General features: G+C 38.5%; 58 protein-coding genes and 1 pseudogene. 47 read left to right on the top strand and 12 right to left on the bottom strand.

Translation table 11 applies throughout. The features are described from left to right. The 3 genes and pseudogenes from J7Q78_RS10055 to J7Q78_RS09040 all read left to right on the top strand — a co-directional run. Positions 1 to 134: pseudogene (locus J7Q78_RS10055) on the top strand (C39 family peptidase); the annotation flags it as partial. A 176-nt stretch (positions 135 to 310) separates the two neighbouring features. Further along, positions 311 to 1540 carry a CHAP domain-containing protein gene (locus tag J7Q78_RS09045; RefSeq protein WP_208423128.1) on the top strand — a complete coding sequence of 410 codons (1230 nt, stop codon included), beginning with the start codon at positions 311 to 313 and terminating at the stop codon, positions 1538 to 1540. A gap of 134 nt (positions 1541 to 1674) precedes the next feature. Further along, positions 1675 to 1893: a hypothetical protein gene (locus J7Q78_RS09040; protein WP_208423127.1), complete on the top strand. Its 219-nt coding sequence runs from the start codon at positions 1675 to 1677 to the stop codon at positions 1891 to 1893. Between the two features lie 137 nt (positions 1894 to 2030). Here J7Q78_RS09040 and J7Q78_RS09035 read toward each other — a convergent pair whose 3' ends face one another. The 3 genes from J7Q78_RS09035 to J7Q78_RS09025 are packed head-to-tail and all read right to left on the bottom strand — an operon-like array spanning position 2031 to position 3955. Further along, positions 2031 to 2405 carry a hypothetical protein gene (locus J7Q78_RS09035; RefSeq protein WP_235688097.1) on the bottom strand — a complete coding sequence of 125 codons (375 nt, stop codon included), beginning with the start codon at positions 2403 to 2405 and terminating at the stop codon, positions 2031 to 2033. Continuing rightward, positions 2398 to 3699, bottom strand: coding sequence for a Y-family DNA polymerase (locus tag J7Q78_RS09030; protein ID WP_208423140.1), 1302 nt, complete (start codon positions 3697 to 3699; stop codon positions 2398 to 2400). The genes J7Q78_RS09035 and J7Q78_RS09030 overlap by 8 nt, the downstream gene beginning before the upstream one ends. Continuing rightward, on the bottom strand, positions 3683 to 3955 hold the full coding sequence (locus J7Q78_RS09025) for a hypothetical protein (protein WP_208423126.1): 273 nt from the start codon (positions 3953 to 3955) through the stop codon (positions 3683 to 3685). The genes J7Q78_RS09030 and J7Q78_RS09025 overlap by 17 nt, the downstream gene beginning before the upstream one ends. Positions 3956 to 4316: 361 nt before the next feature. On the opposite strand from J7Q78_RS09025, the gene J7Q78_RS09020 reads away from it, so the two are divergent. Genes J7Q78_RS09020 through J7Q78_RS09010 form a run of 3 tightly spaced genes read left to right on the top strand, consistent with a single transcriptional unit; the run spans position 4317 to position 6685 of the window. Further along, entirely contained in the window at positions 4317 to 4928 is a 612-nt protein-coding gene (locus tag J7Q78_RS09020; RefSeq protein WP_208423125.1) for a hypothetical protein, read from the top strand. A gap of 12 nt (positions 4929 to 4940) precedes the next feature. Then, positions 4941 to 5384, top strand: coding sequence for a helix-turn-helix domain-containing protein (locus J7Q78_RS09015; protein WP_208423124.1), 444 nt, complete (start codon positions 4941 to 4943; stop codon positions 5382 to 5384). Further along, complete coding sequence (locus J7Q78_RS09010) at positions 5384 to 6685, top strand: AbiH family protein (protein WP_208423123.1); 1302 nt, start codon at positions 5384 to 5386, stop codon at positions 6683 to 6685. The genes J7Q78_RS09015 and J7Q78_RS09010 overlap by 1 nt, the downstream gene beginning before the upstream one ends. 975 nt (positions 6686 to 7660) lie before the next feature. On the opposite strand, the gene J7Q78_RS09005 is transcribed toward J7Q78_RS09010, so the two are convergent. Both J7Q78_RS09005 and J7Q78_RS09000 read right to left on the bottom strand, forming a co-directional pair. After that, positions 7661 to 7987: a DUF5388 domain-containing protein gene (locus tag J7Q78_RS09005; protein WP_208423122.1), complete on the bottom strand. Its 327-nt coding sequence runs from the start codon at positions 7985 to 7987 to the stop codon at positions 7661 to 7663. Positions 7988 to 7989: 2 nt separating this feature from the next. Further along, on the bottom strand, positions 7990 to 8802 hold the full coding sequence (locus J7Q78_RS09000; RefSeq protein WP_208423121.1) for a ParA family protein: 813 nt from the start codon (positions 8800 to 8802) through the stop codon (positions 7990 to 7992). Positions 8803 to 9265: 463 nt separating this feature from the next. Between J7Q78_RS09000 and J7Q78_RS08995 the strand changes: the two genes are divergently transcribed. Next, a complete protein-coding gene (locus J7Q78_RS08995) occupies positions 9266 to 10264 on the top strand; it encodes a replication initiator protein A (RefSeq protein WP_208423120.1) in 999 nt (332 codons plus the stop codon). Positions 10265 to 10355: 91 nt separating this feature from the next. Here J7Q78_RS08995 and J7Q78_RS08990 read toward each other — a convergent pair whose 3' ends face one another. Further along, positions 10356 to 10778 carry a MurR/RpiR family transcriptional regulator gene (locus J7Q78_RS08990; protein ID WP_208423119.1) on the bottom strand — a complete coding sequence of 141 codons (423 nt, stop codon included), beginning with the start codon at positions 10776 to 10778 and terminating at the stop codon, positions 10356 to 10358. 700 nt (positions 10779 to 11478) lie between these two features. Between J7Q78_RS08990 and J7Q78_RS08985 the strand changes: the two genes are divergently transcribed. The 16 genes from J7Q78_RS08985 to J7Q78_RS08910 all read left to right on the top strand — a co-directional run bounded on the left by J7Q78_RS08985 (position 11479) and on the right by J7Q78_RS08910 (position 24220). Further along, on the top strand, positions 11479 to 11799 hold the full coding sequence (locus J7Q78_RS08985; protein ID WP_208423118.1) for a DUF5839 family protein: 321 nt from the start codon (positions 11479 to 11481) through the stop codon (positions 11797 to 11799). Continuing rightward, entirely contained in the window at positions 11789 to 12058 is a 270-nt protein-coding gene (locus J7Q78_RS08980; protein ID WP_208423117.1) for a hypothetical protein, read from the top strand. The genes J7Q78_RS08985 and J7Q78_RS08980 overlap by 11 nt, the downstream gene beginning before the upstream one ends. A 505-nt stretch (positions 12059 to 12563) precedes the next feature. Then, complete coding sequence (locus J7Q78_RS08975) at positions 12564 to 12791, top strand: hypothetical protein (protein ID WP_208423116.1); 228 nt, start codon at positions 12564 to 12566, stop codon at positions 12789 to 12791. 704 nt (positions 12792 to 13495) lie between these two features. Beyond that, positions 13496 to 13762, top strand: a complete 267-nt coding sequence (locus J7Q78_RS08970) for a hypothetical protein (protein WP_208423115.1) — start codon at positions 13496 to 13498, stop codon at positions 13760 to 13762. Continuing rightward, entirely contained in the window at positions 13755 to 13982 is a 228-nt protein-coding gene (locus J7Q78_RS08965; RefSeq protein ID WP_208423114.1) for a hypothetical protein, read from the top strand. The genes J7Q78_RS08970 and J7Q78_RS08965 overlap by 8 nt, the downstream gene beginning before the upstream one ends. Position 13983: 1 nt before the next feature. Then, positions 13984 to 14958, top strand: coding sequence for a C39 family peptidase (locus tag J7Q78_RS08960; protein ID WP_208423113.1), 975 nt, complete (start codon positions 13984 to 13986; stop codon positions 14956 to 14958). A gap of 137 nt (positions 14959 to 15095) precedes the next feature. Beyond that, positions 15096 to 15377 carry a hypothetical protein gene (locus J7Q78_RS08955; protein WP_208423112.1) on the top strand — a complete coding sequence of 94 codons (282 nt, stop codon included), beginning with the start codon at positions 15096 to 15098 and terminating at the stop codon, positions 15375 to 15377. A gap of 194 nt (positions 15378 to 15571) precedes the next feature. Beyond that, positions 15572 to 18049 carry a SpaA isopeptide-forming pilin-related protein gene (locus J7Q78_RS08950; RefSeq protein WP_208423111.1) on the top strand — a complete coding sequence of 826 codons (2478 nt, stop codon included), beginning with the start codon at positions 15572 to 15574 and terminating at the stop codon, positions 18047 to 18049. 2 nt (positions 18050 to 18051) lie between these two features. Continuing rightward, entirely contained in the window at positions 18052 to 18720 is a 669-nt protein-coding gene (locus J7Q78_RS08945; RefSeq protein ID WP_208423110.1) for a class A sortase, read from the top strand. 539 nt (positions 18721 to 19259) lie between these two features. Continuing rightward, positions 19260 to 19589, top strand: coding sequence for a DUF5406 family protein (locus tag J7Q78_RS08940; RefSeq protein WP_208423109.1), 330 nt, complete (start codon positions 19260 to 19262; stop codon positions 19587 to 19589). A 94-nt stretch (positions 19590 to 19683) separates the two neighbouring features. Next, on the top strand, positions 19684 to 19956 hold the full coding sequence (locus tag J7Q78_RS08935; protein WP_208423108.1) for a hypothetical protein: 273 nt from the start codon (positions 19684 to 19686) through the stop codon (positions 19954 to 19956). Positions 19957 to 20028: 72 nt separating this feature from the next. Next, the gene (locus J7Q78_RS08930) at positions 20029 to 20859 is read left to right on the top strand and encodes a hypothetical protein (protein ID WP_208423107.1); all 831 of its coding nucleotides are present in this window, start codon (positions 20029 to 20031) and stop codon (positions 20857 to 20859) included. 26 nt (positions 20860 to 20885) lie between these two features. Then, entirely contained in the window at positions 20886 to 21074 is a 189-nt protein-coding gene (locus J7Q78_RS08925) for a hypothetical protein (RefSeq protein ID WP_208423106.1), read from the top strand. 1 nt (position 21075) lies between these two features. Continuing rightward, positions 21076 to 21300, top strand: coding sequence for a hypothetical protein (locus tag J7Q78_RS08920; protein ID WP_235688095.1), 225 nt, complete (start codon positions 21076 to 21078; stop codon positions 21298 to 21300). A gap of 4 nt (positions 21301 to 21304) precedes the next feature. Further along, positions 21305 to 22519, top strand: a complete 1215-nt coding sequence (locus J7Q78_RS08915; protein WP_208423105.1) for a hypothetical protein — start codon at positions 21305 to 21307, stop codon at positions 22517 to 22519. Between the two features lie 3 nt (positions 22520 to 22522). Continuing rightward, entirely contained in the window at positions 22523 to 24220 is a 1698-nt protein-coding gene (locus J7Q78_RS08910) for an immunoglobulin-like domain-containing protein (RefSeq protein WP_208423104.1), read from the top strand. A 163-nt stretch (positions 24221 to 24383) separates the two neighbouring features. Here J7Q78_RS08910 and J7Q78_RS10150 read toward each other — a convergent pair whose 3' ends face one another. Further along, positions 24384 to 24497, bottom strand: coding sequence for a type I toxin-antitoxin system Fst family toxin (locus J7Q78_RS10150; RefSeq protein WP_208423103.1), 114 nt, complete (start codon positions 24495 to 24497; stop codon positions 24384 to 24386). A gap of 263 nt (positions 24498 to 24760) precedes the next feature. Between J7Q78_RS10150 and J7Q78_RS08900 the strand changes: the two genes are divergently transcribed. The 21 genes from J7Q78_RS08900 (at position 24761) to J7Q78_RS08800 (ending at position 43115) form a co-directional block, all read left to right on the top strand. Next, positions 24761 to 25135 carry a single-stranded DNA-binding protein gene (locus tag J7Q78_RS08900; RefSeq protein WP_208423102.1) on the top strand — a complete coding sequence of 125 codons (375 nt, stop codon included), beginning with the start codon at positions 24761 to 24763 and terminating at the stop codon, positions 25133 to 25135. A gap of 10 nt (positions 25136 to 25145) precedes the next feature. Then, entirely contained in the window at positions 25146 to 25433 is a 288-nt protein-coding gene (locus J7Q78_RS08895; RefSeq protein ID WP_208423101.1) for a hypothetical protein, read from the top strand. Further along, positions 25417 to 26460, top strand: coding sequence for an ArdC-like ssDNA-binding domain-containing protein (locus J7Q78_RS08890; protein WP_208423100.1), 1044 nt, complete (start codon positions 25417 to 25419; stop codon positions 26458 to 26460). Before J7Q78_RS08895 ends, J7Q78_RS08890 begins: the two co-directional genes overlap by 17 nt. Next, on the top strand, positions 26457 to 27053 hold the full coding sequence (locus J7Q78_RS08885) for a hypothetical protein (RefSeq protein ID WP_208423099.1): 597 nt from the start codon (positions 26457 to 26459) through the stop codon (positions 27051 to 27053). The genes J7Q78_RS08890 and J7Q78_RS08885 overlap by 4 nt, the downstream gene beginning before the upstream one ends. Continuing rightward, positions 27046 to 29502, top strand: a complete 2457-nt coding sequence (locus tag J7Q78_RS08880) for a VirD4-like conjugal transfer protein, CD1115 family (RefSeq protein ID WP_208423098.1) — start codon at positions 27046 to 27048, stop codon at positions 29500 to 29502. Before J7Q78_RS08885 ends, J7Q78_RS08880 begins: the two co-directional genes overlap by 8 nt. Beyond that, positions 29499 to 31568, top strand: coding sequence for a pLS20_p028 family conjugation system transmembrane protein (locus tag J7Q78_RS08875; RefSeq protein WP_208427759.1), 2070 nt, complete (start codon positions 29499 to 29501; stop codon positions 31566 to 31568). The genes J7Q78_RS08880 and J7Q78_RS08875 overlap by 4 nt, the downstream gene beginning before the upstream one ends. Positions 31569 to 31642: 74 nt before the next feature. Beyond that, the gene (locus J7Q78_RS08870; RefSeq protein WP_208423096.1) at positions 31643 to 31948 is read left to right on the top strand and encodes a DUF5592 family protein; all 306 of its coding nucleotides are present in this window, start codon (positions 31643 to 31645) and stop codon (positions 31946 to 31948) included. After that, positions 31948 to 32550 carry a hypothetical protein gene (locus J7Q78_RS08865; protein WP_208423095.1) on the top strand — a complete coding sequence of 201 codons (603 nt, stop codon included), beginning with the start codon at positions 31948 to 31950 and terminating at the stop codon, positions 32548 to 32550. Before J7Q78_RS08870 ends, J7Q78_RS08865 begins: the two co-directional genes overlap by 1 nt. Continuing rightward, on the top strand, positions 32528 to 34438 hold the full coding sequence (locus J7Q78_RS08860; RefSeq protein ID WP_208423094.1) for a VirB4 family type IV secretion system protein: 1911 nt from the start codon (positions 32528 to 32530) through the stop codon (positions 34436 to 34438). Before J7Q78_RS08865 ends, J7Q78_RS08860 begins: the two co-directional genes overlap by 23 nt. Before the next feature lies 1 nt (position 34439). Beyond that, the gene (locus J7Q78_RS10095; protein WP_208423093.1) at positions 34440 to 35549 is read left to right on the top strand and encodes a C40 family peptidase; all 1110 of its coding nucleotides are present in this window, start codon (positions 34440 to 34442) and stop codon (positions 35547 to 35549) included. A 34-nt stretch (positions 35550 to 35583) separates the two neighbouring features. Further along, positions 35584 to 36390 carry a hypothetical protein gene (locus J7Q78_RS08850; protein ID WP_208423092.1) on the top strand — a complete coding sequence of 269 codons (807 nt, stop codon included), beginning with the start codon at positions 35584 to 35586 and terminating at the stop codon, positions 36388 to 36390. Between the two features lie 34 nt (positions 36391 to 36424). Continuing rightward, positions 36425 to 37060: a hypothetical protein gene (locus J7Q78_RS08845; RefSeq protein ID WP_208423091.1), complete on the top strand. Its 636-nt coding sequence runs from the start codon at positions 36425 to 36427 to the stop codon at positions 37058 to 37060. 71 nt (positions 37061 to 37131) lie between these two features. Next, complete coding sequence (locus J7Q78_RS08840) at positions 37132 to 37374, top strand: YbbN family protein (RefSeq protein WP_208423090.1); 243 nt, start codon at positions 37132 to 37134, stop codon at positions 37372 to 37374. 9 nt (positions 37375 to 37383) lie between these two features. Further along, on the top strand, positions 37384 to 38190 hold the full coding sequence (locus J7Q78_RS08835) for a DUF1149 family protein (protein ID WP_208427758.1): 807 nt from the start codon (positions 37384 to 37386) through the stop codon (positions 38188 to 38190). Between the two features lie 326 nt (positions 38191 to 38516). After that, the gene (locus J7Q78_RS08830) at positions 38517 to 38771 is read left to right on the top strand and encodes a hypothetical protein (RefSeq protein ID WP_208423088.1); all 255 of its coding nucleotides are present in this window, start codon (positions 38517 to 38519) and stop codon (positions 38769 to 38771) included. After that, positions 38768 to 39202 carry a hypothetical protein gene (locus J7Q78_RS08825; RefSeq protein ID WP_208423087.1) on the top strand — a complete coding sequence of 145 codons (435 nt, stop codon included), beginning with the start codon at positions 38768 to 38770 and terminating at the stop codon, positions 39200 to 39202. Before J7Q78_RS08830 ends, J7Q78_RS08825 begins: the two co-directional genes overlap by 4 nt. After that, a complete protein-coding gene (gene mobP2 / locus J7Q78_RS08820; RefSeq protein ID WP_208423086.1) occupies positions 39199 to 40437 on the top strand; it encodes a MobP2 family relaxase in 1239 nt (412 codons plus the stop codon). The genes J7Q78_RS08825 and mobP2 overlap by 4 nt, the downstream gene beginning before the upstream one ends. A gap of 66 nt (positions 40438 to 40503) precedes the next feature. After that, entirely contained in the window at positions 40504 to 42105 is a 1602-nt protein-coding gene (locus J7Q78_RS08815; RefSeq protein WP_208427757.1) for a DUF3991 domain-containing protein, read from the top strand. Positions 42106 to 42192: 87 nt separating this feature from the next. Continuing rightward, positions 42193 to 42393 (top strand): type II toxin-antitoxin system RelB/DinJ family antitoxin, encoded by a 201-nt coding sequence (locus tag J7Q78_RS08810; protein WP_208423138.1) that lies wholly within the window; start codon positions 42193 to 42195, stop codon positions 42391 to 42393. After that, positions 42390 to 42791 carry a hypothetical protein gene (locus J7Q78_RS08805; RefSeq protein WP_208423137.1) on the top strand — a complete coding sequence of 134 codons (402 nt, stop codon included), beginning with the start codon at positions 42390 to 42392 and terminating at the stop codon, positions 42789 to 42791. Before J7Q78_RS08810 ends, J7Q78_RS08805 begins: the two co-directional genes overlap by 4 nt. A 123-nt stretch (positions 42792 to 42914) precedes the next feature. Then, the gene (locus J7Q78_RS08800; protein WP_208423136.1) at positions 42915 to 43115 is read left to right on the top strand and encodes a plasmid mobilization protein; all 201 of its coding nucleotides are present in this window, start codon (positions 42915 to 42917) and stop codon (positions 43113 to 43115) included. 29 nt (positions 43116 to 43144) lie between these two features. Here the strand turns inward: J7Q78_RS08800 and J7Q78_RS08795 are convergent, their stop codons facing one another. The 5 genes from J7Q78_RS08795 to J7Q78_RS08775 all read right to left on the bottom strand — a co-directional run bounded on the left by J7Q78_RS08795 (position 43145) and on the right by J7Q78_RS08775 (position 46158). Beyond that, entirely contained in the window at positions 43145 to 43957 is an 813-nt protein-coding gene (locus J7Q78_RS08795; protein WP_208423135.1) for a hypothetical protein, read from the bottom strand. A 16-nt stretch (positions 43958 to 43973) separates the two neighbouring features. After that, complete coding sequence (locus tag J7Q78_RS08790) at positions 43974 to 44147, bottom strand: hypothetical protein (protein ID WP_208423134.1); 174 nt, start codon at positions 44145 to 44147, stop codon at positions 43974 to 43976. 805 nt (positions 44148 to 44952) lie between these two features. Next, a complete protein-coding gene (locus J7Q78_RS08785; protein WP_208423133.1) occupies positions 44953 to 45210 on the bottom strand; it encodes a hypothetical protein in 258 nt (85 codons plus the stop codon). After that, positions 45210 to 45635, bottom strand: coding sequence for a hypothetical protein (locus J7Q78_RS08780; protein WP_208423132.1), 426 nt, complete (start codon positions 45633 to 45635; stop codon positions 45210 to 45212). The genes J7Q78_RS08785 and J7Q78_RS08780 overlap by 1 nt, the downstream gene beginning before the upstream one ends. A gap of 1 nt (position 45636) precedes the next feature. Beyond that, complete coding sequence (locus J7Q78_RS08775) at positions 45637 to 46158, bottom strand: hypothetical protein (RefSeq protein WP_208423131.1); 522 nt, start codon at positions 46156 to 46158, stop codon at positions 45637 to 45639. 329 nt (positions 46159 to 46487) lie between these two features. Between J7Q78_RS08775 and J7Q78_RS08770 the strand changes: the two genes are divergently transcribed. The 3 genes from J7Q78_RS08770 to J7Q78_RS08760 all read left to right on the top strand — a co-directional run. Beyond that, on the top strand, positions 46488 to 47264 hold the full coding sequence (locus tag J7Q78_RS08770) for a DNA/RNA non-specific endonuclease (protein ID WP_208423130.1): 777 nt from the start codon (positions 46488 to 46490) through the stop codon (positions 47262 to 47264). A gap of 87 nt (positions 47265 to 47351) precedes the next feature. Beyond that, positions 47352 to 47519, top strand: coding sequence for a hypothetical protein (locus J7Q78_RS08765; protein WP_208423129.1), 168 nt, complete (start codon positions 47352 to 47354; stop codon positions 47517 to 47519). 55 nt (positions 47520 to 47574) lie between these two features. Then, the coding region (locus J7Q78_RS08760) for a C39 family peptidase (protein WP_235688094.1) at positions 47575 to 48719 on the top strand (1145 nt) is incomplete at its 3' end.

Here is a 48719-nt window from a genome sequence, read left to right as displayed (position 1 = left end):
ATGTAGTCAACGTTGATGGCTTTAAACCAGGTTATCTACATGTTGTTGATCCAGTCTTTGGAGCAAGATGGATTAACGAAACAACCTTTACAAATTCATTTAATACAACTGGCATGGCCGTTTCTGTCGGCTAGTTAGTCCTTGATCAAGAATGGCTTTTTAAAAAGTCATTCTTTTTATTATGCTTAAATTCTAGTTATTCGTTTTCATTCCTATGTTAGTGGACATCTGTACTTAATCTGTATGTAACAGTTTTGTAATAAATTAGCGGTACACTCAATCTTGGAAATAAAGCCTTGGAGTGATAAAAATGTCTTTCAAAAAAGTAATCACAAGCACTGTCGCAGTTAGTATGTTAGCCGTTTCTGTTTTAAATACCGTTGCGGTTAATGCCGACACAGTTGATGATACACAGAACGCTATTTCTAATAATAAAAGTGAAACCGATAAGCTATTAAAAGAGATTGCTGCAGCTAATGCCGATAATATCAAATTACAACAACAGATTTCAGATAATGCCGCTAAAATTGAAAAAACAAAAACGAATATTGAACAATCAAACCAAAAAATTGACCAATTAAATGGGCAAATCAGAGGCGCTAAAGCTGAAGTCGCCAAAAGAACGACACTTTTAAAAACACAACTAGTCGCCTTACAGAAACAAACCGGCGATACCGTCAGTGGGAATATTTATCTTGATTTTGTGTTAAACTCAAAAAACTTCTCAGACTTAGTAGCCCGAACTTTTACGATTAACAAGCTAAACCAAGCTAGTAAAGACGCTCTCAATGACGTTAAAGAAGCTAAAGCACAATACACGAGCTTAATGGATCAACAGAAAACCACTCAAGCTAGCTTAAAATCCGATGAAGCTAATCTTGAAACGCAGCAAAACGATTTACAAGCAATGAAAACTAAGTCGGACAGTCAACAAGCTGCTTTAAATCAGAAAATTAATGATAATAAAGCAACATTAGTTGCTTTACAAACCCAATACGCTGATGCCGCAGCGGCTTTAAAAGCTACGCAAGATAAAGCTAAAGATGCTAAGGCTACTGAATCAACAAGTGCAAAAACAGAACCCGTTAACGTAGCGTCGAACAGTACTTCAACAACGGATAACAAGACTTCAAGTAGTACAAGCAACGATAGCAATACAAGCCAAGGCAATGGTGGTTCACATGCGAACGTCCCTGGTAACTCATATGAATGGGGTCAATGTACTTGGTATGCCAAAGAAAGAGCCCCTTGGGCTGGTAATAACTGGGGCAATGGCGGGCAATGGGGTTCTTCAGCCGCAGCGGCAGGTTTCCGTGTTGATCACACACCAGAAGCTGGCGCCCTTATTGTCTTCTTACCTGGCCAATCAGTTGGCGGGCAATGGACCGCCGATAGTACTTGTGGTCATGTTGGCTATGTAGAATCCGTTAGTGGTAACAATGTCACCTTTAGTCAAGGCGGCTTAGGGTTTAGTAATCCAGCAGGCCCTAACACCGCCACGCTTTCAGATGGTGGGAGTTACATTTACATTCATCGTTAATTATGCTATTTTATTCCATGAACCGGTTAATTCCCGTTCATCGGTTCGCACTCTAGCATCTAGCAAATAGAGTTAGCAGTAATCTTTTGAAGATTGCTGTTTTTTATTTTTTATAGAAATGAGGGATTACCATTATGGTCACCAGACTAGCACAAGATACAATTCAAGAACTTACTAAGGCGGCTCCGGACGGGATCAGTAAGCATTTGATTCTAAACACCACTTGCCCGGCAGAAGACATTGTCGCAACAATTGACTATTTTCGATTGCTTTTTCCCTTTACTTACCCTGAATACGTTATTCAAGATGAGGGTGTTTTATTAACGGTTGACCGTTCAGCAAGAAAATTCTGATTCGATTAATTCACCATGTTAAATCACCTAACAGCTTTGATTTAAAAGCGACATTTTAGAACATGCCGCTAATAATAAATATAAGTGACAAAATTAAAAAGCAGAAACAGCTAAAAATAACTAGCCGTTTCTGCTTTTTAAATGGTCGTTATCGCGTAGATTTCTTCAAAATTGATAAACTGATCACCAACAACCAGATAATCTTCATAAAATCCGTCGATCTTACCTTCAACAAACGGGGGTAAGTAGCCATCTTTATCCTGAATATTGCGCTCAATGCTGACGGTTAGCTGTTTGATAATTGCTTGGTTGATAATCGCTTCGATTTCTGAACTAGCCATCTGATCACTATGCTTTCGATTAATCTGCACCCGGTGCGCATTATCAAGTTTATTTAAGCTGACGGTATGGTCGCTTAGGTAGAACCCTTGCCACTTCATCATGCCGCGGTCTTGGTATTGATTCAAGAACTGAGTAACCACGTTGGGATCAAACTCGTATTTCTTACTCATAAGAATTTCCTCCATTATGGCCGCCAACAAGGCCGGCACGTTCAATTGCTGTGCCACCTTCAGCCACACTTGATAGTTTGACCAGCGAGGTGAAACCAAACCTTTGGCGAATTTGATCAACGGTTCTATCCAGATCACGTTTTTTTAAAGACGTCTGTTTTGTGTCAAAGAGATCGAGCTGCACGACATTATCGTTGACCAGGCCAGCACAACTAATTGAAATATTTCGAACGGTTTCACCTTCCCATTTGTTTCGAAAAAGGGTAATTGCGTAAGCAGCCAATAGACCATTGTCATTTGTTGCGTCAATCTTCATACTATGACCAAAACCTGACTTACCAGTTTCTTCTTTAGATCGAAAAGAATACCCGATGCCCAGGTGGATAACTGTGGCCGCTTTATGGTGAGCACGTATGCGTGCCGCGACTTGTTCCGCTATTTCTCGAATAACGATTTCGATTTCAGCCTGGTTTCGATAATCTCGTGGTAGCACCTGACTGTTTCCATACGATTTAGCCTTAGGTACGTACTTATCACGAATTAACGCCCGATCGATACCCCAACTAAACGCATATAACTGACTGCCTAACACACCAAACCTTTGCTTTAAAAGAAACGGGTTACTGTGTGCCAAATCATACATTGATTTAATGCCCATTTTGTTTAACTTTTCAGCTGTTCTACGGCCAATTGACCACAGGTCGTCAAGCTGCGTGACTGGCCACAATTTATCCTGGACATCTTCATAATGCCACTCGCCAATTAAACTGTGGGTACGTTTAGCTTCCATATCGAGCGCAAACTTTGCTAAAAGTGGATTGTCGCCGATACCGACCGTTAGATAAATACCTAGTTCTTTTTTGACTTTTAGTTGGATCTTCCGAGCAACTTCTCGAGGACTGTCTCCAAAGAGTTTCCAGCTGTCTGTCATATCAATCAATGATTCATCGATCGAATAAGGTTGAATATCTTCTTCAGCAGCGAACGTTTTAAATATCTCATTGATTGCCAAGTTGTACTTAATGTAAAGGTTCATACGCGGTGGCACTACAATTATACGTTTATCCTTTGGGACGTCTCTAGTTCGCATAACGTTACTTATTCCAAATATCTTTTTGGCCATTGGCGAAGCAGCAAGTACAAGACCACCATTAGTATTTTTGGCCGTCGACATAACCACCAGGATAGATCGCAGCGGGTTAAGATTCAATTTAACCGACTCAACACTGGCATAGAAGCTTTTCGAGTCAATCATGAACACAACCCGACGTGCCTCTTTAGAATAATCGTACATCTTCAGCACCACCTCTGATTGTGGCCGCTTGCTGATCTAACGCCTTTTGAATATTGCCAAATTCAATCATTGTCATTGATGGAAAATAAACCTGACACAGCTTGAAAAGATCGTTTTTTTGATAAAAATAATTACAACAATCAATCAAAACAGTTGTTTCATTCATTAATTCCTGACGCAGCTGTAAGCTACCATCTTGATGCAAAATGAAATATCTGTCTGAATTGGTAACCCAAATTGGTCCTTCTAAAATCATTGTCACAGCCCCTTTTGTAGTCCGTTATACAAACATGCGTTCGCTTTTGCAATGTATTATTAACTCCAAAACCTATTAACAACTTGCATGATAGAAACTACGAGATTGGGCTTTAGTAAATACAAAAGAGATTAATCTTAACTTAATCAATACATTTTTAAATAAGATCGAAAAAAGGCCCCTTAATAATAATTAAGGGGCCCTTTGATACTCATTGATTTTGTGATACCTACTAAAATTACAAACCTACAACGAGTTCATTATAGCACGTAATAACTTAAAAAAACGCCTATTTCACTTGACTACTACGTCAAAACGTAGTATATTATAAATACAGACAAATACAAGGGAGACCTAAATCATGAAACTAAGCGACTTCAAACTTTATAACAATATGGTTGATGAAATTAAAAATAACAAACAAGCTGCTATCGCTGGTGCTACTGGCTTAATCGAGGCGTTTAATTACGACTACGCAGCATTAGATGAAGATGAACGCGATTATGTTGACGATTCATTACTTGTATTGCTAAAAAAGCCTGAAGTGAAGACAATTGAAGATGCAGAAAAAGTTATTGATTTGATGGACGATGGCGTTGCCAATCCCGACTCTGAAGCAATTACTAAATATTACAAACTACTCGAAGATTTGAAAGATATAGAACGTGATTTAAATAAAGTGATTAAAATCGTTGATGAATTAGCAGAATACGGGTTCAAACCTAAGTCAATCAGCACTAGTCGTCTCTCAATCAGTACGTATTTAACTTTCGATATTGCAGATTATGACCGTTTAAAAGAAGAATACGATGGTGCTATCGACTTTTATGACATCGACGAAACCGCTCATGACTTTAGCGAATTTGAAGTAAGAATTAGTGATCATGAAGTCGGTGGTTACTTTAATGAAGCTATTGACGATGAAGTGCACTACAACAGCAATAACGCAAAAATTGACGTTAACAACTTTTAAGGAGAGACGATCATGGATAAAACAAACATTGATGAATTTTTAAAGAAGCGTGGTTTAACGCGCTATCAGGTGGCGCAACTTTCCGGTATCAGCCAATCAACCTTAAACGACGCTCGAAAGCGCCCGATTAACGCCATGACGGTAAAAACCTTACAGGCTTTAGCGATGGCCACTGCTGAAACACCAGGGGCTGTACTTGATGAGCTGCTTAAACTTCAAGGGAATCCAATCATTGGATTTATCCAAGCACACCCTTTTCTAAAGAAAGAACTTGTCACTGAGATTGAGGATTTACTGATTAAGGCCCATGAAGCTAATATTAATCTTAAGACAGTCACATTTAATCGTTATTATACTGAAAATGAAGACACAAATGAGAATGCTACAAAAGCCTTAATTAACTTAAAGGAACAGCTTGAAATATTTATCAACAACTTATCGGAGGAGAAAGAATAATGAATCTATTTATTTTAGGCAATGGTTTTGATCTTATGGCTGGTGCTAAAACTTCTATTGTAGACTACCTTACTAAGGTAAAGGAATCTAAAAATTATTATTTTGAAATAGTTGAAAATTACCTAAATTACGATCATATTAATGATGAGGCTGAAAAAGAAAAAGCTCGCTCTAATCTTAATAAACTTGGATTTTGGACTACTTTATTTTTAAAATGTCAAAATGATAGTGAATTAATACAATATCGGGTTCAAACATGGAAAAATATAGAATACTATATCTTTTTAGTTGTCAGTGAAGTTTATTACAAAGAGAATGAAAAAAATAAGGACAGTGACTTAACCAGCCACGAAAAAGAAATCATTCAACAATTAATCGATATCGCCTATCCTAATGAAAAAAAACTGCCTGAAATAGAACATAGAAAAGATCAGTTGTCTTACCTCTACCAAGAATTACTAAGATTTGATATTGCATTTGCGGAATATTTAAATAGTCTTAGTTATGATAAAAGTAAAAGCACTAATATGTCGACCGACATTGAGAAGGTTCTTTCAAACAAAGCGCATATCTGGTCAAACGATTTAGTTGAAAGACCATTTACTTTAAATAATGACGATATTATTTTAAATTTTAATTACACATCTGCAAATCATGCTTGTATTGAATATAAAGATGGTTTTTGTACAAATGACATGCAAGATTCAATTGATAAAAAAAGGCACACGGAATTCCATATCCATGGTACCTATCGGCAAGCAATCAAATTAAAACCAATAAATGATCAATCTGACCAGAAAACAAACACAATGCACTTTGAGTCTATTCCTTTGATATTTGGTTTTGATCAGAGTGTTTTAGTTGATAATGGCGTTTATGAATTGAATCGTTTTACTAAAACATATCAATTACTAGAGTTAGCACGGTATAGTAATAATTTAAATAGTTTTTTTAAAACTATTCAATCAAATTCTGATTTATCAATCAAAGATATTTATTTTATTGGACATTCCTTGAATAAATCCGATTGGTCTTATTTTTTCGCTATATTTGACTTTTTAAAATTACCCAGTCAATCTGATATCACATTACATTTTTTATTTTCTAAAGAATACGCAGAAACAAATACCGAGGCTATTAATGAGTATGAGAATTCAATATTTGAACTAATGATTGGTTATGGTGATCAATTAAAGCTAGTTGAAAACGGTTCTTATCTAATGACAAAACTTTTGCTTGAGGGAAATATCAAAGTAGAAAAACTTTCTCTCCCTAAAGAAATAAATGAATTTTACCAATAATTAAAAGCCTACGCATTTAGAAGAACGGCTCAAAACTGAGAATATTCAGCAACAAAAAAGGGGGTACATATTGATGTACACCCTTTTCTGTTGCCAACTCGTTTTATAAAATTTGTTGACAAATAAATTCATCGTTGCTACGATTAAATTGGTATCAGATATACTCAGCATTTTATTTCTTGAAAAAGGGGCCAACCTTTTTCAAGATTTTAGTCGCAGCAACGACCCAGATCAACTTTGCCTAAAGTTGGTCTTTTTTTTGTTTTTATTTTCGCGAAAAATAACTACTATGTTTAGCTTTTCTGCAATACTTATAAGAATTTTCCCAAAACTCTTTTCCGCCTTTGCTAGCGAGGAATGATTATTATTCGTAACGTTTCCACTGATTCGACTATCTTTTATAACAATCGTACGATTTGTTCTATTTTCGTTTGAGGTTGCAGCGTTTACGATATTATTTTGATTAATGAAAGTCACTAAAATCATTGCAAAAAGTAGAAAAGTAAATAGTGTATTTTTTTTAATAATTACCAGCTTTCTGCTGAGCATATCTGTATTTTAATCTTATAATAGTTTGTTCTAAAATTGCAAATTTTTTTAAAAGTGAAAACTCCGATAAAACTTAACTTAGTCTCAATTACTGTCAGGTTAATGAGACTTTTTTATTTGCTGTTATATCAATGTTTATTCAGTCTCATTTACTTAGTCTCGTAAATTAGTCAAGATTTTCTAGATGAACTGCACTTTTTACCAATAATTAACACTCATCCTAATCAAACAGTTATGCGATAGAAAAAGCGCCAAGTATTTTTTTATACTTGGACGCCTGGTAATTTGACAAAATTAAATTTATAGAAGTAACGAATATATGGTATAACGCAAAGTTTCCGATACCTTTTTTTAATAAAGACCATTAAGATTGGCATATATACACTTACCATTTAACACTTACCATTTAACATTTAACACTTTGTGCTAAATATTTTTAAAAGCATCTTTTTGTTCTAAAATGGTGTACATCTTTTCAAATCTTATTTTTTCATTTTCAGGTAGTTCCTCAATAGTTTTGTCAACTAAATTTTTAACTAGCTCTTTTTGGGACGTACCATACCCTAAATTTAGCAGAGCAGATATTTGATTACGTATATGATTATCAACTCTAATGTTAACTGGTAAAGTGACAGTTTCAGAATCCGTTACAATATTATTTCTTGCTACTTGCTCCTTTACAACTACTTGAGGGCCTCTTTTTAGTGACTGCTTTTCAGTGTTGTTAGAGTTTTTATGATCAAGCATTCCCATTTTTAATCATCCAATCTTTTTAAAATTTCTTTAGAAACATTTTCGAATGCAGAATGGACTTTTTTATCCCACGTATCTTTTGGACTGTCAGTAATACCGGTCATATCCATTCGCTTAATTCGTTCCATAATCGTAATCTTGTTTTCAAAAATATTATGTTCGCCAAAAGTTGCTGCAGCGGAACGTAGTATTTCATCGTCTACTGCAGCGTTACGTTTTGAGAGTACAGGTAGGATTCCCATAACATCTACCTTAGATTTAAACTCATTAATAAGAGTTTCTTGTAAATAACTGATTAGTACCTCTGCACCAGATAATGATCGCTCTTGAGTCTGAAGCACGACTATTATTTGGTCGCAAGCATAGAATGCAGTATCATTCGAAAGACTAATTGTAGGTGGAACATCAATGAATATGAAGTCATAGTCTGATTTCAAAGACTCAATTTTTTTTGAAAAGAACTCCACCTTCTCTAATTCGGTCGTATAAGTTCTGTCTAAGAATCGGGTATACATACTAAAATCAACTGCATTTGGAATCAATGCTAAATTATCAGTTACATCAATTGTAATATCTTTCAAATCTTTCCCATCATTTATAGCACTCATAAGAGACGTGCTAATCGTAATGACTTCATCGTTACTAACCTTGCTTTTCGTTTTTAGATACAACGATGTTAGATTTGCTTGTGGGTCAAAGTCAATTGTTAGAACTTTGTATCCCATTTTTGCTAAGTTATATCCAACAAGTGCTGTTGTACTTGTTTTACCGACACCACCTTTAAAATTTAAAAAAGATAACACTTTTGCTGTCATAATTACCCTCCATAACTTTGATAATTACATTATAGCACACCTAAGCAAAAGTGTTAAATGTTATATGTTAAATGTGATGTGTGAATAACATCATGGTATTCACATTATGTATTCAACATTATGTTAAATACACTAGTTGAAAAATAGGCTATACAAAGACCTGATCAATGGTATATGATAAACTCATTAAAAAAAAGCCATCACGAATTCGCACTTCGTGATGACCTACTATTTGGAGAAATTATTTAAGAGTTTTTTTCTTCAAAAGCTATGTGTTTAATTGTAAGCTATTTTTTTGAAAATGGCAATACTTAAAGGCTTATTTAAATATACATAAAAGTAGGTTAGTGTGGCTTTTCAAAAGAGTTTCTGACAATTTGTCAGGCTCGCATTTGCCTACGCTTAATTCTTAGAGCGAACTCGCAAATGCGGGTTCGCTCTTTTTAATACAAAGGAGATCACTATGAATAATCAGCCAAACTACTACAACATCAAACGCCAATATGCGCTTAAGTTCTTCCAGGTGCCAAAGGTCTTTATGACCAGCGATAAATACAAAAAACTAAGTGCTGAAGCGAAACTAGCATTTGCTATTTTGTCAGATCGTCTGCAACTCTCGATCAAAAATAAATGGTTCGATAAGGATGGCAATATTTATTTTATCTACACAGGTGAACAACTAGGGGTGATCTTAGGCTGCAGCCACAACAAAGTAAACAGCGTAAAGAATGAGCTGAAAGAAGCCGGTTTACTACTCATGAAGCGCATGGGTCAAGGCAAGGCTAACCGAATGTATTTACTGGAGCCAGAAATTACTGATAACGATATCTACGGAATCGATCAACTCGAAACAACGCCAAATTCAAGTATGGAAAAAGCTGTAAACATTGATGCAACAACGTCCATGTCTGATGAAGGAGCTGAAACCCTTGATAACACTAGATTTCTTAAAAAAGGAAATCTAGATTTCCTAAAAAGAGAAACAAGTGATACTGATATTAGTAATACTAAGTTATTAAAAAACATAAATACAGATTCTCTAGAAACAGATACTATCTCTGATCACGAAAAATCAATCACCGAACAACAAGATGCTGCGCTCTTTGAAAACCACTTGAATAACGATTCAATCTTCACTAAACAACACTTGTTGGATTTAAAACTCCTATCTGGCAATGACTTTGGCATCTTTTTAACCCTTCAACAAACCGTTTTACGGGCTAAAAAACAGGCGTTAAATGCCCATAAACTCCAAAGTAGCTTATTCGATTTACATGATGCCGATATTGCGACCCCGATTCATGACACCTTAATGCGCGCCGTACAAAAAGTCCGCTTGAACCAGGTCAATGATTTAAATAGCTATCTCTACAGTGTGATTTACACCGAATTTGAAAAAATTGGCAATGCTAGATGTATCGCTAGCGCTAAAGCGGGCTACAAACCACTTTTCTGGGACTGAATTAGGCCAAATAATGATCTATCGACAAATAAGCCTTGCTTAAAAACAAAGTCTTTTACGAGTTTAAAATCATTTTAAAATCTGTCTGAAATTATGCGGGACTTAAATAGCTAGTGTCTCTCGGGCCACTAAAACCTAAACGAAAATGGGTGGCATTTTGTTTTAAAGACTCAAAAAAGCGTCTCGAACGTTTCAGGTAACCACGACCGCTAAAATTGAAAAGCAAGTTGACTGACACCAATCTTGAACTAATCTGGCTAATGACAGGCTTAACAATGACGCTTTTTGTCACGTTAAAGAGTGCTACAAACTGCTTTTCAGCGCTTTGAATAGCTTTTTGAGTATAACGATAATGGCTAAAGTTCTCGTAGCCTAGTTTTTTTACTGCCCGTTCAATTGACCCCGTTGAGGTACAAGTGGCTACCGCTAATTCGCGAATGGTTGCCGATAATACTTTTTGTGGATGTTTTTTAAAGTAAGAGATCACTACTTGTTCGGTAAATGTTAAGTCCATCGAGGGTTTCCTCCTTGGCGCTAATTGGCACAAATGTCGTTGTTGATAAAATGGGTTATATTATTAATTACCTTGTTGTATCATTTAATTGTACTTGAATTCTAAGTACAAAAAAAGCCGTTAGACGTTGATCTAACGGCACATATTTACCACTTCTGGTTTAACTTGTTAAAAAAAAACTTGCTTTTTGAAAAAAGGAAAGGTAAGGTTAAGACAAGTTAATATGCAACACGAATTATTTGATTTCGTGCTGCGACAGAAGTGAAAAAACAAAAAGAAGAGCCCCAATCACCAGTCCTGGCAGACTAGTGAAAGGTTAAGCTCAACAAAGTCCCTGCACGACTAAGTTGGCCGCTCTCCTTGAGTTGACGCTTCCGCGCAACTCGTTATTAAGTATACTCGAACTGTGTGCTTTTTGCCATACTCTAAGTATAATTTTACCAGTTTAGTCTGATTATATTTAAATCAATAGGGGTTACCTATCGGCTTAGTGTGTCGCGATTTGTACTTGTTTAAGTATCTTGATAATGGGCGAGTGGAGTTGAAATTCAAAGAGGCTAGCAACTTATGTTGCTAGCCTCTTTTTTTGTTCCGTAATCCTGTAGAATCTATAAGTTTACGGTCTTCTGGTCTCGAATGACTGGAAGTTTTTCGCTTCTGTGACAGCACGAAAAGAATTAAATCTTTGGAGGTTCGCTTGATGACAAAACAGATTCTAGTTGGGTTACACATCCGATATGTTAACGGCCAAGCAGTTTTAAATACTGATCACCCTTACTTTTGGCAGATTGCACCGAAGACCAAGGGCAAGCCAAAAGTCGGAAATTTGGCCCTTGTTGATACCGCTAAAGGGCGTAAACATGTGGTTATTCTTGCGATCGAAGTCCGTGCTAAGTCAACGCTATATGACGGACTAACGAAAAAAGTTATTAAGTTTGAAGATCGTCAGAGTCATCATGAGGCCGTTAATCTTGCGTTTGAAAGATATCTTGCAGAGGAGCTGGCAACCGATGAAACATAAGCGCCGCCAAGTACTGACGACTCCGCTAAGTTTTGATCAGTTTGAGAAACAAGCGTACTCAGCTAAGCTCTTTGGCGGTACGGTTTTCATTAATTTAAAAGCTGGGCGCTTTGGTTATCGTGATGACCTCAGTCGTCAAGTTGCCGCGCATATCGTGTATGATCGGGCCCGAACGGTGATGAACTTAAAAAATGAACTGATTGCTAAGCGCAAGAACAAAGATCAACCGCTGCGTAAAGTCAGATACGAACGTCAATAATCAGCTTACCCGCTGTGATTTGCGAAGATAGTGAAACCTGATATTCGCAAAGTAAAACTTAAAGTGGCTGAGGCTACTAAATAAGCTATTGTAGTAACAATCGTCCTTTGAAATTTGAATAATATCGTGCCACTAGGGAGCTGTGCTAGTCGGATTAAGAGACTTTGAATTTAATAAGTGTCTTGAACACGATCAATTGAAACTCATACACGACACGGCTAAGAGACACCAACAAGTTGTTATTAACATTGACGCGTAATCGTGAGCGCCGACGCTTTGATTTAGCACCAAGCTAATTCAGGGATACTCGGCCATGGTTACTCACCGTTAGATGAATACGAACAACGTAGGTCAACAGATCAAGCCAAAATCTGTTCTTCACACAATAGTGTGTCGTTTAGGTCAAGTGGCTCTAAACCAAAAGCCATGAATATCTTTGTAAATCACAACGGGTAAACAATTAATTTCAAAGGTTATAAGAAACATAAAAATAGGAGGTTACGTTATGCCAGTAAGAAAAACAGAAAACTTAGCGATTAAAACGCTAGTTAGTTTTTTAAGAACAAATCATAGAGCATCAATTAGTTTAGTTGATTATTTTGAAAAACAACAAATAAGTCCTAAAGACCGTAATGCACTACTTTCACAAATTCATCGAAGTGAAGTCGTTGGCATTAAGTATAGATATGACGGGCCAGCCGTTAAAACAATGCTTTTTCTCAAAAAACAATAACACAAATGCTAGTTAGTTTTAAGTAGTCACGCCGCTTTTACTTAAATAGCTTACTTATACTAGTCAAAAGCATCAGTGATGATAAAGCTGAGGCACTGAAAACATTCCTTCCAATTCAGATTACTAACAGGGTGGAGTGGCTACTTAAAGCTAACTAGCATTGATGATTATTACTCATTTGGCGGCTTAATAAAGCCAGCATATTATTGATTAATTAGTTTGGAAGACAAAAGAATTCGCCATTCGCTAGTCAAAATCAAACGGAATAATGACAATGTACACCTCCTTAAAAATCGAACCGCGGTGTGCAAAGAAATTAGTTAATCAAATACTACAACATTTACACTGTCGATTGCTGGTTTTATTAAGCCTGTCAAAAGGCCTATTTAATCTTTAATTAAGGGCGTGATTTCAGGATATTTACCCCTAATTAAAAATCCTCAATACTTGACGTTTATCAATAAAAAGAAAATTAGTATCGCTTTGTGTTTGATATTGTATGCAAGAAATCACGTCCTTAATTAAGGATTAAATATAAGAAATGGACTTTCAGGAGGAATTAAAATGAGACTATTAATTTTAAATAGAAATAACTTTTTTGCGGGTGTCTGGAATGGATTAATCATGTCAATGCCACTATGGGCGGCAATATTGTTGCTGATTTATTTATTGATACATAGGTAAAAAGGAGTTGGAGAAGGGGTATGAACACTATTAAGGGCGCTTATTCAGTAAGCCGAATGAAGACAATATGGTCTGAGATTCGCGTGTATATGATCAAAGAAAAGCTAGTTTATTTAAAGTTATCAGCTGTTGAAAAGAGAATTCCAAATCTGGATCAGCAGAGATTGTCAACAAATGATAAAATGGTAATATGCTCAATCGTTCAGCGGGAAAACGAATTCGAGATGGTGGAAGACGATCGCGGTACAAAAATACTTCATTATTTTGGAGGTGACTGTCATGAATGATTGTGTACTAGGTTGTAATGGTCAAGTTAAATTGCCATTTGTGAATGGTCTTGGACAGTCGATTAATTTAGAATTAGGCACAAAATATACGGTTATCTTTCGAGGTGGTTACTATTTAGCCTTAAAAGATGGGGAAGTCGAAAGTGTCAGGCCAACAAACATGCCGATAAAAATGAAGACTGATAACAGGAATGTTATTCAGCTAAAAAGGAGAGGTTAGTATGAAAAACGGGGTAAAGGGTGTTCTATTAGGGAGTTCGCTATTGGCTGTTTTAGCACTTAGCGCTTGTGGGAAGTCTAGTGAAGCAAGTACCAATAGTTCAAAAAAAGAAAACGTCGCAAAAGTTTCATCAAAAAATAGCTCGAAAAAAGAAAAATCGGCTGCAATGAAGAAAAAGGCAGCAAAGGAATCAGCTGCCAAAAAAGAAAGCGAGAAGAAAGCACAAGAACAGAAGGCACAAGAAGCCTCACAGAAAGCTAGTGCAGAGTCAGCTCAAAATGTACAAAAAGCAGCTGAACAAGCGCAAGCTGCACAACAACAAACGCAGACTGATCAAAAACCAGTAAGTCAATCAGGTGCGGGGACAGCTGCAGCTACGCCAGCAAGTAATGCTAGCACACCGAATACGTCGAATAATGCGGCGCCAGCCCCAGCACCTGCGCCAGCAGAAAGTAAAGTATTAGGCGTTCCGTTTGTTAGTCAAGGTTCCACAATGTTATGTGAAGGGTCTTCACTCCTTGAAGCATTACACTATAAGGGTGTGACAGGACAAGGTATCTATCAATTTGTTAATTCGATGCCAAAATCAGCTGACAATAACCCTTATAATGGTTATGCCGGTGAATGGAATCGCAACGTTGATGGGACTTATCAGGGTATGATGGCAGGCCCGGTTGTTCAATGGGCAGCCGCAGTTGGTGGTCACGCAACACAGATTTCAGGGCCAGCAGCAATCAAGAATTCTATTCGTAATGGCAACCCAGTTGTCGCATGGATTGTTTACGACTTTGCGGCACCACAATTCAAGCAAATGCCTTGGGGGAGAGCGGTTTGGAATGGTCACGTTGTTTGTGTTGATGGCTTTAACCAAAGTGGTTATCATATCGTTGATCCAAATGCGGGTGCTTACTGGGTTTCAGCTGGAACCTTTGAAAGTTCAAATGGAGTCACTGGTATGGCTGTTTCAGTCGGATAATCGAACAAAAAGGTCTTCACTTAGTTAAGTGAAGACCTTTTTTGAATTTAGCTAAGAAAAATAAGTAAGTTGAACAATTCAATTTATCTGGTTACAAAGTATGTATAACTTTTACGAAAATATAGGGGGTTTTTAACATGAGTTGGAAGACCCAACAAACGCCACAACAGCTATTCAATCAAGCTATTTTAGCTTTAATACAACAATATGCTGAGCTTGCCTATCAAGATATGACAGAAAAGTTTGATGCGGTTTCACAACAGCTCAAAACAACTGAAACAGCCTTAAAGCAGTGCCAACAGCAAAACGAAGAAACTGCCCGACAGTTCGCTGCTTTAAGAGCTGAAAATGAAGTCCAAAAACAGAATATTCAAACCTTTGAAGCATGGTATGCTACACAACCCAGACGTTTTGAATAGTCTTGTCGTGTCTTCATTCAAACCTTAGGAGGTTGGTATGCCATACAACCAATTATTTATCAGCATAATAATTTAAAAAAGATGAATCGTTTTGATTCGTCTTTTTTTGTGCCTTAAAGGAGGTGATCACGATGTAAATCAAAGAAGAATTAGTCAGAGAATACAAAATTTATCAAAAAGAAAAGAAGGTTATAATGTTGAAATTTAGTTTTTCTAAAATCAAAACCAAAGCGGCCGCTGTTTTAGCGATCGCAACCATGGGGGTTCAACTCATTGCCCCCGCTGCGGCAAGTATTGGCTCCGTGAACGCTGCGACAAATACAAATCAAACCGTGACAACTAACACGTTTGGCAATAACAAATTAATCTCGCCAACGCTTGCTGGTTCGAGTGTGCGTTCAGAAGCACCGTTGACGTTCCACATGACAGGGGTTAACACCAAGGGCTATATGCGTGTTGATCATCATGATGGCAAGGCACCAGAGTATATGATTTCGGAACAATTCGCTGATCAATATAACCGAATTGCTTATTGTATGGATTCAGAATTACCAACACCTAACGGGGGTTCCTCAAATAATACTGCCGAAGGGAATGATCAATTTTTACGAATGTTTTTAAACGGTTATCCAACAAAATCTGCGTCACAACTGGGCACCGCCAACGATACTGAAGCGTGGTATGCCACACAAGCTGTTTCGTGGGTGTTAGCGGGCGACTTTAAGTATACAGATATTGTTTGGTCCACACCGGAACAAACACAAGACTCTGTTGATCGCGTGCACCATGCAGCAGATATCATTTATAATGCTGCAATTAATGGGACGGATACACAAAAGACAACCTTTGATTTACAAAAGGTTAACCAACAAGATAAAAATGGGTTCCACGAATTTACTTATCAAGTCAATTCCAACCGTTCAGGTATTGCACAAATCAAATTAAACAATACTGTCGCAGGATTAACCATTGTTGATCAAAACGGCCAACCAATCGCCAACAACCAAGTTAATTTAAACCAATCATTCACCATCAAAGTGCCCGTAACGGCGGCAAGTGGTAATGTAAACTTTGATGTTAATGGGAACGTAAAGAATTATAAGTCATTGGTGTTCGGCGATGTTGCGACAGGCTTTCAACGGGCCATCACAGCTTTTACAACTGATGAAACACCCGTGATTAAAAACGCCAGCTTTAATTGGCAACGGGCAGCTGGTCAAATCAAAGTGACTAAAATTGATGAAACGACTAAAAAGCCTTTAAAGAACGCTGAATTTACGGTCACTGATAACAATGGGCAAAAACAAGTCAAAACAACTGATGCCAACGGCGTTGCGACATTTAATATCTTACAAGGGTTAACGTATGATTTAAAAGAAACCAAAACACCAACTGGCTATCACGGTGGTTTTGAACAAAAAGGCATTACTTTAGCGAATAATGGTCAAGTATTTAGCTATACAGTTGGTAATACGCTAAATAAAGGGACTATCAAGATTCATAAAGTCGATCAAGATGGTAAAGCCTTAAAAGGTGCTGAATTTACTTTAACTGATAACACTGGTAAAAAAGTTGTTTCCATCACAGATAACAAAGGCTACGCTGCTTTCAAACTTGACGCTAATAAAACATACTCATTGGACGAAACTAAATTACCAGCCGGCTACCATGGTGGATTCCATAAAGACGGCATTACAGTTGCTAATGATGGTCAAACGTTTGAATACTCAGTCTCAAATATTTTAAATCGTGGGACGGTCAAAGTTCATAAAGTCGATCAAGATGGCAAAGTCTTAAAAGGTGCTGAGTTTACTTTAACGGATAACAACGGTAAGAAAACAGTTGCCACAACTGATGACAAAGGGTACGCTGCTTTCAATCTTGAAGCTAATAAAACGTATGCTTTAGATGAAACTAAAAATCCTGTTGGCTATAACGGTTCATTCCACAAAGCGGGGATTACAGTTACTAAAGACCAACAAGTCTTTGATTACACCGCTAAGAACACTTTAAATAAAGGTACCATCAAGGTGCTTAAAGTCGATCAAGACGGTAAAACACTTAAAGGTGCTGAATTCACTTTAACGGATAAAGACGGTAAAAAAGTTGTAAAAACAACCGATGACAAAGGCGAAGCTGATTTTGAAATTGTTGCTAATAACACTTATGATTTAAAAGAAACCAAGAATCCAACAGGGTACAATGGTTCATTTGAACAAAAAGATATTACAATCGAAAAAGATGGTCAAACCTTTAATTACAAAGCAACCAACAACCTGAACAAGGGTCAATTGAAGTTGGCGAAAGTTGATGAAAATGGTAATCCCGTTAAAGGGGCAGAATTTACCTTAACTGACAATGACGGTCATAAAGTGACTGCAACAACTGATGACAAGGGTTACGCTATGTTTGATTTAGTTGCGAACAAGACGTATGCTTTGGACGAAACAAAGACTCCGGCTGGTTATTCTGGTTCATTCCATCAAGCCGGTCTTTCAATCAAAGCTGATGGTGAAGTAATCAATCTTAAAGCAGTCAACACTAAAAATAAAACGTTAATTAAAACCGGTAGCCAAAAATCCATTGGCGGCTTATTAATGGTAGTAGGGCTTATCTTACTCGTAATTGCGGGTGTCTTTTATTTTCTAAAGAAGAAAGCTGATCGTGCTTAAAAATGAGAAGTCGATCAAAACATGATTGGCAACAGGTTTTAATCTTGGCTTTGGCCGTAACTGGGGTTTTAATCTTGGTGTTTGCCTTATACAGTCTTTTCAAAGTTACCAATGAAGCCAAGCAACAGCTTAATAATCAAGCACAATTAATCAGCCAAACAAAACAGGCTTTAAAAAAGCCAACCAAAGCTAACCGCCAAGCGCAGTATGATCCAAATAGTATTCATGATTTTAACTATCAAGACTATGAAGCGGCTATCGCCAACCAGGTAATTAATCAATCAGCAGTCGGAATTATTACCATTCCGGCAGTTGGCATTGAAGAGCCAATTTTAGAAGGGGTTAGTAATCAAAACCTTTCAGTAGGCGTTGTGACGGTCAAACCCAATGAACAACCGGGAGTCGGTAACTACGCCTTAGCGGGCCACAATGAATTAAACAGTGGGCGCTTGTTATTCGGCAATTTAGTGCACGTCAAAGTTGGTGATTTAATCAAGATTACGACGCGTCAACGTGAGTATCATTATCAGGTGACCCAAGTCAATCACAACTTAGATGCTAGTCATGGTGAAATCATTAGTGATCAACAAGGAAGTCAGATCATCACGCTGTACACATGTAATAATCGGACGGAAGCCGGTCGAATCATGGTTAGAGGTAAATTAATCTAAAGTAGTTTATTAAGCTACGGATGTGATCGATTTCTACCTTTTCTTATTTAGATTATTTCTGTGATATAAGACACTTCAAGAGATTAATACCGTACGTTAGAATGATTGACTGAGAGGGCGGTCAATCTTTTTTTGATTAGCTTTTAAATAGTAAAATGGGGTGCTATAATAACCTTGTAGTTTCCCCAAACTACATTGTAAGTATTTTTTTCACTTAAAGCAGTTGTTTTCAACTGTTTGCCTCTAATAAACTTATGTACTACTAGTGGCTACCTTAATTGGTAGCTGTTTTTTTATTGATTTTAAAGGTGTGGTTGAAAATCGCACACACTGAAGTAATCGCCATTGATGCTTTATTTGGAGCCACATAACCGGGGCTCACTCCTTAAATGATATTTTTATTTCAGTACGTAGAAGTGGCTATCAAAAAAAGGTAGTCATTTTTTTGTGTTTAGGGCTATGACGGTCAAAGGTCATAGCTTTTTTTGTTGGCGAAATTCAACATAAAAAAAGTTAACTGAATGAGAAGGGGAGAAAAAATGAAAAGTTATCCCATTAATGATTCGTCAGAAGCGATTCATACCGTGTGCGTGACGTTTCAGATTGATGAATACCGAGGCTATGCTTACTATAAAATTGGTGGTAGCACCAAGGGTTGGCAAGTCATCGGCAGTTATGATTTAGTTGAAGTGTTATCGGAAGCTGCGGATACCGGTAATTTAGAATTTGAACAGATGAAATTGGTACTTAATGATGAAACTTTTGACATTGAATTGACCGACAAAGATGGTAATAGTTGTCAGTATGCCGATGAAATAGATTGGTTAGACAAACTCATCGTCGCAGTTGAAATTGTTAAATATGAATAATTTGTTAGATAAGTCGCAAGCCAGACGGGCTTGCGACTTTTTTTGTACCAACAATGAATAATGCAGAACTGTAATTAGGAAAGTAGGGAAGTAAATGGCATTTCAGCAAATAAGGGGGCGGTGCCGCGTTTCAGTGAAAGATATTCGTCATATTAAGCGCTATGACTATGGCTTATGGCTCTTTATTGAAAATGAAGTCTTCAACCAAAAATATAAAAAGAAAGCCTTAAAAGGTAACGATCTTCTAATTCAACAAGGGACGCGTGAACTTAAAGACGAGTTCATTGGTCGTTTTATAATTCAAAAAAGTAATTTTGGCGAGCAATTTACGCAGATTAAAGTTGCGCGCACAGAAAAAACTGAGTAGCCAAATAAAATTGGAGGTGAGTACAGCATGTCAAAGGCCCGTAGTCCCCCAATTATTTAAAGGAGTGTTTTTGTGCAATCACAAGAAGCTAGCAAGATTAAAAAGGCGTTAGATAAATTGCTTGATTTAACCTATGAGGATAGTGGGAAGTACAAACATTATCGCTTATTACTTGAGCCAAAAGAAATGAAATCTAAACACGGCCAATACGATTGGCAAAGCCAAGCAATTCAAATTTATAACTTTTCAAGGAAGCCAGCCTTTACAATGTTGACTTGTCTTCATGAATTGGCCCACCATGTCCAAATTATTGATACTGGTAATTCGGATCATACTGAAGCGTTTTATGCACGGTTTCATAAGCTACTACTGACTGGCATTGGATTAGGTTGGATTACCGCGTCAGATATTGAACAAGAAAATGATGCTAGTGACTGTCAGAAGTTAGAAAAATATTATGGGGCACCATCTGCTTGGTCAATTCCTGAAGTATCAATCGAGGCAGCGTATGTTTTAACGGTCAAAAACGCCTATGCTGAAAGAGATTATCTTAAAGCAAACCATTTTAAGTGGTTTGCTTTAATGCAAGGATGGCAAAAGACGGTTGATAGCTTAAATGAAGCTGAATTATGTAAAGATATTTTGATTAATAAAAATCGTGAATTGATTGTCAATATTACGAATAAATCATTCCCGCAGTTTTCGATGATGTATTACTTAATTGTTAAGAATGGCTATGAACAACGCCAAGTACTTAGAAAATTGGGTTATAAATGGCAAGGGTTTGAGATCAAAAAGTGTTGGGTGAAAAAAATTGTATCGCAAACGTATCATGAGGAGCTAGCTAAAGCTGCTGAATACGGTTTAGCGCCACAGTTAATTTTCCCTAAAAATAAAAGTTAAATACTAAATAGATCGGAGATAGAAATGTGGTATCAACAGTTGAATTAAAACGTAAAAAAGAATTAGCGAGCGCTATTCTAGCAAATAAAAACGTTAAGCTAAATGATTGGCTTGAGGCGCAATATGATCAAGTTATTATGGATAACCAACAAGTTGTCCTAGAAGCCTTGAATGCTTATCAAACCAAAAATAGACGACAAATGGAGGTGCGTTAAGTTGGATAAAATTATGGCGGGGCTAAATTCTCTATCAGGAGCAGCGACTTTATTTGCAGGTGGATACGCCACCTTCAAATTTATCCTAATGGGAATTGGCCATATGGAAAAGAACCCACAAAAAGTCGAGGCTGCCCGTGATGGTATGAAAAATATCGTGGTAGGTTTAGGTATTGCTCTTTTAGCGTTTGCAATTACAGCATGGTTGAAAGGTATTTTCGGGTGATTTAATGATTACCGCTTCTTTTGATGCAAACCGTAAATTAAAGAAAATCATACCTAAAGGACAAGTGCCGCTAAGCGAAGTCAGTGCTCAATTGGCTGCAATCGAAGACTATGCGAATAAGAATAGTTTAACGGAAGTTTGTGAGTTGAGTCTGTTAGAAGATGACCAAAGTATTTTTAAAGATGATATTCAGTTTGGTGCCGGTAATCCGTATGTACAATCCGTGTTATCGGTTGTTAATCATACTTTAGAGACCACTTTCAAAGATGTCCCTAAGGCATCAAAAGAAGCTCTAATTAATAAAATTACCGAAGCCCTTCAACAGACTCAAGAAACTGGCAAACCCCTTCAAACTATGGAAAGACCACAACCACAACCTGACGTGCCACGGGTGGAACCTCAAAAAGAAACACCAAATACATCGGTTGTTCGGCAAACCGACAAGGCGTCGCAATCTAGCCGAATGGCCTATCAAGTGGCGCAAAGAAAGAACCGGAATGGGAAGCGAATAGCTTTCCATTACCAATTACCAAGCATTAAAGTACCACGACTACATGTCTCAAAAGGCATTTTAAAAGGTGGTCTTAGTCTAGCTCTCATGTTAATGATTGGCTGGCTTGTTATCTTCAGCTTTCAAGTTATCAAACACCAGGTTCAGCAGCCACAGACTTATGAAACATTAATGACCAATAAAGATTACTTAAAAGCCGCTAAATTATATCCGAAACGCAGAAAGGCAATCGAATCTAAGCTAAGTAACGGGCCTATGAAGACGTTACAAACGTTCAATACCCATTACCCGAGTGCAGAGGGTAAATTTGATTTAGCCTTTATGAATCATAAGTGGTCAACTGTGGTTAAAACAAATAATGTCACGATGACTAAAGTACGTAAAGCGCAACTAGCAGTTGCTTATTTAAAATTACATGAACCGGAACCAGCGCAGCGGTTGAATTTAGAAGTGAACGATCAAAAATTAGCCGGTGCAATTGCTTTAGAATATATCAGGCAAGGAAACACCGATGAAGCCACTGCGATTAATCAAAAACTGAAAAGCAGTGAATTAACCGATTTGATTAATGCCGGTAAAGCCTATCAACAAGCGATTAATAAGTACCAGCAAGAAGCAAATGATCAAAGTTTATCAGCCACACAAAGAGCACAGGCAGCGGATAATTTAAGCGTCTGGCAACATAACCTAAAAACGATTGGAGAATAAAAAATGGCAGATCATAACTTTAAAAATAAAAGTCTAGTCCCCATACTGACAATTTGCGGGTTAGTATTATTAATAGGGGGTGGCGTTTATGGGGCTTCAGGGAACCAAGATAAAATTCAGGTTAGCGAAAGGCATACAACACAACGTCATCACGCTAAAGGACAAACAAAAAACAAACATAAAGACAAAAATTTAATTGATAAAGCGGTTGATGCCATCGATGATGTTGGACAAGGTGCCGTAAACGTGGTTGCCTCAGCACTTGGCGATGACAATTTGCAAGAGGCACATGCAGCGATCAATAAAGACCGTGACAAGTTAGTGGAAGCAGCGTCAGTAATCGCAAAACAACCAGAGTTACCTAAAGACCCAATTAAAGAATTAGTAGTAAATAATGATAATGATACGCAAAGACAAGCTGGTGAGGACAATGGCGATCACGTTATGCCTAGTCCGGTGCCAAATCCAACACCGAGCCCGAAACCTGATCCTAAACCAACCCCAGACCCAGGGCCGACACCCGATCCAACACCTACGCCCACACCAACCTCAACGCCACAATTGCATGTGCCAGGGTTTGTGGTTGTCCACGCGCACAGCCAAGTTGATTTAATGCGCAATGTTAGTGCCAGTGACGAAGTCGACGGCGATTTAACGAGTGCGGTTAAAGCCTCAGTTGATCATATTGATACCTCAAAGATGGGCTGGACGTTTGTGCGGTATAGTGTCACAAACTCACAAGGTGTAACCACTAAAAAGATTGGTATTTTTGATGTCGTGAACGATGCCCCAACGCTTGATGCGCCTGATTGTCGGGTTGAAGTTCAACAACAATTTGACCCAATGCAAGATGTAAATGCCAGTGATACCGAAGATGGAAATTTAACGGATAAAGTCCAAGTGGTTGAAAATAATGTCGATACCTCAAAACCAGGAATTTACACGGAAACATTAAAAGTAACTGATCAAGATGGCAAAGAAGCGCAAGTGACACGAAAAGTTGAGGTCTATGCGGCAAGTCCTGAAATTGATTTAAGCCAAGTCAGCCGTGAAGTAGAAGTCGGTACTCAATTTGATCCTTTGGCAAACGTTAAAGTCACTGACCACTATCAAAATGATTTAGCGGTTAAAGTATCCGGCAGTGTTGATACAAGTAAAGTAGGAGCCTACGAATTAACTTATAGCGCAACGAATCGTTATGGTAAAACGACGTCTGAAACAATCACCGTTAACGTGCTTGCCGATGCGCCACAGATTGATGTTAGCCAGGTTAAAACCCAAGTTGAAGTTGGCAGTCAATTTAAGCCATTAGATAATGTCGTCGCGACCGATAAATATGACGGTAAGTTATCCGTTAAAGTGACTGGCACCGTTGATACTAAAAAGGTTGGCTCTTATCAATTAACGTATAGTGCAACCAACCATTATGGTGAAACAACTGATAAAATAGTAATGATTAACGTTTATGCTGAAAAACCAGTCATTACTGGAATCGACGCAAAGACAATTAAAGTCGGTGAACAATTTGATCCGATGGCTGGAGTTAAAGCCACAAGTAAATATGGCCAAGCGGAAGTTAGCGTTAGTGGCCATGTTGATAACCAAAAGGCTGGTGAATATACCTTAACCTATCACGTCAAAGACCATTATTCAGAATTGAGTTTTGAACGGATTATTACAGTCGTGGCACAAAATAAATAACTACGAGCAAAGCTGTTGCTCGTTTATGAAGCTCGTGGTATAGTAACTGTAGCGATAAATTAGGAGTTTATAACGCATTTGGTACACAAAGAGCCATTCCCCTGCATGGGAATGGCTCTTTTTTTGCGTCCTGCGATGACAGACGTGTGGGTTAGTGACACCTCTATTGCTTATCGTGTCGATCATCTAACCAATGATCGAATAGTGAATTTACTATACCCGAAATTACCGAAGTAATAATCGGGACGATAAGTAAAATTAGGAATTTATAAAACATTTGGCACACCCCCTCTCGGGGCGAGGTGCCAATTACTATTGTATCAAAAAATAGGTAAAAAAAGCGCTATTGAGTAAATAACAAAATTTCTATGAGGTATCGAAATTGTTACCGTTTAAAATGAACGCCTGCTTAATTTTAAAATGATTTTTGGGTAATTAGTCTAGCGAGGACTAAAAAGCTGTACAGGCACTTAAAATTAAATATTTGCGTTATTTAAAAAAAAGTGCGCTTTATTTAATGATCAAGGAGGTATTAGGTATATGGTAAATGAATTTTATGTATCGGGTCAGATTGTGCACAGGGGCCCATTGGAACAAAAGAAAAGCGGGCAATCAATAGCTAAAGTCATTATTACTAACGAAGTTAATATCCAGCAATCTTTTGAAGATAATTTCCTAACAATTATTTTCTGGGGTGAGATGGCTAAAAAGCTAGTGAACGAGACAGAAAAAGGTATGACAATTTTAGTCGACGGACAACTAATTAATACGAAAAAGGATTTAGAAAAGAGTCAAAATTGCCTGTTGATTGGACAATCGTATACGATTAAAACCAGTCAAGTTGAACAACCACGATCAGCAAATACAATCGAAGCTAGTTTAAGTGATCCAGCAATAAAATTTGAACAAAAGTGAGGTCTCTGTAATGAATAGAGATAAAATTAAAACCATCAGTGATTTAACGCGGCATGCACGTCAAATAGGGTTAATAGTCAGACTGCAAGGGAAGGCATCTATCAATCATAGGTTACCCGATTTGTTGCTTTTAATTTCAGGGCCAAATAGGCAACGACTAACGTTTGCGAGTCCGATGCAAGACTTTGAAATTGAGGGTTTGTTTAAAGCTGATTTTGCGAACATGCTACAGGCCATCGACGATGATACCGTTATGATTGATACCTTGGAGGTACTAGATAATGTCATTCCAAGCTAAACGAAAAGTTGATATCCAAGCGGAAGTTAAAGAGTTGGTGACCCAAGCTAACCAACAAATTAAACAGTTTGAGACGTCTGTTGAGCAACGAAAAGAATTCTTTAATTTCATGAGTGAAATGTACAACTATTCGCCGCGTAATCAAATGTTGATTCGCTCGCAATATCAAGGCGCCTTAGCGGTCGCGCCATTCAGTTATTGGAAAAAAGAAGGCATTAGTGTTCGTAAAGGTGAGAAGGGGATTAAAATCTTATCACCTAGAACGGTCTCACTTTTTAAAGACGCTGATGGACGATACAAGCAATTGGCAAAGGCGACGACTAATGAGAAGCTGGATATTCAATTAGGGCGTATTCAGACCGAGTCTAAAACCTACTTTGCGATTGGGCACGTATTTGATATCACGCAAACTAACGCTAAAGCTGAGAACTATCCGGATCTCTACCCGAACCGCCCTTATCAGCTTGATCATAATGACCCAAAGCAGCTTGATAATATGAAGACCGGCCTGCTAGACGTCGCTAAAGAGTTAAATATACCCGTTTATATGTCGCAAAAAGAAGTTCCCCAAGTCGCACTAGGTGCGGCGAAGGGCGCTTTTTTTATTGGGCAAAATAACCAAAAGGGGATTGTCCTCAGTGATCGTTTAAGTGTGCCGGAACAACTGGGTACTTTAACGCATGAACTGGCGCACGCCGCCCTGCACGATCATACTAAAGCACACGAAACAGGTTACTGGTCAACCCATCAGTTAAATGGTCAAAGAGCGGAAAATGTTAAAGAATTACAAGCCGAGATGGTCAGTTACGTTGTTAATAAGCACCATGGTTTAGATACCAGTGCCGAAGCGATTAACTACATGGCCAGCTGGACAAAAGGAATCAAAGACTTTGATCAAAATAGTGATATTTTCAAAGATATTCAAAGTACTAGTCGGGACTTTATTCAAAAAGTTGATGCCTCATTAATGCGCAATCAAGCACAGACGAAGGCAAATAAAATCAGTCAGGGGGCATTAATGCGATGAAAAAAGTCAAAACCGTATCGGGTCTTACAGCCCGTAGCCTGAATCAAAATGCCAATAATGCCATTTTAACTTTAACAAGTCAGGGATACGAAATCATGGGCTTACAAAATGCTAAGAGCCTGGTTGGTTATAGTGTCTTGATTGTCTATGAAAATGGTAAATCGATCCAAGATGAAATACGGAATCAAGCATACGATATTTATAATAAACGCTTTGCACCGTTGATAATAGCGGTGTTAGGAGCGATTGGCCTTATTGCTTATTGGTTCATGAGACAGTATGTCTTGTTACCGGGTATTCAAAATCCAATTCACCAGGCTTTTTATTGTTTGGCAGGCGTCGGCCTTAGCTTAGTTATTATTGGTTTTCTGCAAGATCGGTTCCAAGGACTATCGCTGCTAGATATCCTCTTAACTATCATTCTAGCGGTTTTAGGCAGCTTATTATTTAAAAGGTTTGCGCTGCCTTTACCCTGTAATTTGAGTGAGTACCTAGGCTACATTTTAGGGTTAGCTGTATTTGTTGTTATTCGCTCGCCACTTAATCGCCTTTTAATGAAGTTAGGTTGGCTAAAGAGGTGGTACGATGACTAAAAAACAATACCCACAATGGAAAAAATACTTAGCGAGTCCTTGGGTGTTAGCGAGCATTGCGCTTGTCAGTTTAGTGGTTGGCATAATGTTGGTTTGCTTATTAAGTCATTTTATAGACTATTTTAGATTGTATATCCAAACAGTAAAACAAAGCAAAAAATTACTAGAAACTGGACAAAGCATTAAACCAGCACCCTTTCAATTTAAATTGAGCTATTTAGTGACGTTCGCTAAAATACCGAAATTAAAGTATATTCTATTATTTTTATTAGGACTCTGGGCGACTGCCATTTCAAGAAAACTATATAAAATGCGGATTGCCTATAAGGATATTAACTTAGGGACGGAAGGAACGGCTAGTTTTACTAAAGTGTCGCAAGCGATTAAAGAATATCCGAGTATCCCCCTAGATGATAAGCCGTATGACGGCCTTTCAGGCCCGCCGGTTTTGCATATTAAAAATCAATATCAAACAAGCGGCTACCATGGCGCAGGGAGCCGCTTTACTAAGTTACATTGGTATAGTCCAAGGAAGGCACGTAGTTGGCACAAAAATGACAAGTTGAAGCGTTTAATTGTGTCTAATGGGTTCGACTTAATAGACACAGTTAATACGAATTCGATTACGGTCGGCGGATCACAATCCGGGAAAACCGAATTGTTTACTTATCCGACGATTGATTTAGTCATGCGCGCCAGTCAAAAAGATAGTCTAATCCTGACTGATATTAAAGGTAATATGGTCAAGAATACGCGTAAAGAATTAGAACGCTTTGGCTATCGCGTGTTAATTTTCAATTTGGTAAATACCAAGAAATCAATGCACTACAATCCTTTGGAACTTATTAAAGAAGCCTATTTTGATGACGATATCGATGAGGCTGAAACGCAAGCCAGAACTTTCGCGTATACACTTTACCATCAAGAAAAGTCAGGCACCGATCCAATTTGGGAAGAAAGCTCAATTGCTTTATTTGTTTCGATTATCATGTTGATGTGTTATCAATGCAAACGGGATAATACACCCGAAAAAATTACCCTATATAGTTTATCGATGTTTGTGAACCTCTACTGTACCGACTTTGACGACGATAAGTTAACTTCTTTTGACAAAATGGTGGACGCGATGCCATTGGATCACCCAGCACGGTCTAATTATACAACGATTAAAATGTCACAAGATGTGACCCGTTCAAGTATCTACACGGGCTTTCAGGCCAAAATTAATGAGTTTGCCTCCAGAAATGTCGCTAAACTCACGGCTCAAAGCGATTTTAACTTTAAGGATTTAGCGTATAGTCAACAACCGGTAGCCTTATTTATTGTGGCACCGGACTATGATGATTCAAATTATGTCTTAATGTCAACGTTTATCACACAATGTTGTTATGTGCTTTCAAAAGCAGCGACTATGGCGAGCGGCTCTACATTACCACGACGCGTGCGGTTTCTGTTAGAAGAAATTGGTAATATTCCAACGATTAAAGGCTTATCGCGCTACATGAACGTGGGGCTAGAACGGGGCTTAATTTATCACTTAGTTGTTCAATCGTTAGCGCAGCTAGAAGAAAAATACGGTGAGAAGGGGCAAGAAGCCTTATTTAGTGCTTGCGGTAACAAGTATTTCATTATGGGTGATGGCAAAAACGATGCGGATTTATTTTCGGATTTACTTGGTAAAACCACGGTTATTTCAGGCAGTCGGCATGGTGATCCGATGTCGATGGATAAGTCGTATGGTGAATCTGAAAAGGGCACTTATCTGTTACGTGCTGATGATTTACGCCAATTAACAAAGGGTGAGTGGATTGTTGTTAGAAGTAAGCACCGCGAAGATTTAAAAGGTAATCGGGTTCAACCTAAGCCAATAGAAGCCAAGATAGAACAGGGAACTGAAATGTTACATCGTTATGAATACTTGGCAGATCGTTTTAGTAGTGATGAGACACTCGATGCGGTCGCTGATGAATTATGTGCGGGCTTTGAAGAAGTGGACTTAAAGAACTTAATCATCGGTCAGGATAAACCGACTGTATCCAATGAAGCAACACAGACAACTGGCGTTGAATCAGATAGTCAAGAGGTCGATACAGATAGCGGTGACCAAACAGAACAAATCTTAAACTTTGATGCGATTAAAGAGCGCCAAAGACAAGCCAAACAACAAACAACTGGACCCTCTTCTGAGACGGCTAATGAAGCTGACCTTAAAGAGGATAGTATCGATGGCATCAATGAAACTAGCACGCCAATCAATCTTACTGAGGGGCAAAGGATTATGCTGAAGAAATGGTATGAAGAGCGTTTTTCGAAAGCCGTTGTTGATGCCTTAATGGCCGTTGAAAACTTTGAAGAACTAAAGAAAATGTTGACTGACCATAACGATCAAGAACTTTATACAACAATATCTGAAATGATGGGTTTGAAAGTTGGAGGTGAGGCTAGATGAACCCCTTTGTGTTAGGTATGTCAGATCCGGAAATTATGAGTTATTTACAGAAGTTTTCTCATTTACTGCGAATCAATAATATTTTTATCGATTTTTTCAGGTATTGTATGTGGTGGATTGATTATTCCTTAGGAATACTGTTAAGCGGCATGAGTAAAATTTTCTTCGGTATGTATGATTTACTAAATATCTGGGACAGTCCGCAAATTAAAGCGTTTGTTGATCCGTATCGACCCGTGTTTTATTCATTAGCGGCCGCTGGTTTAGTTTGGGCTGGTATTCAGGTGATGCGTAATCGAAAGGTTGACTATGCCGAAAAAATGAATAATTTTGTGTTAGCGATTGTGTTGTTTTTAGGGATTAGCTTTTTTGTTAGTCAATTAGGAAGCTTAATCCAAACGACTGTTGGAACGATTCAGCAGACAAGTAATCCGGTTGTTCAAATCTATCAAGGGGATATCACAGATTTAATGACCGTTGATAAAAACGGCTGGAAAAGCGCCAAAGAGCCGCAGAATTCGATTAAAACGATGGAGGATGTGCGCTATATTGGTGCGGATGGTATTTCTGATGTCCTTAGTTCGGGGACTTTAGGCTTTGGTAGAACCAAGGGGCTTTCAGATACCGGGGCGGCCTTTATTGGGAAAAAAATTCGCACTATTAATGGCGAGAAGACCTTAGATGATATGACCGGTGTCTTTAGTAAACATAAGTATTATTACCAATATATGTGGCACCCTTGGTTGATGTTGATTGAGATTTTAACCATGTTTTGTGTGTATGGCCTATCAAGTGTTAAGGTGGTCATTTTGATTCTCGAGCTCAATGTGCTGGGCATCATTACGCAAGGTGTCGCTTTGACGGGGATTGATAAGTCTGATCGCAATCGCAAACTATTAACGAGAATTAGGGACACTGCCGTTGTGCTTGTTTTACAAGCGCTGTTACTAGCACTCTATTCAATATTTGTTTCACTGAGTGCCGGGGTGATTAGTAGTCAGGTTGGTAAATTACTCGCACAAATAGGTGGCGCAATGTTTGCCGTGATGGGACCGAATATGATTGGTGAACTATTCGGTATCCGCTCAGAAGTCGGTTCAATTGGTGGCACTTTAATGGGCTTGTCAATGGGTGGTAGTGCTCTTGCGAAGGGCGCTAAAAGTATGGGTAGTACGATTAAATCGACTACCCAAAGCGCAGCTAGAAAAGTAACCCAAACTGGTGGCGCACTTAGTGGTGCCGTGAGTGGTTTTACTAAAAAACCAAGTATGCCAGCAGTTGGCGATCGAATAAAGGAAGAAATTGGCAAAGGCAACATGCCAGAATTAGCACAAGAAATCGGTGAAAAAGCCGGTATCTATGAAAATATGAATCAAAAAACTGGCACCCCTGGGGCAAGCCATCAGGCGACTGGGAGCGATAATCCAGGTCAAGGAACACCTGCATTAGGTGAAACTGGCGGTATTGCAAGCCCAATGCCAGCCAGTTCATTCAGTGGATCACCTGAAAACGCAGCTGCCAGTCCAGAAATTGATTCAGCCGTTGGTGAACAATATGATGGCACAAGTAGTAGCGGTGATCAACCAATTAGTGTCACAGCCGCTAAGCAACGTCTAGGAATTGCCACACCACCAATGATGCCGTTTGTTAAAAGTAAACAACCTTTTGACAATGTTGGCCAGCGCCCAACACCGGCAATCAATTTAAATCAAAATAAACTAGGCGCAGCGGGTAATATTAGCGGTGGTAACAGTCAGACAGGTGGAACGGCAATTGGAGCTAGTCCGGCAGTTAGTGCCGTTGGCAATAGTAGTCAGCCGCTAGAGTTGCCGGTTAATACGGCGACAATTCCATTAATGGCGACGCAATCACGTCAAATTTTAAATATGGATATGCAGAGCCAACTAGAACAAAACATTGCCAATACCTCGACTAATACGGTTGAACAGGGGGTTTTAGGCGCTTATTCAAACGTTGCGGGTAGAATCACGGCAACTCCAACGGTACAAAAAGCGCAGCGGAAATTCTCAATTGCGCAACGGACGACTAGCAATCTTAGAAAATAAAAACAATAAATTGAAAGGTAGACGACCTAGAACAATTGGGTAGTCTACCTTTTTAATATGCAAGGAGGGTCATTATGGCACATCGTGTTCCGTATTCTCAAAAGCTACATGTTGAACAGGCTTACAACGCTAAATTGTCAATTGCCGATTTCATGATTGTTGGCGCTGTGTCTGGGGCTAGTTTTATCTTTGGTTATTTCTTTTTCTCACCAATCATATGGCCCATTTTTGGCGCAGCGTCATTAATTATTGCTTATTTATTTGTGAGTCCTAGTGGCGAACCAGGCAAGAAAAATTACCAAAAAGTCTACATTATCCTGTTTAAAAAAAGGGCGGTTTATCACTCCATTAACCGCCCTCAAGAAAGGTGGTGGCGCTGATGCAGTTTGACGCAAAAGCCGAAAAAAGGCGGCTTAAAGAAGCTGAAAAAACCAAAAAGAAACAGTTGGCGAACGCTAAAATCCCCGATATTTACCCAATTTCAGGGATTACAACTGAGGGTTATTTAAAATTCACTTTTGGCACACGGATATTTTATGGCGAAGTTTTTGATATCAAAAAGTACGATCTCGAAAAGTTACCAATTGACCGCGCCGACACAATCGAAGAAACTGCGACTCGCTTATACGGTGAGTATCAAGGGCCAATCAAAGAAATCTTCCGCAATTTTCCAGAACGTAACCAGGCCCAGCAAGACTATTTTAAACGCTTGATGACCCGCACGAATGATTTAAAGCGGCTTAATTGGATTGAGGATCAATTAAATATTTTGATTCATTTAGAGAAAACCTATACCAAGCTAGGGTCTTGGCAGATTATTTATGGTGAGTCGTTAACCGAATTAAAAACCAATATTGAGCGGTTAGAAAAATACAAAAACGTTTTTGGTTTTTATCCGATTACGATCGCTGAGAAAAAACTATTATTTAATTTAATTAATAATCCAGGAGGCTTAATTAATGGCGAAGAAGAAAACGAATAGCCGTGACTTACAGTTTATCTATGATACGCAGCCTAAAGGTAATCTAAACGTGAAAAATGAGTATGTTAATCAACAAGGGGCGGTGTTCTCAGCCTGCATTCACATTATTAATTTGCCCGATGAGTTCACAGATTTTTGGCTGACGACGTTAACAGCTTACGATAATACGATGTTAGTTGTCGATCACTTTAAAGATCGCTCCAAAGATTACCCCAAATCAATTAAAGACTCAATTCGAGAGTTAAATATCCAATATGATCGTTCTTATGATCAAACAGAAAAAGACGATATTGCCCAAGATGTCAGCATTTTACGGGGCTTATCACAGGACTTACAAAAACGGGGGATTTCCGTTCGCGATTTACATTTACGTTTGTTTGTCTATGGCCCTAATTTAAACACCTTAGAAAAACGGGTTAATGAAGTTATTCATTCGATCAGTAATTCAGGCTTTCAAGGCACCGTCTTTTTGGACGAGAACGACGATGAATATCGTTCAATCTTTTTACCTGGTAATGACCAAAAGCTCTTACGTAGTAATCGTGAAGCCTTACCAATGCCCACGCCTATTTTAGGTTTAGGCTATGGCCATAACCAAACCTCCCTAGCCGATCCGCGAGGGGCTTATTATGGTTACACGCGGACGGGTGGTCTTGTGTACTGGGATTTATTTGATATTTCACCAGGTCGGTTCTATTATAACTTTTTCTTGTCAGGCGATATGGGGTCTGGGAAATCAACGATGCTGAAAAAAATCATTCAGGATCGCTTAATTCGCGGTGATTTAGTCCGGGTCTTTGATAAATCAGGCGAATTCCGTAGTATGGTTGAATATTACGGTGGCAAGATTGTTCAGTTAGATGGGTCAAACGGCATGATTAACATGTTCCAAGTTTACCCCATTATCACTAACAAAGATTCTGATGACGTTGATGTCCAGGGGAGTTATCGCGCTAAATTAGCGAGTTTAACGGTTAACTATAAATTGCTGTCCCACGGTGCCAATGATTATGATGCCAAAATATTTACTGATCTTTGCGATCAGTATTATAAAGCTAATCATTATTTTGATCGTGAACAGGCGATCACCGATTTAGCCCCAACCGATTATCCAACAATCACGGATATTATTACGTTTATTCAGCAAAAAGCCGAAAAACAAACGGATGATGAACTCCGTAGAAGCTATACCCGAATTCAAGTCAATTTAACCCCGTTAAAAACACAATATGGCAATCTGTTTGATGGTCCAACAACAATCGTCAACGTTAATCAGACGGACTTTGTAAGTTACGATATTTCGAGTCTAGATGGCTATGATGAAGATATTCAAAATCTACAATTGTATAATGCGATCAATGCCGTCTATAACGATTCAATGCGCTTAGGACGCCACGAAAAAGATGCTTATGACAAGCACGAAAAGACGTTAGATGATGTCCGGCACTTCTTAATTGCCGTTGATGAATGTCACAATCTTTTGAATATGGATAAAGGGTTTGTTGTGGAAACTTTCGTCACACTGATGTCAGAAGCGCGTAAGTTTTTTGGCGGCATCGGTCTGGCCACACAACGAATTGGTCGCATGTATCCAAGCGGCTCTAACGCATCTGATAAAAGTACCATTCAAGCAGTTAATAATCTGACACAAATCTATGGTTTGTGCCAATATAAGTTTATTTTAAAGCACGATTATACGAATGTGGGTGACAAAGATAATCCAGGAATTTTACGTAAAGTCTATTCGTCGTATTTAAACGATGCCGATTACCAAGAAATTCCCCACTTCGATAAAGGTGATGGTATTTTAATTACTGGCGCAGAAAATTTGATAATGCATTTTCAAATGACTGAGAAAGAACTTAACTTATTCCGCGGGGGCGCCTAAAATGGATCGTGAAACCGAAGCGACCTTAAAAACAATTAAATGGATTAAAAGGATTATTACCGGGTTAGTAGGGAGCACCCTATTAACCTCTTTTTTTATGGCAATCGCTATTGTAATATTGAGCTTTTTCCTGTTACTCCAATCCGCTGAGAATGACAATCAAGATTGTGGTTACTCAGGCGCTACAAAAGGAATTTCGAGTAAGGTATTACGGTTTCAGAATCCGATTGCAGAAGAAATGCAAAAAGACGGCGTCCCTTCCACTTGGTTAGGTGTTTTGCTGGCGCATGTCCAGCAAGAATCCGGAGGCAACGCTGAACAGTACCCAGATATTTTTCAAGCATCAGAAAGCATGGGCTTACCACCAAATACGTTAGGGACCCAAGCTAGTATTGAACAGGGGGTCAAATTCTTTAAGTCACAGTTAGCGGCCGTCAAGGATATTACCGGCCATGAACCAAGTCCAACTAATGAGGGCGACGTTAATATCACGAGTGTTTTATATAACGCCCCAGCCTTTGGCCCCTGGCTTAAAAAAACACACGGTGGTCAATGGTCAGTGGCCGCAAATGATGAATTTTACGAACAGGTCTTGCCAACTTATGGCGCCGGCCCTGGTGATAAAAACTACTATAAACATATCTTGCAGTATTACGACGTTAAAGGCGGCACCGCCTCAACTGGTGCCAATACGAATGAAGATTGTGGTGCTAGCGGGAGTGGTGATCAGTCAGGCAATGCCATTATCGCCGAAGCTCAGAAGTATTTGGGCATTCCCTATGTATGGGGCGGTAAGAACCCCGAACAGGGTATGGATTGTTCCGGGTTCGTCGGGTATGTTTTAACGAAAGTAACAGGCAAACAATATCCGCAATATACGGTTGCACTTGAAACCAAAGGTGACATGATGTTTGCCGGTGGCAAGCCTGATATGAGTCAATTACAACCAGGAGATATGTTGTTTTGGGGTGCCCATGGTGCGAGCCATCATATTGCTTTCTATATGGGGAACGGTAAGGTCATCGAAGAACCACAACCGGGGGACGTTTGTCATATTCGTGTTTATAAAGATGGCAGCGAACCAGACTTCGCTGTTAGACCCAAGCTGTAAGCGGTAGACATAACTTTAAAGAAGGTGAGCACCTATGAAACTAATTAAAAAAATACAACAATCGGTCGTGTCTGGCTGGCACGGCTATCTAGGTTGGTGGAACACCATTCCACAAGCAATACTAGCCAAAAGGCTCATAACACTATATCAGCTTACATTTGGATGCCTTAAAGTTTTAATAATATATTTTCTATTTGGTATTCCAGTTAGGTACTTCATACAAGACAAACTATTTCTGCCGAGTGCTAAACTTCATAATCTAATAGCCATATATAGCTTATTGCTAGTTTTGGTATGGCTTAGCTGTATAACAAGAGGATTTAAGAAAAAATATTTAAAAGAAGCTGTTTCGCTATTTGGATTAACCTGTTACCCCGCAGTCTTTTATTTAAATTTTTCTGGACAAATGATATTAAACATACTTGGTGAACTTTTTGTAACCAGTATTCTTATTTTTTTGATTATTATAATAATCCAGATCATCAAACTTTTAATTACTAAGTCAATTAACAAAGATATGACATTTGATAAAAGTAATCCAACGCAAAAAATATTTAACAAGTCTAGTGTTTGGCACGAATATGAGCGGATGACTAACCCACCTAAGAGTGCAAAATGTGTCAAAGTATCGGCAGACAAGGCAGATGAGGATAATAGTAATCTGCCTCTATATCCCGAAAGTGTTAATACCAATGAATATGTTGCGCGCCAAGCTCGCTTGCCTGCAGAATTGATTGAACATGCTAAGCAGCTTGATGACCTAGGCATCTATTCTCTGCCAACTTTGAAATTACAAACAAACTTTCCAATTCGTTTTACCTTAGAAGTGCCGATAGATTAGATGATTCATTCCAAAGCTAAGGAGGCTCAACTTAATGTCAAAAAGGGATATTAGTCTATTTATTATTATTGTTTTATTAATGATTGGTGGTTCACTAGCGATCGAAAAGTTTAATCTAAATGGCCAACCTGATCAGCAATTAACTACGCAATTAGCTTCAACAACTAAGGAACGCGATAAATATAAGGCTGAACTGGCGGTTAAAAATAATGATGCTGCAGTCAAAGATTCTACGACAGCAAAACAAAAAGACTCATCTTCAGTTGGTGTCCAAAACGTCGACTTAAAACAAGTTGACCAGTGTATGACACAATTCATTCAGCTAATGTATGCCAATAATGATCGTAATTTAATGCACCGTTATGAGAAGATGAAACCAGTTTTATCGGGTCAAGCACTTGAACAACTAAAACCAAAAAGTGACACGCCAAACGCTGATGATGGCAAAGACGCAGCGACCATTACCGATATAAAAAATTATGTTGCGCCACAAAGCACGTCACAAATTGATGTTTTAAGTGAGTACACTTTGAATTCTAAAGTTGGTGATAATGAAATTAAATCACCAATGATTTTGAAAGTAGTAATGAGTGTCACAGATAATCATTATTCAATTAGTGAGTTTAAAACGAATTCAGCGTTCGCAAGTAACCTATCAGATCGGAAGTGAATAAACTGAACTCTTTTAAAAAGATCCTTTCTATCAGCGCACTAACATCTGTAATCTTAATGACGTTCTTAATGTTAACTATGATTAACACCGAAAAGAATCGCGCTAGTATCAGTCCAACGAAATTAGAAAGTGCACACGCACTAATTTTTTATCGTGATGACTGTCCAAAGTGCCGGCAACATTTTTTAACTTATTATTTAAAAAGTCTTGTTGATGATCACTATGTTTTGATCAACACTAACAATGCTTCTAACGCAAAGTTAGCGCAACACTATTATGTTGAAAAAGTACCAACCATTATCGTGAAATGAGGTGAGCCATTGTTCTCAAATCAAATCGATCTATCGAATCATTCAGCTAAAAGCTATAAAAAGTTATTTTGGATTTCATTGCTTGTGCTTTTACCATTAGTTATTTTAGGATTCACAACAAAAAATATCGGCGCCAAAAGTGGTCTCAAACCGCCAGCAACTTTTGACGCCAACGACAATACTTTTCAACTCGCCTACGTTGACCGTGATATCAAAAAGGAACAAGTTACCTTACAACTTTATGTTGAGCATAATCAGATTGATGCGTTACACCCGATCTACGGTTACGTCGCAAGTAGTCGCGGCGGCAGTACTAAAAAGATGACAACCGATATGCAAAAGATTAATGATTCGTATTATGTTTTAAAAATTTATCATGTTAAGCCACGCTTAAAAAATTTATTTGTTGCCGTTCAAACTAAAAAGGAAAACAAAGATTTTAGTAAGTCTGTGCGAGCAGCGCAAATCTCAATTAAAGATATTTCAGCTAAACAGAATAAAGTTAATCAAAGTCACGCTGCCTATCAAGAAAATTATTTAAGGTTTATGGTCACTCTTAGTCAGCTGTCAATTGATAGTAAGGTTAAACAAATTAACCGCATCAATGACCGGATAAAAGATTATCAATCCGATTTAAATGAACAAGAAAAGACTTTAAAACTTCAAAGCGGTTCGGATCGAGCTAAGACTAAACAGAGAATTTCAGATACAAAAGACGATATTGATAGTCAACGAAAATCAATTGACAAAGCAAGTCAAGCGATTAAAAAGTTAAAAGCAACTAAACAAGAATATGAGGCTAAACTCAATCAATAAACAAGTTGCTTAGCTAAACCCAGTCCGTTTTTGATAATTTCCAGGCTGGCTTAACCAGGTCATTGGACTGGTTGAACTGGCTGGACAACTGGTTATTTGGGATTTTGAACTGGATTGAGGTTTTAAAAGAACTGGTTATCGCGCTATATAACCCAGTTCGAATCGATATTCTGACCCCGGTCTAAAAACAACCCGCACTGCGGGTTCCCCATTTATGGGGTCAGTTCTGTATTATGCTCTTACAACCCTAGATTCTCTTAGGGTTGTTTTTTTGCGTGTTCCACGCAAACCCCAAATGCTTTTTTAACGTCTAGGAGTTGATTTTTATGGAAATTAAAATTCGTAATCTTTCAAAAACGACCTTAGCTGGTCTTGATGACCTTGCCAAAAACAAAGGTGTGTCACGTGAAAGTTATGTGCGTACATTGTTAGAAAATTTTGTACGTACACAAAATGTGACGGGTGAAGTGAACGACTTAAATGAAGTTTTAAATCACGCTTTAACCGTCATCGAAAATAACACGGTTGCTTTTAACAAAATTAACAGACAACTAAAAACTAGGAAGGATATTAATTTATGATTATTAGAAAAGAAATTGGTTTTCGTGATCGTGAATATGGCTACCAATATTTAAAAACATACCAAGCGAAATACCCTGACTTGCCAACGTATAAAATTTTAGAAATTATCTTTGAAGAACACGCCAAAATGGAGAAGGCGTTAGCTGAGAGAAACGACTTAACAAAAGCCATTAGTCAACAAGTGATTGGTGAGTTGAAAAAGCCATTAGATATTACACGCGTTCGCACTGGCTACATTGATAAAAATGTGCGTGCGTTATTGTTAATTCTTAATTCATTTATTTTAGCGCGCGGACTTGATGATAAACTACCCGTCAAAGATATTGATTTTATGGCGCAGCCAATTCAAGATGCGCTAGATAAGATCACTGCGGAAATTCAAAATTATCGGACAACTAAAAAGAATAATCGTGAGTCTGATCAGTCATGACTGTTCGACCAGGCATTGTTCAAACCGGAAAATTTATTCCAAATAATCACCAAACGTTTGCGAACTACATCAATTATATTGATCGGAACGAAGCCATGCGAAATGCTGCTTTCGAAAAATACAACGCAATTAGCTACGACGGTTACAATGATTATATGTTAAACCCGCTTAAATCAAATGGCCTGTTTACTGCCAATAAAAATAGTTTAAATGCAGCGGAACGTAACGATTTGAAAAATCTCTTTAAGCAGGCGCAGCAAAATGGCTCAGTCATGTGGCAAAATGTTATCTCGTTTGATAACCACTTTTTAGAACAAAAAGGTCTTTTTGATCCGGTTAATCAAACTCTTAACCAAGACAAACTACAAGCAGCGATCCGTTCAGGTATGAATAAGTTACTCAGCGAAGAAGGGTTAAGTGATTCAGCTGTGTGGTCTGCCTCAATCCATTTAAACACAGATAACATCCACGTCCATGTGGCGACCGTTGAACCTAATCCAACACGTAAAATGAAAACTTTAATTGATCCTAAAACACACAAAACTTACCAAGTACGTGACGGCTATATCAAGAAAAAGTCATATGACGCGTTCAAAAGTGCTGTCGCCAATGACTTGTTAAATCGCAATCGTAGCCTAGAACGTCTTAGTCATCTGATTCGTGATCAACTGCCTAATGAACAATCATGGCAAACCCTTAACAATCGTAAGTATCTCACCATGTATCGTAATATCCGTTCACGGCTACCCGCTAACCATCAGCTATGGCGTTACAACGTGAATGCTTTGGATGCAGTGCGACCAATGATTGATCAAATGACGACCCAGTATCTACTAGAATACAAACCAGAGCTTTTAAATGAGTTTGACACTTTACTTAAACAAGAAGTTGTCTTTCGTGAAGCGCTCTACGGTACCGGACAACAGGGTAAAGAATTTAATCGTGCGAAAGACTACCTTAAAAATAAGTATCATGAGCTTTATTCAAAAATGGGTAATAGTGTGCTAAGTGAAATGCGCCTTGCTGACCAACAATCTTTACCGAAACACAGATTAAGTGAGGACCAACCAACTAACATTTATCAAAAGCCTTTACAAAGTCCCACAACGGCGATCCGTGCAATGAAAAACATCAAAAAACAATTTAGTCGGAACGTTGAACAAGAACGTGGCGTTAAACAATATATGAAAGAACTCGAACAACAAACTCAACAAGAAGAACAACTTTATCGTTAAAAAGCACGTCTCTAAAAATGAGACGTGCTCTTTATTTTGTTCATTTTAAAATTAGGAGGCAAAGTAATGACCACTTTTCAAGAACGAGTAAATCAAGCTAAACAAGTTTCAATTGTCGACCTAGCTATTAATAATGGCGTTGAAGTCACCAATATTTCTGCGCGTTACGCTAAAGGAGTTGAACACGACTCATTAGTGTTTGATAAACAAAAGAATACCTTTAGTTGGTTCTCAAGAGACGTTAATGGAGATCCAATTAATTTTATGCAGTCCTACTTAGGCGTCGATAACTTTAAAGAAGCTGTCGATAAGATTCTCTCCGGAAAAGCCAGTGGTAACTATCAGACTGTCGCCAATAAGCCAATTAAACGTGAGCCGTTTCAATACTATTTTCGAAATAGTGACTCGATTAGTGCCGTTAAACACTATCTGCATGATATCCGGGGAATTGATTCAGAAATTATAACGGCACTGCATAATAAAGGGTTGTTACAACAAGATATTAATCAAAATGCGGTCTTTGTTTGGGGACGCCAGGGCACTCCCGTCGGCGCCTCAGTACAGGGAACACAAGTTGATAAGGAAAAGTTTGGTAAACGCGGAACCGCAAAGTATATCGGTAAGAATAGCTTGCAGGACTTCGGCTTTAATGTTTCGATCGGTAAGCCAGAAAAACTTATTCTGTTCGAAGCGCCAATTGATCTTTTATCCTATTGGACTGAGCATAAGGAATTGCAAAATACGATGCTGTTTTCAATGGATGGTCTCAAGGAACGCACTGTTTACAATGCCATGAATTATATGTACGTCGCTAAAAATAGTTTACCAACTAACGGTGTTTATTTGGGCGTTGATAATGACCCGGCAGGCCACAAGTTTATGGATAAGTTCTCGGGGAAAGTTTTTGAAGTTGGCGAAACCGGGCAAGAAGTAGCCTTTCATTCTTTAATCCCTAACGACTGGGATATTCCAGCCCATCAATTAAATGACTATCAAGCAATCGCTAACCAGTATGAGATTGAATGGCAATCTTTAGCCGCTGCCCACAAAGCAACCTCTAATCTAACACCAGACATGCAAAGCGCTAACGGATACGGTTACGAGGGCCTTTTGTCCGATAGTCCAGTCAATAATAAATCACAACAAAACCGTTCTTTGGAAAAGGAGCTTAAGGAAGCGGCGGGACTTATTAAGGCAGCTAGTGATGCGGGACAAGTTAACTGGAACAAGGTATTTCAAAATGACGGTTTTGCGGAAAACTCGTTGGTTATCCATCAATTAGCACAAAAAGCCGAATCATACTATCAAATGTACACCAATCAAGGAGCACGACCAGTTCAAAATTTAGCCAAGGATTGGAACGATGATTTAATCGCTAAGCTAAATAAACAGGCCGAACAACGGCTATTAAATACCGAATATCAAAGTGATCGTGGTTCTTTAAAGATCACGAAGAGGTTGCAAGACAATCGACAAAAATACGTTGCTGAGCAGCAAGCCTTTAATGGTGCCGTTCAGTTCTTTGAGGCAGACTCGCCCCGTGAAATGGACTTTTTAATCAAAAATTATGGCTATAACGCCGTTGATAAGCAGGACGAACGGGTAATGGGGGCCACCCAGCAGCACAAGCAGCACCAACAAACCAGATCACGTGCATTATCGCGATAAAAGCCTTTCATAAAACATAATATAGCGTTATAATAAGTCTATCTTAAGTAATATTGACTTATAAAGTGTAGAAAGGTAGCTTATTTAATGACTGATAGTAAGAAGGTTACTTTAAATGTTAAAATTGACGCTGAATTAAAACAACGTGCTGAAGAGGCTTTTAAAGCGATGGGCGCAAATACTACCGTCGCTGTCACCATGTTTTTTAAAGAGGTTACAGCTACTGGGCAAATGCCATTTGTACCGAAAGTCTATTCTGAAAGCCAACAAGGGAGTAATGAAAAATGATAATCATAATGAGTATTTTGCGTGGTATTTGGTTTGTAATTGATCGCTTAAGCGACTTATTCGCACTTCCCTTTTATTGGCTAGCTAAGGGTATTTTGTGGAGTTTCAATCAATTTATGCTGTTTTTATTTGCGCAGCTAGAGGCCAATCAGGTATTGGGCTTTTTCCTACTCGGCGTATTATTCTTTTCCGTTTGGCTATTATGGAAAATGTTGTTTTTACTCCCAGTAATTAGTATTGTTGTTATCTTGATACCGTTAATGGCCTTTTTTGCAAAATTAACTGGGGCAGCCATTATGTTAATCCTTTTCTATATGGCTTATCTAAAAATCAAACAAGTTATTCGGCACAAAAGGCAGCGCCGTGCAGCGAATGCTAAAAAAGCTGGTTTCTCCTGAGAGAGAGCGGCTTTTTTGTTTTCTAAAAGTTATTTGGATAGTTAGAACCAGAGTCTTTGTTAGAAGACATATTCCAAAAATAGTGACAGTGTCTGTCACAAAAAGACAAGAGGTGAATATTGAATGGCCACCTTAAAAACTGAAGTTGTGACGTTTCGGGTCACGAAAGCTCAGTATCAGAAAATCGCAGTTCTTGCCAAGCAAGCTAATATGACAGTTAATGAATGGACGCGGCATACAGCGTTAGGCACACAAATTAAACCAACCTTAATTCAAATTGGCACAACAATTGATGATTTTCTAAATGAAAAAGATGCCCCCTAGGGACATCTTTTTTGGTTTATAATAAACTACTAGTCTGCGTATTTAAAACTACCTAGTTCATGAAACAATAATAGCAAGCTATCTTTTGTTACCTCGCTGCGACAAGTCAACAGTGCACTACCGTTTTGATAAAATTTAATTGATTTTAACCAAGCATTACTGCAAGTAACTTCATCCAATTGGAAGCCATTACGTAAGAGTTCAAGGTCTTGTTGGCAGTCAATCTTTCTTGAAATCTGTAATACCAAAAAAATTAGTTCAACTGTCATCGTTAATGTATTGTAGCGTGAAAAGGTCGTCGGCCGAATAAATTTAATGCTTTTCGCTGTGCATTGTAAGCTAATATTGTCCATTTTAATTTCTTGCTTTAACTGTTCAAGAAGGACTTCCTGCGTATAAGCCTCGCCAAATCGTAAGGCGCGATAATGATTGATAATGATGCTTGCATTCTGATCGATGACTTGTAAGATGAGCGTTCTGATCGGGATTGCTTCGAATTCTGTTGTTTCTAGCTGGTCAGAAATGAGCGTCATAACTTGTTCGACGTTCATAATTTCTGAGCGGTGATCTCGAATTGGCCACGGCTCTGCCGCATACCAGTCGTCAATCATTAGCTGGTCTAAAATTGATTCTAATAGTAATAAATGGTGGCATATCATATCTTTTTGGTCAACAAACCGTAAAACGTTACTTTCCCCGACATGATACCGGTCTTCAACTTCGTATTGTAACTTTAATTGTTGCACGTTTTCAGCTAATAAATCGGTGACATCATTGATCGCTTGACCAATATTGACGCTTAATGCTTTTGAGAAGTAAGTTTCTAAATTGATGTTTTTCATGGCTGGTTCCTCCTAATTATAGTAGACTATTGGTGATTTTAATGTAGATTAACGCTAATTTAACGATGATGAATCCTAAACTAAACAGAACTAACAAGATACCTTTTAAATCTTGTGTCGTGAACGGTGTTTCACTATCGAATAGTTGGTTTAAAAGACTTAAACTATGCTGAATAAGTAATTTTTTCATATGAACAAACCTCCTCTTATATTTGGTAACTAGCTTACGTTTTTCAAAAGAGCACAGAGTAAAAAGGACGCAACCTTGCGTAGCACGCGTAGCGCTTGAGGTTGCGCCCTTTTTATGGCGTGCTAGGGCTTGAACTGGAGGCTAGAAGACGCAGTGCGTCTTCTAGCCTTGCTTTTGACCTTAGCTTAGCGGCCGGTTTGCCCTGTTTCATTCAAGTCGTAGACAAGTGCCCTCTTTGGCGCGCGGTGGTGGTGGCTGGAGCGCGCCAAAGAGTATGTCCTCGATAAGGACACGGGTTTTGTGTCCTTACCAAGGGCTACTACCAATGTCAACAAAACGCTTTAAAAACAAGCCTTTTAAACACATAAAAGCAACTAGAAACGTTGATATTAAAGGGTTTCTAGTTGCTTTTTATGGTATAATGAAGATAAGCAGAAAGTTAGTGACGGTTGGCAAAACTTAATGTTAGGTGGTGGTGCTTATGAATGTAAGTACTGAAATCTACGAAAGGAGTAGCCGTTTTGTTGTTAGGGATAATCCTAGCTATGATTTCTGGTGTGACTGTGGTCGCTCTAGCGCTTGAAAAAGCGTTGGACGCCTGTACACTAGTAGTTGTGGCATGGAAAAACCTTTTAAAAACAATAAAAAAATAGCCGTCCCATACTTTTGACCGAGTAGGATAGCTATTTTCATATCTTATTAATGTCAACCGTCTTTAGCGGTCTGCGTGGGAACTATGTTAGCGCATGGTTCCCTTTTTCTATGTCTTTATTGTAGCACGCTTGTTTGAGGCATTCAATCATTACTACTTAAAACACCCGACACTATCAATTCGACCGTTAAGGTAGTCTTCAATCTCAAATTCATTATTTAACCACCTAAGTGCTTGGCTGAACGTCTTAAATTCTTCAGTATAGGCCTGGCCTTGCTCGTTATCAACCGCAATTACGGTTCCGTCTGAAGTGGCGATATACTTGCCGATTAAGTTATCACTGACAAGTGGATTCTGATAATTTTCAATCAAGTATTCAATTTGAGCTAATTTTAATTTATATATATTCATTAGTTTAGCCCATCGCTTTCCATTAAGAATTGGGTACCATTGTCACGGATATTTTTAAACAACGCCAGATATTCAAGGTCGGTATGTTTAGCACTATTTTCTTGAAATTTAGAATAGGTTAATTCTAGGGCTTGGTACTCTTCACTTTTAATGGTACTAGGTTTAATTTTCATATCGATACAAAGTAGAGCTTGCATGAACCACTTTGGGCTTTCGTCGTACAAAGTTTTCAACGTTTTATAATAGGTATTTAATAAGTTAATTGCCACGCTATCTTCAACAATTTCGGCCATGGGCTTTGCCAACAAGGCTTTATAATGCTTAGCTGGCACGCGGGTTTCTTCGTACATGAAAGTCATATCGGCCATGGATTGCGCCATTTTCGCAACGGGTAGTTTCGTAAAGTCATCATAATTAGTTTTCATATTAGGCAATCTCCTCTTGTTCGTTTTGTTTAGTGATTTGTTTTAATCGTGGCTCTAAGGCACACCACTTAGAACTGTTACGATTGAAATAAAACCATTTGCCATTTTGAAATAAGTAAATATTCGCAATCATTTCGTATCCTTGTTTTAGGTCATTCATTAAGGCTAAGGCATTGGGATACTCAGTAATGTTAAGCTCCTCGTCACGGTCACGGTGATAAGCAATTGTATATTGCCCACTAAAATAGTCTTCGCGTAAGCGTGCTTGTTCTTCTGGGGCTAGTGCTAAGTACTCTTGATTGAACATGGCACCAAAGCCATATCGTTTGACGGCTTCACATGGCGCTAATTGCTTACCTAATGACGATAAATCACCTAGTTTAATTAATTGATTGACGGCCTGTTGGTCGGTGTAACTTGCTTGCAGAGTTGTGCCAACCCCTTCAAAATAACCGTCAAAATGAACATAAATGCCTTGATACCCTTTATCTGTTTCAGTAAAAATATAAGAACGTGTACTCATAATTTATTCCTCCAATATTTAATAAATAGCTTACATTTTTCAAAAGGCAACGACGACGACTAAAAAGCAAGCCCTGCGGAGCACACGAAGTGCTTGGGGCTTGCTTTTTTGGCTAGGAGTGGCATTTGAAATATCAAAAAGACCAGGTTTACCTGGTCTATCATTTTGCAACGTGGGCGCGTTTAGCGACCAGGGTGCTGGGCTTGAACTAAGCACTTCGGTTTTGAACTTGCCTTTCGCAGTCGCTTGCGACTGCTGGGTGTCGAGCGGTGGAGGTGGTCGGAGCGAGTAAACCCAAATCTAACCTAAACTAGAAATGAGGATCCATAATGAAATTTAAACGTTTAACATTCTTTGCACTTTCTTTTCTTTTAATACTAAGTGGCTGTTCTCAAATAACTTCTAATACAGCAAATAACGGCTATTCTAGCTATTCCATGAACAAAGCTGGTGATTATAAAACTTTGGCTAACAAAGACTTTAAGAGCGGTTCTAACCCTTATTTTGAAGTTAATAATAACCAAGCTAAACTTGACCCTAGTTCCTGGAAAAATGAGCATATCGAATACAGCAATCTTGATCAACTGAATCGTGCTGGTACCACCACTGCATATTTATCAGACAAGAATCTTGGCCGATCTGAATCACGTACTGAACAAACATGGCGGCCGACTGGGTGGCATAATCAGCCAATTACAATTAACGGTCGACGAGTTTTTCCACAGAATAGAGGACATCTAATTGCTTATACAGTAACTTTTTCATTTGATCAGAATGGCACCTACGTACCAGGTCAATTAGGTAGCTTGAATAACCCAAAGAATCTTGTGACACAAACTGAGTTTAGCAATCAAAAAACTATGCAAATTTTTGAAGAAAAGGTCAGGGACTCACTCGCGCAACACAAGAAAGTGATCTATAGAGTAACACCAATTTTTAGAGGGGACGAATTAATGCCGCGTGGCATATGGTCGCAAGCGATCTCAACTGATGGCACATTGAACTTTAACGTTTATATCTGGAATGTGGAACCAGGTATTAGCTTTGACTATGCCACTGGGCGCGGTCATGCCGATCGCAACGAACGAATCAGTAATAAATCGTGATTTTTTACTACTTTTTACTACTAATTAGTAGTAAAAAGTAGTATTTAGTGATATAGTATACTTATCGATGAGGGGAGGGATCAAATAATGGCTAAAAACTATCTTCCACTTCACGCTTATCTATATCCTGAACGTGAAGAAGACCGTCAACTCATTGACTATATCAATAGCGTCAGCGTGCCCAAGTCAACCCTAGTCAAAGAAGCAATTAAAGCCTTCATGGAAACCGAAAAAGGGAAGGCTTTCAAAAAATAGTTGTGGATGTTGATTAGTTCGATGATAGTGGTTCAATAAATTCGGAGGTGTTATTATGAAAAAATCAGTAATTCGAGTAACAAGTTCAGCTATGCTTGCAGCAATACTTTTCAGCACTGTAGCCCTAGCTGGGACAGCACACGCACAAAAGGCATGGGTGGCACGTAAACCACAAGAAATTCAAATCGTAAATGGTCAAAAAGAATATACTATTCAATGGGGCGATACCCTTTGGGCAATCAGTCAAAAAACGAATATCACAATTAGCAAGCTAGCTCAAATTAACAACATTGGCGACGTTAACTTTATTATGACGGGTAATAAATTGGTTTTAAACTGGGATTCTAACGGTAATGCGACCGCAACGGTTGTAAACCAAGATGGCTCAGTTCAATCAACTTCTGCGATTACAAGTCAAGATAAGGTTGATCCAAGTAAACAAGTTGGCACAAGCGTTTCTGATCAAGCAGTTGCCAACGCTGAAACAAAAACACCCTCAACCAATACAGTAACGCCAAGCACTAATGGCACTACTTCAAATAACAATTCAAATAGCAATAATAACTCTAATAACAATAGTGGGAACGTCACACCACAACCCGCTCCCAAACCTAACCCCACACCAACACCTGATCCAAAGCCGACACCACAACCTACCCCTACTCCAACACCAACCGATAAAGTTTTAGGGGTACCATTTGTCAGCCAAGGTTCAACAATGTTATGTGAAGGCTCCTCATTACTTGAAGCTCTTCAATATAAAGGCCATACAAGTGAAGGTTTGTATACATTTGTTAACACAATACCAATTTCTCCTGACGACAATCCTTATAATGGCTACGCCGGTGAATGGCGTCATAATGTTGATGGTACATACCAAGGTATGATGTCAGCACCAGTTATTCAATGGGCCGCTAAATACGGTTCAACTTCAACCGATATTACCGGACAAGGGGTTGCGGGGATTAAGCAATCAATCTTGAATGGTAACCCAGTCGTTGCCTGGATTACGTATAACTATGAAGCACCTCAATTTAAACAGATGAGTTGGGGCCGGGCAGTATGGAACGGCCATGTAGTCAACGTTGATGGCTTTAAACCAGGTTATCTACATGTTGTTGATCCAGTCTTTGGAGCAAGATGGATTAACGAAACAACCTTTACAAATTCATTTAATACAACTGGCATGGCCGTTTCTGT

The sequence above is a fragment of the Latilactobacillus fragifolii genome (assembly GCF_905332535.1).
Taxonomy (GTDB): domain Bacteria; phylum Bacillota; class Bacilli; order Lactobacillales; family Lactobacillaceae; genus Latilactobacillus; species Latilactobacillus fragifolii.
This window is presented reverse-complemented; position numbering and strand designations above follow the sequence as displayed.

Excerpts from the sequence above, each read along its gene's own strand:
- J7Q78_RS09045 (WP_208423128.1), top strand. The coding sequence starts at position 311 with ATGTCTTTCAAAAAAGTAATCACAAGCACTGTCGCAGTTAGTATGTTA.
- J7Q78_RS09040 (WP_208423127.1), top strand. The coding sequence starts at position 1,675 with ATGGTCACCAGACTAGCACAAGATACAATTCAAGAACTTACTAAGGCG.
- J7Q78_RS09035 (WP_235688097.1), bottom strand. The coding sequence starts at position 2,405 with ATGAGTAAGAAATACGAGTTTGATCCCAACGTGGTTACTCAGTTCTTG.
- J7Q78_RS09030 (WP_208423140.1), bottom strand. The coding sequence starts at position 3,699 with ATGTACGATTATTCTAAAGAGGCACGTCGGGTTGTGTTCATGATTGAC.
- J7Q78_RS09025 (WP_208423126.1), bottom strand. The coding sequence starts at position 3,955 with ATGATTTTAGAAGGACCAATTTGGGTTACCAATTCAGACAGATATTTC.
- J7Q78_RS09020 (WP_208423125.1), top strand. The coding sequence starts at position 4,317 with ATGAAACTAAGCGACTTCAAACTTTATAACAATATGGTTGATGAAATT.
- J7Q78_RS09015 (WP_208423124.1), top strand. The coding sequence starts at position 4,941 with ATGGATAAAACAAACATTGATGAATTTTTAAAGAAGCGTGGTTTAACG.
- J7Q78_RS09010 (WP_208423123.1), top strand. The coding sequence starts at position 5,384 with ATGAATCTATTTATTTTAGGCAATGGTTTTGATCTTATGGCTGGTGCT.
- J7Q78_RS09005 (WP_208423122.1), bottom strand. The coding sequence starts at position 7,987 with ATGGGAATGCTTGATCATAAAAACTCTAACAACACTGAAAAGCAGTCA.
- J7Q78_RS09000 (WP_208423121.1), bottom strand. The coding sequence starts at position 8,802 with ATGACAGCAAAAGTGTTATCTTTTTTAAATTTTAAAGGTGGTGTCGGT.
- J7Q78_RS08995 (WP_208423120.1), top strand. The coding sequence starts at position 9,266 with ATGAATAATCAGCCAAACTACTACAACATCAAACGCCAATATGCGCTT.
- J7Q78_RS08990 (WP_208423119.1), bottom strand. The coding sequence starts at position 10,778 with ATGGACTTAACATTTACCGAACAAGTAGTGATCTCTTACTTTAAAAAA.
- J7Q78_RS08985 (WP_208423118.1), top strand. The coding sequence starts at position 11,479 with ATGACAAAACAGATTCTAGTTGGGTTACACATCCGATATGTTAACGGC.
- J7Q78_RS08980 (WP_208423117.1), top strand. The coding sequence starts at position 11,789 with ATGAAACATAAGCGCCGCCAAGTACTGACGACTCCGCTAAGTTTTGAT.
- J7Q78_RS08975 (WP_208423116.1), top strand. The coding sequence starts at position 12,564 with ATGCCAGTAAGAAAAACAGAAAACTTAGCGATTAAAACGCTAGTTAGT.
- J7Q78_RS08970 (WP_208423115.1), top strand. The coding sequence starts at position 13,496 with ATGAACACTATTAAGGGCGCTTATTCAGTAAGCCGAATGAAGACAATA.
- J7Q78_RS08965 (WP_208423114.1), top strand. The coding sequence starts at position 13,755 with ATGAATGATTGTGTACTAGGTTGTAATGGTCAAGTTAAATTGCCATTT.
- J7Q78_RS08960 (WP_208423113.1), top strand. The coding sequence starts at position 13,984 with ATGAAAAACGGGGTAAAGGGTGTTCTATTAGGGAGTTCGCTATTGGCT.
- J7Q78_RS08955 (WP_208423112.1), top strand. The coding sequence starts at position 15,096 with ATGAGTTGGAAGACCCAACAAACGCCACAACAGCTATTCAATCAAGCT.
- J7Q78_RS08950 (WP_208423111.1), top strand. The coding sequence starts at position 15,572 with ATGTTGAAATTTAGTTTTTCTAAAATCAAAACCAAAGCGGCCGCTGTT.
- J7Q78_RS08945 (WP_208423110.1), top strand. The coding sequence starts at position 18,052 with ATGAGAAGTCGATCAAAACATGATTGGCAACAGGTTTTAATCTTGGCT.
- J7Q78_RS08940 (WP_208423109.1), top strand. The coding sequence starts at position 19,260 with ATGAAAAGTTATCCCATTAATGATTCGTCAGAAGCGATTCATACCGTG.
- J7Q78_RS08935 (WP_208423108.1), top strand. The coding sequence starts at position 19,684 with ATGGCATTTCAGCAAATAAGGGGGCGGTGCCGCGTTTCAGTGAAAGAT.
- J7Q78_RS08915 (WP_208423105.1), top strand. The coding sequence starts at position 21,305 with ATGATTACCGCTTCTTTTGATGCAAACCGTAAATTAAAGAAAATCATA.
- J7Q78_RS08910 (WP_208423104.1), top strand. The coding sequence starts at position 22,523 with ATGGCAGATCATAACTTTAAAAATAAAAGTCTAGTCCCCATACTGACA.
- J7Q78_RS10150 (WP_208423103.1), bottom strand. The coding sequence starts at position 24,497 with ATGTTTTATAAATTCCTAATTTTACTTATCGTCCCGATTATTACTTCG.
- J7Q78_RS08900 (WP_208423102.1), top strand. The coding sequence starts at position 24,761 with ATGGTAAATGAATTTTATGTATCGGGTCAGATTGTGCACAGGGGCCCA.
- J7Q78_RS08895 (WP_208423101.1), top strand. The coding sequence starts at position 25,146 with ATGAATAGAGATAAAATTAAAACCATCAGTGATTTAACGCGGCATGCA.
- J7Q78_RS08890 (WP_208423100.1), top strand. The coding sequence starts at position 25,417 with ATGTCATTCCAAGCTAAACGAAAAGTTGATATCCAAGCGGAAGTTAAA.
- J7Q78_RS08885 (WP_208423099.1), top strand. The coding sequence starts at position 26,457 with ATGAAAAAAGTCAAAACCGTATCGGGTCTTACAGCCCGTAGCCTGAAT.
- J7Q78_RS08880 (WP_208423098.1), top strand. The coding sequence starts at position 27,046 with ATGACTAAAAAACAATACCCACAATGGAAAAAATACTTAGCGAGTCCT.
- J7Q78_RS08875 (WP_208427759.1), top strand. The coding sequence starts at position 29,499 with ATGAACCCCTTTGTGTTAGGTATGTCAGATCCGGAAATTATGAGTTAT.
- J7Q78_RS08870 (WP_208423096.1), top strand. The coding sequence starts at position 31,643 with ATGGCACATCGTGTTCCGTATTCTCAAAAGCTACATGTTGAACAGGCT.
- J7Q78_RS08865 (WP_208423095.1), top strand. The coding sequence starts at position 31,948 with ATGCAGTTTGACGCAAAAGCCGAAAAAAGGCGGCTTAAAGAAGCTGAA.
- J7Q78_RS08860 (WP_208423094.1), top strand. The coding sequence starts at position 32,528 with ATGGCGAAGAAGAAAACGAATAGCCGTGACTTACAGTTTATCTATGAT.
- J7Q78_RS10095 (WP_208423093.1), top strand. The coding sequence starts at position 34,440 with ATGGATCGTGAAACCGAAGCGACCTTAAAAACAATTAAATGGATTAAA.
- J7Q78_RS08850 (WP_208423092.1), top strand. The coding sequence starts at position 35,584 with ATGAAACTAATTAAAAAAATACAACAATCGGTCGTGTCTGGCTGGCAC.
- J7Q78_RS08845 (WP_208423091.1), top strand. The coding sequence starts at position 36,425 with ATGTCAAAAAGGGATATTAGTCTATTTATTATTATTGTTTTATTAATG.
- J7Q78_RS08840 (WP_208423090.1), top strand. The coding sequence starts at position 37,132 with ATGTTAACTATGATTAACACCGAAAAGAATCGCGCTAGTATCAGTCCA.
- J7Q78_RS08830 (WP_208423088.1), top strand. The coding sequence starts at position 38,517 with ATGGAAATTAAAATTCGTAATCTTTCAAAAACGACCTTAGCTGGTCTT.
- J7Q78_RS08825 (WP_208423087.1), top strand. The coding sequence starts at position 38,768 with ATGATTATTAGAAAAGAAATTGGTTTTCGTGATCGTGAATATGGCTAC.
- mobP2 (WP_208423086.1), top strand. The coding sequence starts at position 39,199 with ATGACTGTTCGACCAGGCATTGTTCAAACCGGAAAATTTATTCCAAAT.
- J7Q78_RS08815 (WP_208427757.1), top strand. The coding sequence starts at position 40,504 with ATGACCACTTTTCAAGAACGAGTAAATCAAGCTAAACAAGTTTCAATT.
- J7Q78_RS08810 (WP_208423138.1), top strand. The coding sequence starts at position 42,193 with ATGACTGATAGTAAGAAGGTTACTTTAAATGTTAAAATTGACGCTGAA.
- J7Q78_RS08805 (WP_208423137.1), top strand. The coding sequence starts at position 42,390 with ATGATAATCATAATGAGTATTTTGCGTGGTATTTGGTTTGTAATTGAT.
- J7Q78_RS08800 (WP_208423136.1), top strand. The coding sequence starts at position 42,915 with ATGGCCACCTTAAAAACTGAAGTTGTGACGTTTCGGGTCACGAAAGCT.
- J7Q78_RS08795 (WP_208423135.1), bottom strand. The coding sequence starts at position 43,957 with ATGAAAAACATCAATTTAGAAACTTACTTCTCAAAAGCATTAAGCGTC.
- J7Q78_RS08790 (WP_208423134.1), bottom strand. The coding sequence starts at position 44,147 with ATGAAAAAATTACTTATTCAGCATAGTTTAAGTCTTTTAAACCAACTA.
- J7Q78_RS08785 (WP_208423133.1), bottom strand. The coding sequence starts at position 45,210 with ATGAATATATATAAATTAAAATTAGCTCAAATTGAATACTTGATTGAA.
- J7Q78_RS08780 (WP_208423132.1), bottom strand. The coding sequence starts at position 45,635 with ATGAAAACTAATTATGATGACTTTACGAAACTACCCGTTGCGAAAATG.
- J7Q78_RS08775 (WP_208423131.1), bottom strand. The coding sequence starts at position 46,158 with ATGAGTACACGTTCTTATATTTTTACTGAAACAGATAAAGGGTATCAA.
- J7Q78_RS08770 (WP_208423130.1), top strand. The coding sequence starts at position 46,488 with ATGAAATTTAAACGTTTAACATTCTTTGCACTTTCTTTTCTTTTAATA.
- J7Q78_RS08765 (WP_208423129.1), top strand. The coding sequence starts at position 47,352 with ATGGCTAAAAACTATCTTCCACTTCACGCTTATCTATATCCTGAACGT.